Origin of the sequence: Hahella sp. CR1, assembly GCF_029813005.1 — a bacterium.
Taxonomy (GTDB): Bacteria; Pseudomonadota; Gammaproteobacteria; order Pseudomonadales; family Oleiphilaceae; genus Hahella.
In genome coordinates, this window is sequence record NZ_JAPELK010000008.1 from 285,897 (window position 1) to 342,635 (window position 56,739).

Sequence of the window (56,739 nt, forward strand, 5' to 3'; positions counted from 1 at the left end):
TTTGCCAATGAACAGAGCTTCCAGCATTTTGGTGTAGGTGGCGAGCAGCCCGGGATGACGTTGCAGGCTCTGGCTGAAATGACTCCAGTCGAACTCCAGACAAAGTACGTCGTCCAGCGCTTCTATGCTGAATAACGCTGGCGCATTGAGCACCATGGCGCGGGTGGAGCCGGCGATATTGGGCGAGCAGGCGAAGGACTGAGTAAACTCTTTGCCTTCAGGGGAGATGCAGACATAGCGGGCGAAGCCTTTGGCGAAGTAGTAAAGCTTGGGGGCGGGTCTACCTTGCTGAATCAGCAGGTCGCCCTTGCGGTAGCAATGCACTTCGCCCTGCAGATCCAAATCCGTCAGGTCGACGGCGTCAATCAGGTGGAATGATTGCTTGAGAAAATTCAGGAAACTCCGTTCGATTTCCCGCTGATTCATCGTGTCCCCTCATCTCTACATCAATTTGCCGGTGCGTCGCTAACATGGGGCTTACGCGCCGCTGGCGACCAGGCGCCGGAGATCAGCAGCAGGGCGAGCAGCGTCAGAGCCACGCCGGGCAGACTGTACCACAGCCCTGGGCCTTGCATGAAACCCTGTCCGATGGCGACGAATGTAGGGATGAGATAACTGAACGCCAGCAGGCGGTTAGGGCCGACTTTCTGCACCAGATGCTGCTGCAGATAAAAAGTGGCGATCGTGGCGAACAGGGTCAAATATAACAGCACCCGCCAGAAATCGAACTCACCCCAAGCGACCTGTTCAATATCGCCGGCGACAATCGTAATTGGCGCCATCAGGACCGCTCCCATCAGCATGATGTAAAACGCCCCTTGAATGGGGGGCGTATTGGAGCCCCACTTTTTGACGAGCGTGACGTGCAGCGCGAGACTGGCGCAGGCGAGCAGGAATAGCGCGTCGCCGTCGTTCCAGGCGAGCGTTTCCGCGCTGCTTCCATGAGTGGCGAGCAAAACCCAGAGCGCGCCGCCGGCGCCGAGGACGAATCCGCATAACATAACGCCGTTGACGCCGGCGCCCAGAAAAATGCGGCTGATCGTCACGCTCATCAACGGAACCAGGGTATAGATCACGGAGGTATTCAGGGCAGTCGTGGTTTTCAGCGCTTCAAACAACCCGATAAAGAACAGCACCAGGAACAGGCTGATCAAACCATAGCGCATGAGCAGGCCAAGGTCGCTGAACAGGGCGTAACGGGACAGCGCCAGCGGCGCCAGCAGCAAGGTCGCCAGAATAAAACGCAGCTCCGTACCGGCGATGGGGCTGGCGTATTGAGGCAGGTCGGCTGATATCACAAAGGAGGACGCCATTAACGCCACCCATAGCAACAGCGTCAGCGTATCTTTCGTGAGCGCGTGCATAAGTCGAATCCACTTTAAGGAATAAAATCAGGGTAAAAACGAAAGGCTCGCGCGCCGCGCGAGGAGAGTCCGCGTTTAAGCGGACTTTTCTGCGATAAATTTATTGAACAGGAATTCTGAAACGGCGGCGTCCACGCTCAACTCAAAGGTTTGCGTCAGGTGGCGGTGCAGCGTCTCGACGTCGGCGACCGGCTCAATGGTGGTTTCGCCGTTGCGCATACGATGCAGTTCGCCGTTGCGCAATGACTGCACATCGTTGAAGTACTTGCGGCACACCACCAGGTTGTGCAGGAACGCGGCGTTGGGATGCTTGTGAGAGTAAAAATGCCCGGTCAGGCAATCCGCTTCGGTATAGCGTCCCAGATCAAAGGTGTAGAGGGTAAAAAACTCACCTTCCTTCAGAATCTGGTAGCAATAATCTCCCCGCGCATTTTTGACAATGCGATAAACGGCGTCTCCCAGATCCTGCTCCAGACCTTCTTCGAGTTTGATGGGAAAGCGCGCGCCGAAGTGTCCAAAGCCTGTGTCGACAATGTACTGGCCTTCATCCAGCGTGAGCAACGTGATGCGGTGGGTGCGGGGGACATCGTTGTCGGTGTTGTAGACCACTCGGGCCAGCAGGATGCGGACATCCAAACCCTGTGCGGAAAGGGCGTCGAAGGTCAGTTTATTGTGTTCGAAGCAATAGCCGCCGAAGCCCTGGCGCACGATTTTGTTGAACACAGACTCACTGTCGACTTGAATGTCCTGTGACAGCGCCACCGCCAGATTATTAAAGCTGTGCTTGGCGATATGCCGGCTCTGCATATCGCGGATCATTTCCAGGACTGGACGACTCGGGTTAACGTCCAGGTCAGTAAAATAGGCGTTGGCGATTTCGGTCAAAGTCATTGAATTTATCCTTCTTCAATCAATTTTCCGTCAGCCTATCCTGAATTCTGCGCTAAGTAATTAACCTGGGTTTAGTGGACGCTTTCTCCCACCGCCGACTTCTTTTTCCCGTAGCGGCTGGCGGATTTCGATTTTCCTGGGCGGCGGCCGGAAGTTTTGTCATGCGGGCGTCGTCTTTTGCCAGCGGCGCTTTTCCCGTTTCCTGGTGCTTGCTCATGGCTATCCAGTTCAAGCTCGATTTTGCGCTGTTCCAGGTCGACACGAACTACTTTGACCTGAAGCGCGTCTCCAAGCCCATAGCTCTTTTTACTGCGTTCGCCGATCAAACGCTGCTTGGCGGCGTCGAATTGATAATAGTCGCCCTGTAGCGCAGAGATATGAATCAAACCCTCAACCATCACACCTTTCAGCTCAACGAACAGACCGAAGTTAGTCACTCCGCAGATGGTTCCGGCGAAGGCGTCGCCAATACGGTCCTGCATGTATTCGCACTTCAGCCAGGCTTCAACATCCCAACTGGCCATATCCGCCCGACGGGATGCGAGAGAACATTGCTCCCCCAGCTTCACCATGTCTTCCAGGCTGTAGGGATAACTTTGCGATGGCGACAAAGAGGCGGCGCTGTCGACGCGGCGCACAGGATCGACGCCCAGTCCGGTAATCGACTTGAGTGCGCGCTTGAGCTTACCGCCGCTTTCATCGCCCCGGATCACCGAACGAATGGCGCGATGGGTCAATAGATCGGGATAACGTCGTATCGGCGATGTGAAATGAGAGTACGCGGTATAAGCCAGCCCGAAATGCCCCTGGTTGTCCGGACTGTACTCAGCCTGACTGAGCGATCTCAGCATAATGGACTGGATGACTTCCGCGTCTGGACGTTCGCTGATGCTGGTCAACAGACGACGATAGTGCGTAGCCGTTGGCCGCTTGCCGCCGCCCAGGGACAATCCCAATTCGCCAAGGAAAGCGCGCAGGCTTTCCAGCTTTTTCTGCAAGGGTCCTTGGTGAACCCGATACAGTGCGGGAAGCTTGAGCTTCTGCAGGAAGCGCGCCGTCGCGACATTGGCGCACAGCATGCATTCTTCCACCAGCTTGTGAGCATCGTTACGCACAACTGGATCAATGCGGCGGATCTTGCGCTGAGCGTCGAATTGAAACTTGCTTTCCGTGGTTTCGAAATCAATTGCGCCGCGTTTGCTGCGGGCCTCTCGTAGCGCGCCGTACAACTGATGCAACGCCTGCAGGTGAGGAACCAGGTCGCTGTAGCGCTGTTGCACCTGTTGGCCAAGTCGGGATTCCGGCTGCTCCAGCAGCGCGCCCACCTCAGTGTAGGTCAGACGGGCGTGAGAGCGCATAATGCCTTCATAGAACTGGTACTTGCCGAGATTGCCCGCTGCGTCGATGAACATTTCGCAGACCATGGCCAGACGATCCACATTAGGATTCAGCGAGCACAATCCATTGGACAGCGCTTCCGGCAGCATGGGCTCTACACGACCGGGAAAGTAAACGGATGTGCCGCGTTTCTGAGCTTCCTGGTCCAACGGGCTGCCCGGCGTTACGTAGTGAGAGACGTCCGCGATAGCGACAAATAAACGCCATCCGCCATTGCTGCGCGGCTGGCAGAAGAGCGCGTCGTCAAAGTCCATGGAGTCTTCGCCGTCGATGGTGACCAGGGGAACGCTACGCAGATCATATCGGTGCAGTTTGTCTTCTTCTGAGACTGTTGACCCTAGTCGCTTCGCTACCTGAATAGCGTCTTTGGGCCAGATAAAGGGAATGTCGTGATTACGGAGGGCGATGTCAATTTCCATGCCCGGAGCCATGGCGTCGCCAAGCACTTCAATCACGTCCGTCAGCATTGGCGAACGGTTTCGGGCGTACTTGGAGATGCTTACCACTACATACTGTCCGTCAACGGCGTCGCCGATGCTTTCCGGCGTAACGATGATCTCGTTACAGATGCGGTCGTTATCTGGAATCAGCGTATGAACGCCGGATTCGGTTTTCAGGCGACCCACCAACTGCGTGGTGTTGCGCTCCAGTACGTTGACGACCTGGGCTTCCTGTCGGCCACGGTGATCAATGCCGCTAATGCGAACCTGCACGCGATCGCCGTCCATCGCTTTGCGCATTTGGCTTTTACCCAGAACCAGATCTTCGCCTCCTTCATCCCGAGCCAGAAAACCGTGTCCCTCACGGCGGCCGATAACGCGACCGGAAATCAGCTCATTCGGGTTGATTGGCGTGTAGTCTCCGCGATCGAAAAGGATCTGTCCGTCACGCTCCATCGCACGCAAGCGACGTCTGAGCGCTTCCAGGTCCTGATCGCTGCTCAGCTTGAGGCGTTCAGCCAGTTGTTCACGGTTAAGACGTCCGCCCTGCTGGCTAAGCACACTGAGAATGTACTCGCGGTTGGGAATCGGATTTTCGTATTTTTGCGCGTCTTGGGCGCTAATTGCAGTTATTGAGGCTGTGCTCATGGTGTTTCCTCTTTGGAAAAGACAGCCGATAACTTGCTCTGGATGATATATGAAGAGAGGCTTCAGTGTAGTTCAGATAAAACTCGACAAGATATATTGGCTGGTAATGCTTTAATTTATTAAGAAATAAGCGGCTGGCGCTTATAAAGGTACATGTGCGGAAGGCGATGGCGAGATGCCGTAAAGCTTTGTGCGGATTAAGGCGTATCAAATTATGATTTAGACTCATGCGGCCGAGGCGGCGATATATCCGCCCCGGTCTCGCACTGAGAAAAAGGGCTAACAAAAATAGTATTTTTGATAGCTCTGATCACTGCCGCTTATAAGCAGACAATGTTCTCAGCCTGTGGACCTTTTGGTCCTTTGGCGATAGTGAACTCAACCTGCTGACCTTCGGTCAGGGTTTTGAATCCGTTGCCAGTGATAGCGCTGAAGTGCGCGAATACGTCTGGGCCGGACTCTTGTTGAATAAAACCAAAACCTTTAGTTTCATTGAACCATTTAACAGTGCCTTTAACTGTTTCGGACATAAAAATTTCCTGAAAATAAATGAATAAAATTTGCCTTGCGGGCGGTTTTTAAAGTGGAAAAACAAGACTGGAATTTAAAACTACAGGACGAAGATTATGAATAAAACATCGAGCGGAGTGTTAAATAAAACTATAGGCTTACTTTCTACCTTTTCGTGAGTCTATAGCTTTGTTTGTGGTTGTCAATAAATAATTTATTAAAAAATATTTCTAACGCCGGAAGCGTTCGCCCCAGGTTTAAGGGATGTGCTTTGATTAGAACAGGTTGCGAGCGATCCAATGGCGAGTCCGGGGGCCGTTACGCGGGAGCGCTCAATCCGACATTGCATTCGCAGGTGGGCTCTGGAACCATGTTGACGGTTTAAAAAGGACTGAGTGATTGGTATCAGATGAAGCTGAATGAGCTGGTTATCCGCGCTGCAACGGCGGCGGACACGCCTGATTTGAGCAGGATATTTTTTGAGTCGCGCAAGGAGACGTTTTACTGGATTGAGGCCGATATGTTTTCAATCCATGACTTTTTAGGCAGCGTGCGGGACGAAGAGGTGTATGTCGCCGATCACGAGGGCGTGGCGGTGGGATTTATCTCTATCTGGAAGCCGGAGAGCTTCATTCATAACCTGTATGTAGACAAACCTTTCAAAAACAATGGCGTCGGTACGGCGCTGCTGGAGTTTTGCCGTCAGCGATATGCCTCGCCATTGCAACTGAAAGTCGCCGCCCAAAATGAGCCTGCAGTAGCTTTTTATCGCCATCGCGGCTGGCGCGAAATCGAGCGCGGTGTCGAGTTGCCGACAGGCGAATATCTGTTGATGCACTTGACCTACGCCTGAGTCGCCCCCACAAAAGTGATCTGCGTCGTTACTTCAACTGCGTAAAAATAGTCAGATGCGCTGCGGGTGATTAGCGTCCCCTGCGGCAAAATCGTTATGATGAAAGCTATCTCCATAGTAAAGATGGAAACCCTATGAATCTGCAATTGATCGACCTGTTCTGGCTGACGCTTTGCGCCATCGCGCTCTGGGGATGGTGGGAGGCGCTAAAGGTGCGGGAGATCGCTCTTGGCGCTGCGAGGCGTCAATGTCAGGAGCTTGATCTGCAATTTCTCGACGGCAGCGTGGCCCTGCGTAAGCTGGGTTTGCGGCGGGATGCGCGGGGCTCTATGCGGCTGGCGCGAACCTATACGTTTGAGTTTTCCTCAACCGGGGAAGAGCGCTACAACGGCGAAGTGGACACTTTGGGGCGCTGGGTCAAGGATGTGCGTCTGGATGCGCATCGCATCAGCTATCATTAGCCGCCTGCGAATAGTTAGCTTACAGGTTCCAGTTCGCGACGATATTGCCCCGGCGTTCGCCCGGTCCACCGCTTGAACGCCCTCTGAAACGCGCTCTGATCCGCGAACCCGAGAAAGAAGGTGATTTCCGACAGATCCAGACGCTTATCACTGATTTGCCTGAGCGCCAATTCCCTACGGGTGTCATCCAAAATCTGCTGATAACTGCGCCCCTCTTCCTGTAGCCGGCGTTGCAACGCCCTCTCAGAAAGCCCCAACGTCTGCGCCGTTTTTTTCAGACTGATGTCGCCAGCCTGTAGCAGATCCGTCAACGCCGCTTTCACTTTATCTCTGAAGTCCGCCTCGGGGTTGAGCTGCAACAGCAGGCGGTCGGCGTATTCGTCCAGCAGCGCCAGCATGGCGGGGTCATGTTGGCGTAAGGGAAGATCCAGATAGGCGACGGGAAAGCGCACTTCAATGCTGTCGCAGGAGAATTGCAGGGGACAACGGAAAAGACGTTCGTGCTCCTGAATATCCTGTGGGCGCGAATGTTGAAAGCGGATGAGCGTAGGGGATACATCCGCGCCGGTTATCCAGCGGGCGAAAGTGGTCCAACTGGCGATATTTTCTTCCGCGATATGCCGCGACAGGTCCGGTGAACAACTGTCCCAGCTCAGAATCACTTCATCGCCATCGAGCCGGTAAGTGGTGTGTCCAACATCACATACCAGTCGTTCGTAACGCTCATGCCTTACGATTGCTTCCCGCAGGGTTTTACAGTTCATGACGCTGAGTCCGAGTACGCCGTACTGCCCGGGTTTAATCTGTTCTCCGACGTGCAGCCCGATGTTTGCGTCATGCAACAGCGCCCCTGCGGCCTCCAGCATGGCGCCGAATAATCGGGTCGGCAGACGTTGCTGCGGTTCGCCAATGGCCGCTGCGGAAATCTGGAAAGGTTTTAGAAATAAAGACGCATCCTGTCGTTTCAGAATGAGATAATCTACCAGGCCGCGGAGATAGGCGGCGGAAATCTGACTGTCTCGAATAATCATGGCGCGTCTTTAAGCTGCATGTTGGAACGAGTTTGTGTTTTTTGCGTTCACAGGCGAACTTATTCTACCCAACCTTTGCCTGCGAAGCGCAAATATGAATTATGAATGACGGCCCTATACAATTACCGCCGATTCTGTTTTAAATAGGCCGCCGCTCGTCACTAATCAACCACCCATATTGGAAAGTTGTAATTCGTGTCCTGGAATCAAGAACAAATTATCGCCATGGCGCCGGATAGCGCCTCAGTCAAAGCCGCACAGAAACTCACCAACACAAGTAAATGGCCGTTATTGGAATTTAACGATGACGCCATTTGGGGACACTGTCAGGGAAGCGGTTCGAAGCCTTATATGTCCCGCATCGACCTGTCCGGTCCTGCATTCAAATGCTCATGCCCGAGCCGTAAATTTCCCTGTAAGCACGGGCTCGCGCTGTTTCTACTGTATGCCCAGCAACAGAATGGCTTTACTCGCCAGCAAGACGCGCCCGATTGGGTTGCTGAATGGCTGGATAGCCGCGCCGACCGGGAACAGAAGAAAGTCGAGCGCGCCCAGAACAAGAAGCCGGTTGACGCCGCCGCGCAGGAGAAGCGTAAAGGGCAGCGCGAACAAAAAGTCAGTCGTGGCGTAGAAGAACTCACACTGTGGGCTGAAGACGTCGCCCGTACCGGGCTGGCGGACTTGCAGAACAAGAATTACCAGTACTGGAAAAATCTGGAGTCGCGCATGGTGGATGCGCAGGCGCCGGGTTTGGCCAATCATGTGCGCCAGATGGCCTCTCTGGCTATAACCGGCGATCGCATGTCTGAATTGGCGGCGTCGCTGAGCCGTTTGTATCTGCTGCTAAACGCCTACGGCAGAATGGAGCAATTGGCGGATGATCTGCAGGCGGATATTCGTACGCAAATAGGCTGGCCATGGAGCCAGGACGAGCTGTTGGCCACGCAGCCGGTGAAAGACGTCTGGTTGGCGCTGTCGCACAGTCAGACTCAGGAAGAGCGTTTGGTGATGCAGGTGATCCATCTGGTGGGGCTGGAGAGCGGGCGCATGGCCAAGGTGGTCAATTTCGCGCATGAAACGCAACGCGCCAGTCTGGTGATGGGATGGCGCGGCGGCCAGCTGATCAGGGGCGACGCTCACTTTTACCCCTCCGGTTCGCCGTTGCGGGCGATATTTGCTGACGCCGCGACCCTGTCGCCGGAGCATATCGGCGATACGCATACGACCCCCGCCGGAATAAGTCTGGATGCGATGTTCAACCAGTATGAGCAATTACTCGCGCGAAATCCCTGGGTCGGTCCTTACCCCTTTATCGTCGACGCGGTAGTTCCCTGGCGGCAGGATGACGCATTCTGGCTGGTTGACGCTGACGGTAAAGCCGTCCCGCTGGCCGAGCGCGCGGGGGATCTTTGGAAACTGCTGGCCGTCAGTGGCGGCCACCCGGTGCGCGTTGTAGGCGAGTGGTGCGGCGATCGTTTCAATCCCCTCGGCGTATGGGCCGAACATCAGTATTTCGATGTCACCTCGCGTCAGGCGCTCGCTGCTTAAGCGGCGCCTGAGCCGTCGGATCTATTCAGAAATTATCATGCAGGTCAGGAATCATCATGCAGGAATGGAACGATAGCGTTAAGCGTCTGATATTGGGCTGCGACGCCCAAAACGCGCCTTGGACCGCGCCATCGGCGGAGTTGGGCGCGGCGCTGGATAAAATGGCCGAGGAGCCGGCGGAGCGTCGCCTGCTGAAGGCCGCCGTTATGTTCAACTTTACGCGTTTGGTGGGACAGTCTCATCAGCGCGCTTTAGCGGTGGCGCCGGCTCAGAATGACAGCGTTGAGCAATGCAGCGAGCGTGCGGAAGAATTACTACGCGCCGCCTTGCGCGCCAAAGATACGCGTTTGCTGGCGGAGTATCTGACTACGCTGGCCGACGCCGGACGGGTGTCGCCGCCGGCAGCATTGGCGGATCTGTTTGACGCAGCGCTTAACCAGCCGCGATTGCAGGTCAGTCTGCGTCACGTGATGGGCGAGCGTGGGCGCTGGCTATGCGGACTCAACCCCAAGTGGGAAGCGTTGCGCAGCGACGCTCCCGCATCGGAGGAACTGGCTCATCTCAGCGGCGTGGCCCGAGTGGATGCGTTTCGTCGTCTGCGTGAGGCGGACCCAGCCGCCGCGCTGAATCAGTTGAGCGCGATCTGGAAAGACGAGCCCGCCAAGGAGCGCGCTGCGTTACTGGAAGTGTTGAAAGTCGGTTTGAATCCCAACGATGCTGAATTTCTGGCCGCCTGCGTCGATGATCGCAGCCTGCCAGTGCGATATCAGGCAACGCGGTTTTTAGCGCAGTTGGGCGATGCGTCTGTTTTGACGCCGTTACGGGAGTGGCTAGCCAGCGCTTTGCAGCTAAAAAAGGCTTTGCTGAAGAAGTCCCAACTGAACATTGAGCCCCCCAAGGAATTTGATAAATCCTGGGAGAAGTGGGGAGTCAAAGAAGATCTGTCGCATTTGCCCAATCGCACCAAGGTGGGCAAACGGGCGGGCTGGTTCTATCAAGTGCTGGCTTTGCTGCCTCCGCGCGTCAGCGCCGAGATTTTGCAAACGTCTTTAGAACAGACCATTGATTTGTATCGCCGCAGCGACTATGCAGAAGCTGCGCTGCTGGCCTTGTCCGAAGGCGCTATGTTGCACGGCGACGTGACTTATTTTGAGACGCTGTTTCCGGCGCTGACCGAGGTTGAGCGGACGGAATATCTGGGTGGGCTGGCCGCCGGCTTTGCCGCCGAAAAGATCGAGCCGCTGATATTGCCGGCGCTGCAGGCGGCGATGAAGAAAGACAGTCAGTTCTGGCTGCCGGTGCTGTATCAGCTCAAAGCTTTCTCCCGTCTGACGCCCAAATTATCTGAAGCCATCGCGGAGATGATTCGCGCCAAGATCCTCGAAGGTGAGAGTTGGTACTACGACGCTCACCAGACCATTGACCAACTGGCTTATCAGTTTTCGTTGACGTCTTACGAAAAAATCCGCTCCCTGCTGGAGCCCCTGCAAGACGATCGAACCAACCCTTTGCTGGCGGTGTACAAGAACCGCGTTGATTTCCATAAGGAGCTACAGTCATGACCGAACAAGCCATTTTAAGACAGCATGCGGAACAACTGTTCCAGCAGGAACTAGAGGCATTGCGTGAAGTGGACAAGCGTCAGCGTCCTGCTAACTGGGCGCTGTCCCCTTGGGCGGTCTGCACTTATCTGATGGGCGGCAAGCTGGATAACGGCTTTGAAGTGACGCCCAAGTACATCGGTTCGCGCAGACTGATGGAAATCGCCGTGGCGACGCTGACTACCGATCGCGCGTTACTGCTATACGGCGTGCCCGGTACGGCGAAATCCTGGGTGTCCGAGCATCTGGCGGCGGCGGTGTCGGGAGATTCCACGCTAGTCGTGCAGGGCACCGCCGGCACCAGCGAAGAGGCCATGCGTTACGGCTGGAACTACGCGCAACTGTTGGCCCACGGTCCTAGTCGGGACGCCTTGGTGGAGTCGCCGCTGATGCGCGCCATGTCTCAAGGCAAGATCTGTCGTATCGAGGAATTGACGCGGATTCCGTCCGACGTGCAGGACACGCTCATCACCGTATTGTCGGAAAAACACCTGCCTATCGCTGAGCTCAATGACGAAGTGCAGGCGGTGCGCGGCTTCAACGTTATCGCCACCGCCAATAACCGCGACCGTGGCGTCAACGAACTGTCCAGCGCCCTCAAGCGTCGCTTCAACACAGTGATTCTGCCTACGCCCGCCACCATCGAAGAAGAAGTGAGCATCGTCTCCAAGCGCGTCAGCGATATGGGGCGCGCGCTGGAGTTGCCGGTGGAGGTCAATGCTATTGCGGAAATCCAGCGCGTGGTGACCATCTTCCGCGAACTGCGTGAAGGCAAGACCCTGGATGGCAAGGAAAAATTGAAGTCCCCCAGCGCCACGCTCAGCACCGCTGAAGCCATTTCTGTCATGAACAGCGGCATGAGTCTGGCCCATCACTTTGGCGATGGAAAGCTATCGGCTTCGGATCTCGCCTCAGGCTTGATCGGCGCCGTGGTGAAAGATCCTGTGCAGGATGCAGTGGTTTGGCGTGAGTATCTGGAAACGGTGGTGAAAGAGCGCGACGGCTGGAAAGACGTCTATCGCGCTTGTCGCGAACTGAGCTGAAACATCCAGTCTGACGAACGCGCGCCTTAAGCAAGCGCTGCTATTTGCGGCGGAGCCATGATGGCTTGAAGGCGCGCGCCAATAAAGGGCGACAAGCGAAGCATGCTTATCAACGACAAGATTTTATACCTCGGTATCCGCCATCACGGGCCGGGCTCCACCGCCAGCATGTTGAAGGCGCTGGTGGATTTCCAGCCGGAGATTCTGCTGGTGGAGGGACCGCAGGAAGCGGAGCCATTGTTGGAGCACCTGCACAACGAGCAGTTGCAGCCACCGGTGGCGCAATTGATATACGCCGGTGATGACTACCGCGACAGCGTGTTCTATCCATTCACGGAATTTTCGCCGGAATGGCAGGCCATGCATTTTGCGCGACGCAATAATCTTCCGTTGCGTTTCATAGACCTGCCGCAAACCCACAGTCTGGCGTTGGCGCGGCAAGCTCGGCAGGAAGCTGCGGCGGCTGCGGAAGCGGCCGAGCAGGAGATGGCGCAGCAACAGAAGAGCGCAGAGGCGTTGGATGAAAGCACAGCGAGCCAGAATGAGGTGGAAGCTGATGCGCCTGCGGCGGAAGCGCTGACTGACGAGAACGACGGCTCTGAACAAGACAGCGAGCCCAGTATCGATTCATTGGCCCTTAGCGGTGATCCTCTCGACGCGTTGGCGGCGGCGGCAGGATTCTCCGACGGCGAGCGCTGGTGGGAGCATGTGGTGGAGCAGCACAGCCAGGGCGCTGAAGTGTTCGCTGCGATCGCGGACGCCATGGGGGCGCTGCGCGCAGAAGCTTCCGCACAGAAGCTTAGTGATAGGGAGGCGCGTCGCGAAGCCTGGATGCGCTCGATGGTGCGCAAGGCAGAGAAAGAAGGCTTTCAGCGTATCGCGGTGATTTGCGGCGCCTGGCACGTCCCGGCGCTGGTGCGGAAGGTCGCCGTCAAAGACGACAACGCCCTGATCAAAGGCTTGCCCAAAATCAAGCTGAGCGCCACATGGATTCCCTGGACCTACGACCGTATCAGTTACCGTAGCGGTTATGGCGCAGGGGTGGACGCCCCAGGCTGGTATGAGCATATCTGGCGTTACGCGGTGCGGGAGGGAGAAAACGGCGCGCCTGTCCGTGACGGCATCTCGGCTTCCTGGCTGGCCCGGGCGGCGCGGGAGTTGCGCGAGCAAGGTTTTGACGTGGCGCCTTCCAGCGTCATCGAAGCGGTGCGCATGGCGGATACGCTGGCGGCGTTGCGGGAAAAGCCGCAGCCCAGCCTGGATGAAATGAATGAAACCATCCAGACCCTGTTCTGCTTCGGCGACGCCGCTCCGCTTGCGTTGCTGCAACGCAAGTTGCTGGTCGGCGACCGCATTGGAACCGTGCCGGAGAATTTACCCAAGACGCCGCTGCAGGCGGACTTGCAGGCCCAGCAGAAGTCCTTGCGCCTGAAAGTGTCCACGGTGGAGGAAGATCTTGAACTCGATCTGCGTAAAGACAACGGCAAGCTGCGCTCCGCGTTATTTCATCGGCTTAATTTGCTGGGCGTGAAGTGGGCGCGTCTGGTCAGCGATCGCAGCGGCAAGGGCACGTTTAAAGAGATCTGGCGTCTGCAATGGCAGCCGGAGTTCGAGCTCAACCTGATCGAACAGAGTCTATGGGGCAATAACATCGCCACCGCCGCCATGGGATACGCTCTGGAACAGCTGCGCAACGCCAGCAAATTAAGCGATATCACCGCCTGGGTGGATCGTCTGCTGCTGGCGGACCTGCCGGACGCCATTCAGGATGCGATTATCTTCCTGCAACAGCAGGCCGCCACGGTTAATGATGTGGACCAGCTGATGGCGGCGCTGCCGCGACTGGTGAACATCGTGCGATACGGCGATGTGCGCGGTGCGGATACGTCGATACTGCATCATGTCATCGAAGGCTTCTGCGCCCGCATCAATATCGGGCTGGTGTATCAATGCCGCAATGTGGATGAGGACGCCGCCAAGGCGCACGCCAAACTGATCGCGGACGTTTCGGACGCTCTCAAACTGTATGCGGACGCAGAGCGACTTTCTGAGTGGTGGCGAGAGCTGTCTCGTCTGGCGCGGCAAACTGAGGTGAATGGCGTGATTCTGGGGCGCTGTTATCGATTGCTGCTGGGGGCGGATCAGATCAGTGGCGAGGATGCCGCGAATGCGCTGTCCTTTGCGCTGTCTGCGGCGGAAGAGCCCGCTCACGCAGCGGCCTGGATCGAAGGGCTGCTGGAAGGTTCCGGATTGCTGTTGATTCACGACGACCGCTTGTGGACGGTGCTGGACGCCTATTTATGCGCCTTGCCGGAAGAACGCTTCATGCTGTTGCTGCCGTTGCTGCGCCGGACGTTCTCCAGCTTCGCCGATGGCGAGCGGGCGAACCTGAAACGCAAATCCCGCTCCGCCACGGCGACCGCCGCGGGGATTATTGCTGACCCTGATTTTGACTACAGCCGGGTGAACGCCATGCTGCCTTTGCTGGAAACCCTGCTTGGCCTCGGCGCTAATAATGATACGGAGAACTCATCCTCATGACTCTGCTTTCCGAACGAGAAAGACGCTGGCGGTTGTTGCTCGGCGGCGATAATCAGGACAACGCGTCGATGAGCGCCGAAGATATGCAGCTGGATCAGATTCTCAACGCGCTGTATGGCTCTGACGACGAGCGTGGCGCGGACTTATCCTCATCCGCGCCAAAGGTGGCGCGTTGGCTGGGAGATATTCGCGAGCGTTTCCCCAGCTCCGTCGTGCGGGTGATGCAGAAAGACGCTTTCGAACGTCTGAATCTGGAGCGGATGTTGCTGGAGCCGGAGATGCTGGAAGCGGTGCAGCCGGATATCCATCTGGTGGCCAATCTGATGTCGCTAGGTCATCTGATTCCGGAGCGCTCCAAGGAAACTGCTCGGCAAGTGGTGCGCAAGATTGTCGAAGAGTTGATGCGCAAGTTGCAGAGCAACACCGAGCAGGCCATTCGCGGCAGTCTCAATCGCGCCATGCGCAAGCAGCGACCACGCCATGCGGATATCGATTGGGCGCGCACCATTCGGGCGAACCTCAAGCACTATCAGCCGGAATATCGCACCATCGTGCCGGAGCGTTTGATCGGATATGGCCGTAAGCAACCGAGCGCGCTCAAGGAAGTGATGCTGTGTGTGGACCAGTCCGGCTCCATGGCGTCGAGTGTGATCTACGCCAGTATTTTTGCGGCGGTGATGGCGTCCATTCCTGCATTGAAAACCCAGCTGGTGGTGTTCGACACCGCCGTGGTGGATCTGACGGAAAAACTGCAGGACCCGGTGGATGTTTTATTCGGCGTGCAACTGGGCGGCGGCACGGATATCAACAAAGCCGTCACCTATTGCCAGCAGCAAATCACCAAGCCGCAGGACACCTCGTTCATTCTGATCACGGATCTGTATGAAGGCGGCGACCAGAAGCAACTGGTGCAGCGCGTGGCGGAGCTGAAACACGCCGGCGTTAACGTCATCACTTTGCTGGCGCTGAATGATGACGGCGCGCCGTACTTTGATAAACGTCTGGCGCAACAGTTCGCCAGTCTGGATGTCCCCACCTTCGCCTGCACGCCGGACCAGTTCCCGGATCTGATGGCGGTGGCTTTGGGCGGCGGCTCGGTCGCGGACTGGACCGCGAGTCAGGATATTGTAATGGAGCGGCAAGGGTAGCGCGCCCCTGCCGCGCGCTGCGCTCATCCAGTTCTGATCACCGCGATCATCTGTTGTCGTCTCAGGTCAATAACCTCGGCGTGAAACATCTATAATCAAACTGTCTCCGCAACAGAAAATGTCCACACTGGCGCAGGCCGGTTATGTATGGACTTAATGGAGTGTTCGGATGCAGTTTGAACTTCAATATTTGCTACTTGCGTTAGCGCCCGTATTTCTTGGCTTTATCGCTTGGGAGGCCTGGTATCTGCAAAGCAGAGGCGCACGCTTTCCCAGCGCGCGCTATACCTGGCCGGATACGCTCAGCAACGCAGCATTGGCGTTAATGCATGAGGGGGCTGAGGCGGTGGCCGCCATCGTGCTGATTTATGTGTACGATGCGGTTTTCGCGATACGCCTGTTTGACATCCCCGCTACCTGGTGGAGTTTCATCCTGTTGTTTGTGCTGCAGGATTTTTGTTACTACTGGTTTCACAGAGGAAGCCATCGCATTCGCTGGATGTGGGCGTCCCATGTCGTGCACCATTCTTCCGAGTCCCTGAACCTCTCCACTGCGTTCCGGCAGAGCCTGACTTATCCTGTTTCCGGCATGTGGCTGTTCTGGCTGCCGGTAATATTGGTCGGATTTACGCCACAGCAAGCCGTAACAATGGTGATGCTGAGCCTGGCGTTTCAGTTCTTTATTCATACCCAGGTGGTGAAGCGGCTCGGCTGGCTGGAGGCTGTTTTTAACACCCCCTCCCATCATCGCGTGCACCATGCGCGTAATCCGGAATACATCGACAAGAACTTCGCCGGCATTCTGATTATCTGGGACAAAGTGTTCGGCACCTTTGTCGCGGAGAAGGAGGAATTGCCTTGTGAATATGGTGTGGTGAAACAGGTGCGCAGCCACAATCCACTCATACTGACATTTCATGAGTGGCGGGACATGTGGCGTGACGCCTGCGCGCCCGGGCTCACTCTGGGGGGCAGGTTAAGGGCGTTATTTGGTCCTCCCGAGTCAGCGCCTTCTGAGGCGCTGACTCAGGTGCGGACAAAGGCGCCGCTGAATGCGACCTCCACCTGAATGCAGACTTTTTCGACTCCCTGTCCCTGAATCCACTATAGTTAAAGGACATATAGGCGACGGCCGCTATGCGCCGTAAAGGGTATGGGAATCAGAGGGTTGTAGCATGTTTGAAGCAGTGGAGCTGGGGCGTAAGCTGGACAAGAAGGACTACAAGAAGCAGGCGGCTTATTACAGGGACAAGCTGTTGTTCGCGCAGTTCGCCCTGGTCAATGCGGGCGTGCCTGTGTACATCTTGCTGGAAGGCGTCGACAACACATGCAAAGGCGAAGTCGTCAACCTGCTGAATCAATGGCTGGATACACGGGGGCTGGAAGTCACCGGTTTTGGTCCCAAGACGGATGAAGAGGCGGAGCGGCCTCGTTTCTGGCGTTATTGGCGCACCTTTCCCGCCCGTGGGCGCTTCGGCCTGTTCTATGGCTCCTGGTATACCGGGGAGTTGATCAAACGCTCTCTGGAAAAGCAAAGCAAGGTCGACTTCGACAGCCATATGCTGCGCATCAATCGTCTTGAAAGCATGCTGGCTCAAGACGGCGCGCTGATTCTGAAGTTCTGGCTGCACACCTCCAAGGCGTATCAGAAGCGCAAGTTTAAAGAGCTGAAAAAGGACAAACACGGCCGCTGGCAGGTGTCGGAACTGGACGAGGCGTTGCACGAACGGTATTCCGATTACATCAAGGCCGCCGAACGCGCGGTGCGCCTGACTGACCAGCCTGAAACCCCATGGATCGTGGTGGAGTCCGAGGATGACTACTTCCGCAATATCATGGTGGCGAAAACGATTCTGCAGGCGTTAGAAAAGCGGTTGGCTGAGGAGCAGGAAGAGGTCGAAACGATCAAGGTCGCCTCCGGCAAAAAACCTCCCGGCGACTTTCCGACAGAAACTGTGCTGAACCAGATCGACCTGTCCGCAGACCTGTCGCGGGAGGAGTACGAAGAGCGACTGGCGCTGGCGCAGACGCGGTTGAACAGTCTGAGTTGGCGCGCCTATCACCAGGGCGTCTCTACCGTCTTGTTGTTCGAAGGTTGGGACGCGGCGGGGAAGGGCGGCGCTATCCGGCGCATTATGGAGGCGGTCGATGCGCGCATCGCCAGAGTCATATCCATCGCCGCGCCGACGGATGAGGAGAAAGCGCATCATTACTTGTGGCGTTTCTGGCGACATGTGCCGCGGGCGGGGCGAGCCACCATCTATGATCGCAGCTGGTATGGGCGGGTGCTGGTCGAGCGTGTGGAAGGATTCGCCAGCGTAGACGAATGGCGTCGCGCTTATTCAGAGATTAATGATTTTGAAGAGCAGCTTTGCGATCACGGTAACGTGCTGCTGAAGTTCTGGTTGCATATCGATCAGGAAGAGCAGCTAAGACGTTTTGAAGAGCGTAAGGCGACGCCTCGTAAGCGCTACAAAATCACGGATGAGGACTGGCGCAATCGAGAAAAATGGCCCGCTTATGAACAGGCGGCCCACGAGATGATCATGCGCACCAGTACGGACTATGCGCCCTGGACGCTGGTTCCCGCCAACAGCAAACGACATGCCCGAGTCACGGTGCTTGAGACGCTGTGCGACAGATTGGAGAAAGCATTGCAGGAAAAGCGCGGGTAGCCAGGGCGGTCTGCGCCCTGACTCCTTCGGTGGTGGTTCATTTCAAACTAGATCGCTGGCGCGGGGGCGCTGGCTTCACGCTGAAACGTCGGCTCCGCGTCCCGCAGGAAATCGGCGATGAGAGGGCAAACCTCCGCGCCCTTGTCCTCGGGCAGAAAATGGCCCGCGTCATCGAAAGTCACCGCGGTGTGATGGTTGAGCAACTGCATCCAGGTACGCAACTCTCTCTCCTGAAAGGCGAAGTCTTTCATCCCCCACAATAACAACGCAGGAATGTCCGCGATGTTGGCGCGCTTTTCCCAGAGCTCTTCCAGCCACTCGTCCGCTTTGATGATCTGCTTGGGAAACACCCAGCAGCCTTTGCGCTCCGCAGGGTTTTTCAGCGGCTCCGAATAGTGTTTGTAGACATCTGCGCTCAGCTTTTTCTGCACTGCCTGCTTGAGCAATACGCTGACGAAAACATTGAAGCGCTTGATCATGAAGCGTCCGAGCAGTCCCCCCATCAAGGCGCAGAAGGTCTCATACTTAACATCGCCGTGCGCGGACCACATCCAAGTGTTCATAATCACCAGCCGGCGCACGTTATGAGGGTTGTTCAGAGCGTAGGAAAGACCGATAGGGCCACCCCAGTCCTGCACCACCAGCGTGACGTCCTGCAGGTCCAGTTGCCTGATCAGAGTCTCCAGATTCCTGGCGTGATCTTGCGGCAGATAGGACCAGTTGCGTGGCTTGTCGGAGAGGCCGAAGCCGAGATGATCCGGGACAATACAGCGATATTGCCCAGACAGACCTTTGATCATGTTGCGATACAGAAAGGACCACGTGGGATTGCCATGCAGCATGACAATAGGCTTGCCCTGACCTTCGTCGACGTAATGCATGCGTCCGGGTCCGAGCTCAATATAGTGCGATGTGAAAGGGTATTCCTCTCTATTTATCCATTGATCGTCCATGGCGGCTCCATTTTTAGGATTTTAGCCTGATTAAAGGAGTAATCTTCTTGAAAGCTATAGGATTAATAGTTATACGTACGGCGCTTACCCATCAGGCGAACAACTGCGCGCTTCACGGAAGTTCCTTATCGCCGGGAAATCTGTCGGAATGATGGAAAGCCTTCTTACTTTAAATGAGACAGATGCTTGCGACCAGAGGAAAATTGCCGGGAAGGCGATGGCGCGGCGGGTGAGCCGCGGGCTGTACGCATCAATCTTGTGCGGTGATATATGATAGAGCGGAGTTTGGAAATAAAGGCGTCTACCGAGATGCTGTTTGATCTCAGTCAGGATTACAGTAAACGCCTGGCGTGGGACCCGTTTCCAGAATCTTATCGCTTTCTAAATGGGACTCAGCCTGCAAAGGGATTGCAGCTTGAAATCGTAGCGAAAAACGGTTTCTCCATGACCGTGGAGTATGTCTCTTATAAACGCCCATCCGTTGTCGCGATAAAAATGGTGCGCGGCCCCTGGGCGTTTGCAAAGTTCGCCGGCTCCTGGACATTCCAGAAAATACCCCCCGACAGCAGTAAAGTGACCTTCAAATATAACATCATTGGCGCGCCATCATGGCTGCGTTATATCGTGACGCCAGTGATTAACTTTGTATTTGGTCGTAGCGCTAAACGTAGGTTGGCGGCCCTTAATGATTATATGGAAAAGCTAGACTGTTAGTGCTTTTAAATCGACAGATCGCTAATGATATTGGTGTTGTAATTTGATAGATTTGGGGCTATTTATATGACGGAGCAAACACTTGAGTCGATTATATATAAAAATAAAGAAATGAAAATCACTTATGTGAATGGTGACGGTCTTTTTTGTCCGTTTGGTTACAGGATATTCCCTGTCGGGCGTGATACAGGGTGCATAATAGGTTATAACTGTCTCTACGAAATAAAAGGGAATCTTTTTGTTCTGACTGACCTCTCAGTTAACAACAGCTCAAGATTGGACTCCTTTGCCTCTCCTACAACCCCTCCGCCGATTAATGGAATCCCTCCTATAGATATGAGAAATCGGCAATATCGCTTCGATTATCTTTATAAAGACATAGGGCTTTGGGTCAATTACTCCGGTGGTCTATTGTTAGGTGGTGGCTACATTGCAGATTTCAGTTATTACTCGGGATGCTTGAACGCCTCATGTTGGTATGAGGATTCCTACGAAATTGTTTTTGAAAATGGTGAAATCATCTATGAGAGAGACTTAACTGAAAAAATGAAGGAGTATAGAAACATAATAATCAATGCAGGCACTGAGTCACTTGATTCATTAAATGAGAAAATTTCCGCCTGGGCTGCACACACGTTTAGTCTTAATTATAAGTTTCATGAGCTAAGATCTGCTAAACGGGATGATGATATATTTTTCAACCTAGTCTAGGTTTTTCTTGGTGAGCTTTATACTTGTTGACGATACCTGAATGTAAGCTGAACAAGGGTAAATTATAAGGTTTGTTTATCGATTAGGTATCTGTTTAGAATGCTTGGCGTGAGAGTTGATCACCTTCTTGTTAGCTCTCTCATCTTTTAATTCAATGTGGAAGAATCCAAGAGTTCTAGAGATATAACTATGAATAAACAAGTTTTAGCTGGCAGTCTTTTTACGCTCTCTGTTTCGTTATTTGGTTGTGGTGGAGGTGGCGGCTCCAGTAGCAGTCAGCCTGCTGACACGTTGGTCATTAATAGTGAAAACGCGCCGAAGATAGCCGCCATTGTTGTCGCCGCTGATTTTACTGGTGGTTTAGAAAACGGTATCGATGATGCGTCTGATTTTGCGGCCATTCCGGTGCAAAAGAAGTATTTTGAGGCGCTTGACGATGGGCGTTTTGAGCGCAATACAACGGGAGGCGGTTTATCTGTTAGTTGCGAGCACAATGGTACGGTCACTATGGATATGACCTCAATATCAAATGACGGCGGCGTCTCAACTTCTTTTTCGGGAACCTTTGCATTTGATAACTGTAGTGACGACGGAGATTTTACCTTGAATGGCTCCTTATCGACTGCTGGCGACAGTTATGATCATGGCTCAAGGAGTAACTCCAATACGAGTGGAAGTGTGAGTTTGCGTGACCACTATACTGGCAAGAGCGTCACTATCGGCGACATCAAAATGGCGATGAACATAGAATATGGCGAATACAATTACAGCCAGTCCTATTATGTCAGCGGTTCAATGATTGATAACAAGAGGTTTAGCGTTATGACCAGACAGCAAGTGTCAGGTGTTGTTGACCACGCGCCTACTGCGGGCCTCCTTCAGGTTAACGGCGCGGAAGGCTCAGGTTTCACCATTGAGTTTGATTCCGTCGGAGACGGCGTTTGGATCGACCATAGTGGCGGTCGTGGTACCTACTACTCATACGCGGAGCTGAAAGAGTTGGCCGGGGACTAATCTCCGTATAACATGACGCCCAATTCTTTTTTGGACTTGAGTTTTTAGATGCATCAAAACCGACAAGCACTGGCGTTAGGATCTCTGATATTTTTCGCTTTCGCATTTGTGGCGTTCATTCTTCTGGCGTTATGGGGATGGCCAAAGTACAAAATCTACAAAATGGAGGCGGACGGCTTAGCCGCGCTGCGGGAAGCAGAATGGACCAAGAAGATTCTGATAGAAGAAGCCAAAGCCAAGGAACAGGCGTCGCTTTTGCAGGCGAAAGCTCAAGTCACGTTGGCCGAAGCGGAAGGCAGGGCGACGATTGCGCGCGCCAAAGCCGAAGGGCAGGCGGATATTGAAAGGGCCAAAGCCGCCGCCGAAGCCAACAAAATAATCGGCGCGTCACTGAAAGACAATGAAGCCTATCTGCGCTACGTCTGGATTAAAGGCTTGCAGGACGGCAATGGTGAGCGGATTTATATTCCCACTGAAGCCGGGCTGCCGATTCTGGAAGCCGGTAAGGCCAAGTAGGGGCGTCGCTGGTTCATTATTGCTCATTTGAGCACGATGAAGCCCTGCGTCTGTGTAAGTGTAAGTAATGACGAACTTATTGCGCTTCATGACAGGCGCAGTGGCGATTGCCAATTGAATGCATGGAACCCATGAAATCAAAGACCCCCATTCCACAAGAACGCAATGAAACGGTCAGGCGGGAACTGATGTCCGTGTTGCAGGACGGCGCTTTTACTGTCGGCTCTTTATCAAAGCTGATAGGAAAGTCCGAAAAAGAAATTTATGGTCATCTGGAGCATTTGCAGAAGACCGGTTCTCTGAACATTGAACCTGCTCGCTGCGGCAAGTGCGACTATGTATTTGAAGACCGCTCCCGAGTCAAAAAGCCGGGCAAATGTCCCAAGTGCAAAGGCACTTTTATTGACGAACCGGTATTCTCCGCAAAGTCCCGATAGGGCATAGATAAAACGTTTGGAGGCGACTCATGCAAAGCGAACAGGCGTTGCGCGAAACAATACAAAACTATCGGCAGGCCCTGCGCCGGTATTTGCTGGACTTGATCGCAAGGATCAAACCGTCGCCTTATAACGAAGATATCTACGCGTTCATTATCGATGTGCGCATACATCACTATTACTGTGTGCTTGGCGTAAATAATCTGGCTGGTTATCAGGCTTTTACCGAAAGTGAAAGTCACTCCACCGCAGATTTACTGGGTTTTGGCGGACGTAAATTCAATGTGGACGACTTTTCCATTCGGGCGGAAGGCAATGATGAGCTGGGAGAATTCAGCGTATTGTTTAATGAAATCTGTCGTGACTATTTTGATGCGTCGGAAGACGCGGATGCAGGGACGGATGAGCGGGAAACAGCCGGGCGTCTTCTCTCGCTCCTCCCTGACCTCTACCTGGAGGCGCACGTCGAAGCTCTGAAAGACGTCAGCGCGGAGTTGCGCACGATGAACACAGTCGATGACTTTGTGGCGTTTGTCGCGGCGAGTTGGGACCTGGATGAAGCGGAGAGTGTGGCTCTGGCCAAACAAACCATCGCTGACGACCTGTTCGATAAAGTGTTCGAACCTTCTCAAGTTATCACCGTGGATGAGCAGGACCTGTCCGACTTTGACGCATTGCTGCAAAAGGTCGCTGACCACTACCTGTATACCGGATCAGACCGACCGATTCTGCATGCCGACCTGATTGGCAAATATGAAAGTGCGCTGGCGGACGCCCGACCGCAGATAGATGACGCATTGATCGGCCGAATCAACGATCTTCTCATAGAGGCGAAAGCTAAGAGCAAGAATCAGGACGAACCTTACTTCATCAATTTGTTTGAAAAAGAGGGCGCGTTTCTGTCTGCTATCTGTGGTCTCTTTTTCGTTAATCCTGCGCCTTGCCAGGCAACGGAAAAGCGTCTGCTGGAGTTGCTCGCCCTCGTTTGCGCAGAACCCTACCGCAGTACCGGCGACACCATGTCCATCGCGCCTTCTCTGATAGCGGATGTCCTGCATGCGCTGAATGCAACGCGCTTTCCACTATCGGACTCCTGTATGACAACGTTCTATCTGCAAAACTACAAAGCGTACTTGTCGTAACCGTTCACACCATTGGCGTCGGTATGTTGCCGGAGGTGAGAAAAAACGATTAAGATCAATTCGATAGGCGCTTTGGCCTGACAGTCAGTCTGACTGCCGATCCAGGCTACGCCAAACAGCGCAGGAACCGCGCGCACCACTAAAATGGACTGGTTTGACGATGTTGAAAGACGCCATTTATTTCACCTGTACAGAGATGTGTCCCCTTTTCCTTCGTTCTGCTCCTGCGCGCCAGTCTGGAGCGCAAGGCGCTGTAGGGTTGAGATGGCGCTTCCTTTGATTGCCCAGCGGAACCTGAGCGTTCGCAGCAAGCTTATCCTGGTCTGCCTCAGTCTGAGCGTGCTGCCGTTGTTGTTATTTGCGGCGATCCTCGCGTTTACCTTTTCGGAAAATATGACGGCGCAGGGATACGAGCATTTGGCTTCCGTGCAGGATGTAAAGCGCAATCAGGTGGCGGAGCTGTTCAAAGAACGGGTAGCGACTGCGCAGGTGTTTGTGGGTGAGGCCCCCAGTCATGGAATGTCTGAAAATAACACGCCCGCTTTGCATTATCTGAAAGAATTCAGCATTGGCGTCATGCATCTGGCCTCTGACGACAGTGAGCGCACGGCGATTCTGAAGTCCATGTTCGCTGAGAGCGCGGCGGGGGAGGGCCCTGCCAGCGCGCCATCGTTATCGACGTCAGCAGGCGGTCTTGTTCGACGCGCCTATTACGATAATATCCACGCCGACTTCCATACCCGTCTGCGTGCGTTCAGCGAACGCTTCGCCATTGACGACATGTACCTGATTGAGCGACGCGGCCGGGTGGTCTACTCGGTAAAGAAAGGCGTCTATTTCGGTGAAGACCTTAAATCAGGGCGATACTCATCTGGGGCTGAGGCCGGTTTGGCGAGCATATTCAAGAAAGTAACCGCTCACACCGAAACCCTCGCCACGGATAGCGTGTTCACCGGATTTTATCCCTATCCTGGCCGTGACCACTTCGTGAATTATGTCGCCAAGCCCTTGTTTGAATTCGGCGAACTGGTGGGGGTGGTGGTTTTGCAATACAGCAATGAAAGCGTCTGTCGGCTGCTGGGCGGGTTTGCGCATCTGGCCGGTCTCAGCGAGACGTACCTGGTTGCGCCGGATCATCGACTGCATTCCGCCTTGACGCGGATAAGCGAGCGCCCCGCCGACATTGATAACCCGGCGGTTGCCTCTGCCTTAGCCGGACTGAGCGTGCGACAGGCTTACCCGTCCTATGATGGCGCCCAGGTGCTCGCAGTTTCCACACCGGTGGACGTCTATGGCGAAGCCTGGGCGCTGGTGACGGAGATACCCAGCCAGCCCATCTTTAATGAGATGTACGCCACCTTGGGCGTTGGGCTGGCTATCGTCATCGGCGTGATCTTTATCATTGGCGTCGTCGCCTGGCATTACTCCGGGGTGATTACCCGCCCGATAAAGCAGTTGACGCTGTTGGGGGACGAGTTGTTGGAGCAACAGGGCGCCGGAGCGAAGAGCGACGAGCAGCAGGATGATATCCGCCGCATCGAGCGTTATTTTTACGCCATGCGGGAGGCTATGCTGTCGGAGGAAGCGTCCAATCAGGCAAAGTCCCGCTTTCTGGCGGCGGCCAGTCATGATCTGCGCCAGCCCCTGCACGCCATGGGACTGTTTATCTCTGCGCTGGAGCCTTATGTGGAGGACGCCACCGGCGCCAAGCATATGCGTCGACTCAAGTCCTCCCACGATTCTCTGACCAAGCTGTTTAACGCCCTGATGGACATGGCGCGGCTGGAAGCCTGCGCGGTGACGGTGAATAAAGAGACGTTTTGCGTAGACTCCCTGCTCAGCACATTGGAGGGCGAGTACCGCGCTCAGGCGAAAGCCCAGGGCGTCCGGCTGCGCGTCGCGCATTGCGGCGCCTATATTCATACAGACTCACTGTTGCTGGAGCGCATGCTGCGCAACCTCCTGACCAACGCCTTGCGATATGCCGAGGGCGGCAAGGTGCTGATGGGCTGTCGACGCCGGGGCGATAGACTGTTTATTCAGGTCTGCGACAACGGCGTGGGGATGACGCGAGAGCAGCAGCAGGAGGTTTTCAAAGCGTTTGTGCAACTGGATAAGCGCAGCGATGGGTTAGGGCTGGGCTTATCCATCGTAGAGAAAACCGCGAAATTACTGGAGCTCCCGTTGAGTCTGCAATCGCAATCAGGCAAAGGCTCTATCTTCACCCTCGAAACGCCGCGGGTCGCCAAACCGGAAATGACGCACACTGACGCGCAGACGGAGCTGGCGGGCGTCCCGGCGCGCCAATTGGTCATCGTACTGGATGATGATCAGGAGATATTGCAGGCGATGGAGGCGTTGCTGACAGGGTGGGGCTGTGACGTTGTGCTGGCGCGCAGTCTGGTGGAATTGGACGATAAGCTGGATACGCTCTCCAGCGCGCCAGACTTGCTGCTTGCGGATGTGGAGCTGGCGAATGGCGAGAACGGCGTGGCCGCGATTGAACTGATGTCGCAGCGGCTGCAAACGCCGTTTACGCCCGCATTGATTACAGGAGACACTTCGGTGGCGCGCATGCAGGAAGCGGCGAAGATGGGGTTGCTCATGCTATACAAACCTGTCGCGCCAGCCCAGTTGCGTTCCTTGTTGATGCATGCGCAAAACCAGCGGCAATCAGAAACCGTATAAGCACTGTTGTGGGTTGGCGGGATTAGTAAGAAACGCAGGTAGGATATCCTACATTTGCAGGATATGAATCGGGAGGGGGTTAGACTAGGCTGCGCGCAGTGTGCCTGGCGGGGAGCGTGCGCCAGGCGACTACATATTAAGGGACTATTGAGAACATTCCTGATGATGGCTTCAAAAATACTCATCGCCGAAGATCATGACTTGTATCGAGACGGCCTGCGGCATTTGGTTATGGAAATTTTTCCGGACGCCAAGATTGTGGAGGCGTCTGACTTTTATACGGCGAGCGAGCAGCTCATACTGCACCCGGACCTGTCCCTGCTGATTCTGGATATTCAGCTACCCGGCACGCAACGCCTGGATGGCGTGAAGCAGTTGCGCGGCGCTTATCCGTTGCTGCCGATAGTGGTTGTGTCTGCCTTGGAAATGGGGCCTAACGTGCAGAACGTCATGGCGTTGGGCGTGAATGGATTTATCGCCAAATCAGCCAAAAAGCATGAAATGCAGGAAGGCTTATTGGCGATACTGCGCGGCGAACTGGTGACAGTGACGCAATGTCATGATCAACTGCCGTCGTTTTCGCCTCGTCATCTTGAAACCCTGGAGTACCTGACTCAGGGATTATCGAATAAAGAAATCGCCAGGAACCTCGGCATTTCCGATATCACCGTTCGGCAGTATGTGTCCGACATTATCGACCACCTTGGTGTGGAGAATCGGACGCAGGCGGTGATGGCGGCGAAAAAGCGCGGCATCATTATCGACTGAGAACTGCTTGGTCTTTTAACTCCTCCTTTTTTGACAACCTGTTTCCCGGCGCCTTACCCTTCCTTACCCGTATTTCTTTCTGTTGCGCCAGCACTTAACTGTCTGATTCGTATTGCAGAAAGCGGCGGATGTTGTTTCCGGAACCTCACTGGAAGCGTTGAGTTTCGACGGTCGATACACGTGGTCATGCAATGGATTTCGCCAACCGATGTCGCCATTTCCGGCGGCTGCTTTCCCTTACTGTTTTATTCGCGCCGCTGTCGTTCGCGCAAGGCGCCGACCTTCCTGCTAACGCTGCAAGTCAAACTGATCCGGCGACTAAGCCTCTGATTTTATATAGCGTGCTGTCCGAATACCCGAACGTGGTGAGTTATGCGTTCACCCGAAAAACGGGGATTCCCGTGGACATCATTGAGATGCGAGGCAGCGGCGCGGCGATGGCCAGACTGCAATACGAGCAGCATTCCGGTAGTGGCGATATCTGGTTCGGCGGCAGCCTGGGGTCGCATATTCAGGCTGGCGCGGAAGGATATTTGGTCCCTTATGTTTCGCCGGAAACGACCAAACTGGAGCCGTTGCTGGGTGGCCCCTTTATGGGGGGAACGGTGAATGGATTGTATGGCGGCATTCTGGGAATTGTCGTGAGCAAACCGTTCCTGCAGGAGAGGGGCGCGCCGATTCCTAAAACATGGAAGGACCTTGCAGATCCTGTGTATCGCGACATGATCGGGATAAAAAGCCCTCTGGTTTCGGGCACGGCTTTTACCACCCTGATCAGCATGATCGCCCTGATGGGAGAAGATGCCGCCTTCGACTATTTCAAAGCGTTGCATCAGAACGTGGAGTATTACGGTAAAGGACAGACCTATCGCGTTTCGACAGGGCAGATCGGCATTGTCATCACCTTTTACCATGAGGTCGTGAATTCCATTGAGGGCGGCGATGTGGCGTTTATCGTTCCTCCTGAAGGCGTGGGATATGAAATTGGCGGGCTGAGCATCATCAAACACGATGGCCAGGATTTGCAGAAGGCGCAGGCGTTTATCGACTTTGCGCTTTCCTGGGAGGGACAGTCGTTAATAAAAAGCGCAGGCAGTGATCGCATACCCACCTATGGCAAGTTGTATAGCGAGCAAAGTCAGCAGATTAAACTGCAGGATGTAAAACTGCTGCCATTGGATTTCGAGTGGGCGGGGATAAACCGGCAGCGCCTGTTGGATCGCTGGACGCAGGAAGTCGCGTCACAGGAGAAGAAAAGGTAGTCCAAAAAAAGCGCCATTAGCTCCGCTGCAAGGCTGGCTCAAAGAGCTAATGGCGAACAAGGAGTTATGAAAACGTCTTAGTTATTGAAATTTCCGCCCCATTCAAAAATCTTCGCGATCGGGTTTTTAGCCGTGAAGTTTTCGTTATTTTCAAACAGCCCGTCATCCTGTCCGCAGTTTTGGATGGCCCTGCGGTTGCTCTCGCTTTCATTCGCTTTGTACTTCGTCGTGAATATCTGCATAAAGCTGTCCTGATGGTTGGGGTCGCTTGACCCGAAGATGACTTCAGGAACCTTTTGCAGCCAATGCACTTGAGCTTGTTCCGGCGTCGCAGTGTGAGACTGGAAGTAAGGATTGTTCATCGGGCTGCTCATATCCCAGGTCGGATAAGGGTGATAGGAGTACTTGGAGTTATTGGGCAGCGTATCGGCGAATGGAATAATCAGGGAGCCGAACTGCGTGATATCCCAGAAAGTGCTGGCCCCGTCCAGGAAGCTATGGTTGCCCGCCTGCGCGTAAGCCTCATGGGTTCCCAGTGCGAGGTAGACGCCGACGTGATGCTTTCCGCTCTGAGTCGCTGCGTCAAAGCCCACTTCTTTCAATGAGGGCGCACTGGCGTTCAGGTTGGCTTCGTAAAAAGTCAGCCGGCCGTCATTCGCCGCGAAATGCTCGCCGCCTTTGTGCGCAGAGAAATAGTACTCAGCAGGAAGGTATTGCCCGCCCTGATTGGTCAACTTGACGGAAACGTGCACCCAGTCTGCAAAATGATTGCCTGCGATGGAGTTGAATGGATTGGTGGCGGACGTGTCATTGTAGCCTGCGAACAGGAAATACCGGATCCAGACTTCTCCGCTTTGGGTTTCGAGATAAGTGGTGTAGGTGGGCGCAGCCTGAGGCGCCATGGCGGAGACATTGACGTCGCTCCGGTCTCCCATTCTATCCACGAAAATATTGGAGTTGATTCTGTTTTCGCTCGGTCTGACGGAGTTTTGGGAGCCGTTTTTATCGTGATGGCGCTTGTCCACCCACGCGCGCAGGTTGTAGTAAACGCCGTCGGCGCGGCCGAACTTCACGTCTGCGGATAAATATTGCTGGAAGGCCTTCGGATAGTAATCCTCGGAACCATGCAATATCCAGATGGGCAGGTTATCGCGAATCAGCGCCTGACGTTGCGCCAGGGGAAGTTGCGATACTCTCGCCACCGGCAAGTGTTGCGCAAGATACTCAGCCTTGTCGCCGTTTAGTTCCTGATACTGCTGATCCGTGGTGAGCTGTTCGATTCTTGTTTTTTCGCCGTAGCCCACTCTGTTTAGCAGGGACAAATATGTTTCTCCGCGTGCGACAAGGTCCTCGTCGCTGCGCTGTTGCAGGCTGACGATATCGTCGGCGCTGCGATTGTACAGCTCCACGATCAGGGTATTGCGCTTGTCGCCTTCGGGCATGTCGTCCAGATACTTGTAGGAGCGCCATCCCGCTTTCAGGAGCATGTCGGACAAGGAGGAAGAGCAAGGCTTGTAATTGATCGACTGAGTTGCGCCTCCAGGCGTGACGCAGACGTAGCTGGCGGCGCCTGCGGCTTTCATTGCGGAGCCTGCGCCAAACTGGGCCTGGCAGGCCAGGTTAAGGGCGTTATTGCCCGATACATTGTTGAACTGACCGGTCACACCGTTCCAGCAGGCTTGCGATTCTCTGTTCTCCCGCAGTCGCAATAAGGTGCTGTGGCTGTAATCGCCGGAGATCCACGCTTCGTTTCTGCTGTTCACCGTCAGCTTGCTGTTGGGATAATTAAATGCGTTGAGAGTTTGGTCGGAGCCAAAGCAAAATGTGGCGTCTTCTTTGAATGGTTGTGAATTATCATTCTGGGAGATGCGTAATCTTGAGCCGGTGTGACGGATGAAGTGATTCGGATAGTTTTTTGATTCAAAAGAGTAGCAGTTACTCTCCGCCAAGCCTGCTCTCAAGACAAACGTGGCGTCCTGAATATCCAGCTCGCTGGCGCCAACCGGCAAGGGATTTTGCCACAGCCAATAACCACTGTGCCTGAAAACGCTCTGGTTGGTGATATCCACCAGCTTCACATCATCGCCTAACTCCGCCGCCATTGATCCTGAAGCAATGGTAGCGCCGGCAATAAGCAGGCTAATGTTCCGTATTAGTTGCAACTTCTTGTTCTCCATAGTGGATTGTTTTGGGAAGACCAGTCGCACCTGCAACTGATCTTCTGTTTTAGTGGGATGGTGTTTATGCGTTAAAGTGGAACGTTAGTCTCGCCATCAGCATTTCTGCCCCAGCATTGGACCGTATTTTCAGACGTAACGCCGCAAGTGTGTCTCATGCCGGCGTGAACTTCGGTGAAACTTTGATTTGGCGGCGTCGCCTGGCCGTCTTCATTTAAGCCCCAGCAATTAATTGCGCCATCGGCGCGAAGAGCGCATGCATGGCCCCAGCCCATGGATACGTCTACGAAGTTTCCGGCAGGGGAGTTAGTCTGACCGTAGTTGTTCTGTCCCCAGCATGTGATGTTTCCATCAAAGCTTACTGCGCAGTTCTGAGAGTAATTCGTGCTGAGTTTGGAAAATTTACCGGCAGGAGGCGTTGCGGAACCGCTGAAGTTGCTGCCCCAGCATTGAATAGAGTCATCCAACATAATGGCGCAACTATGATAAGAGCCTAGTTTAAGCTGCTTCACCTTCGTTTTCTGCGGCGGCAGGTAACTGAGTCTTCCCCAGCAAACTGTCTCGTTATCGTTATTAATGCCGCACGTTGCATAGTCGCCGCCGACAATATTTTTGTAGACGCCCTGAATAGGCTGGGTTTGACCGTTACCGTTATAACCCCAGCATTGCACTTCGTTGTTTAATTTGATCCCGCAAGAGTGGAAGTTGCCGACAGTAACCTGTTTGAAGCTCTCTAAAGGCGCGTCCGCTCCGCCGAATGAGTTACTTCCCCAGCAGGAAACAGAAGCGTCGTCCTTTAACTGACAGTTGTGGTAATGCTTGGTGGTTACTTTCTCAGGCGATTCACTTTTAAGTGACCCTATCACTGCAAGGCCTTTAAAAATGAGTTCTTTAACCTGATTTTTGTAGCATTTTTGGGTGCAGGCAGAATCAGTTGTATCTGTGTTGATGCTGACCTTATCTATCGTTGCCTGGGATACCTGAAATGAAGCGCCAGCATTGATATTCAGCATCCCGAATGAATCGTTATCAAGACCGCAGCTCAGTCTGAAGCCATACTTTTGATTATAGTTTTGATTTAATTCGTTGACGGATTCATTGATGTAAGCGTTATATTCATCTGTGCTGCCTGTCCAACATATATTGACAGGTTTGCGAGAGGCGCGGGGTGGGTTGGTTTTACCTGCGCCGAGCAGAAAGTCTGATAAACCTTCCGCATTTAATTTCCCTTTTCCTTTGGTGGCTTCCCAAAAGTTATTGAGTCTTTCAACTGCGCTATCGCCTAGTTGATCAGCGAATATGCTGTCATCTCCGGGGTGACTGAACCAGCTCACCTGAGTGCTGACCTCTTCCCACTCTGACTGGGTTAGTGGACTGACCGTGGCGACAATATGAATGGACCTGAAGGATTTGTTGGCGCTTGATCCTGTAAATCCGTTGACGTTGCTGAACGCCAGTTCCTCTATATCCTCGACAGAGTAAACGTGTTTGTCGGCATTGAAGGTAATGGCGTCGGAGCCAACAGATACATTGCGTGGATTTCTGTAGACATTAAGAGGGGAAACGGATGCTTTATCCATTATGCCCATCATGTACAACTCAAGGTCTGAGTACGGGATTGCGTTCGTTCCCCACTGAGTGTTTATGCTGGAGCCGGCATAGCGATAGACGCCTGATGAGAATGTGAGTTTGTCTGGATCGAAGCCGCCAACTGCGCCGTTAGCGTCTGAGAGCCCCCAATGTCCACCCACGGACTTGCCTTGGAGATCGTTGGCTTCAACGATGCGATTGGACCAGGTATGACCTATTTCATGCAGACTGGCGCCATAAGCGATGTTGCTGCGATTAGGATAAAAGATAGTGGCGAGTTGGGTATTCGAATTTCCAAGCCGATGATAGTTGGTCTGATTGGCTCCGTCGCTTACATTTCGGTCCAAGTTTCTAATTACGTTTACGAAGTGAAAGTCGTCTTGAAAGCACTCATATACTTTGTTGTTGATATTCGCAAGCACGGCCCCCCTCAAGTCTTTGGAAGCCAGAGAGCTAAAGTCTGAGGCGCTGACCTGGAGAGAGACCACATTATCTGGAAGGTTGTGATCTTTTGAAAACTGAAAGTCACTGGCGCAGTTGGTCAAGGCCAATGCATCGGGGCTGATAAGCGTCGGAAGCGAGAGGGCTAGCGCCTTGATGAGAGTATTATTATTCATGATCCATACCCTATTTCCATATTGAATAATTTCCTGTTGGATGTCCTATCCCCTTCGTAAGCTTCACCCATTGCTAATGCCTGTATGAAGACGAAGGAGGACGTATTCTCATCGACATCAGCCAATCTGATAATCCTACAGTTGTAGGATGCATAGAGGTTGTGAGGTGACCGGCTTATTGTTGCGGCGAGACTAAACCAACGTTTACCCATAACGCGGGATGCCTATTCTTTGGGCGCAGTCGTAGACTTTGATTCAGGGGAAGCCTGTGAGCGATTTCGAATTTTATGCGAAACGGGGAGGCTGCTCCGCTGATATACCGTTGTGTGTTTGAGATATAGTTTTGCGGCGCTCTCCGGATGCGACAGGGAGGCCCGGCGTTAACAGGGACAGGTTGAATCGCTTCTTTTCCCGCTGAGTCCATTGCTTTTGGCAGGAGCGGTCGGGATGACGCTGAGTGTGCGAATCAATCGAATATTGTTGGCCGAGGAGAGTCCGACTTTACGCGCCAGGCTACGGCATACTCTGGCGCAAATGGCGCCTCATGCGGACATACACACCTCCGCATCGGTAGAGCAAACCCGCCGGGAAATACTGGAGTGGCGCCCGGTACTGGCGGTGATCGACTTCGTTCTGGAAGGCGGTAACATCGTCCCTCTGCTTAGCGAAGCGGAACTGATTCCCGCCGCGCCTTTTATCCTTGGCATCGCCCCGGACGCTTCCCGCGCGGACACCGTGCAGGCGATGCGCTGCGGCTTTTCCTACGTCATCGACAAACCCTTTGATCCAGGCACATTCGAACAGGCGGTGCTGCAGACGGTAACCGCGCCGACGTCTTTGGCCTCCAGCATCAATCGCATCGTCAGTCCGCTTCTTTACAGCGACTACAACGAGCTGGATTTGAAGAAACTGACTGCAGAAATTGAAACGCTGATCTTCAGAATGGCGACCGCCGTCACGGGCTCCAAGAAAGGGCTTGGGCGAGTCTTGGGCATCTCCCGCCAGCTGGTGCAATACCATCTTAAAAAGCTTGGATAAATTGCCTTTGCGTCTGTCGGAGAAGGTCAGGGGCGCCAAAATTTTTGCACTTTTCACGATTTATACGAGAGCTATTATCACCTGTGAGGGCCCCATGCCCTCTGCTAGTAACTCCCACCTCATTTCTTAAAAAGGAGATTGGAAATGAAGAAATTACTCCTAAATTCAGGTGCGGGTCTGTTGCTCCTTCCATGGCTGGCGGTGTTGATGTTCGCCGCCGGCGCGCAGGCGACAACGTTAATCTACAAAGACTTTAATTCGTTGGTCGCTGAGGCGCAGGGCGTAGTGGTTGGAACGGTGAAGGAAGTGGTATCGCAACGGGCTGAGGACCGGCAGTTGTACACCTATGTCCGCCTGGCGGACGTTGAGACCCTGGCAGGGGTCTATCACGACAATGAACTTACGCTGATGATGAGCGGCGGTTATGACGGCCGCAACGGTCTGCACGTTGAAGGCAGCCCTGAGTTCAGCGCTGGCGAACGGGTCGTCTTGTTTGTCGAAGGCAACGGTCAGCGCATGGTGCCTCTGGTTGGCTGGGGGCAGGGCGTATTCCGTCTACAGAATGATGATCGCGGCGCCGCCATCGTTACCGATGAGGTTGGCAATGAAGTCTACGGCGTCGGCAAGAAAGGCGAAATTCTGAAGGCGAACCGTCATGCTCAGCGCGCGCAAATCGCCAATTCGGAGCATCTGGCCAACGCCAGCAGCGCACAAGGCAAAGCCAGCGCCGGTCGTTCTGACGGTGGTGCAGCGATGCTGGCGCCGCAGGAAGCTAAAGGCGAGCCGATGAGCGCCGAACGCTTTATTGGCATGGTGCGGAGCCAGGCGCAATCTCGCGCGTTCTCTCAGGAATTGCGTTCCGTGAAAGTGGGGCAGGCGCTTGAACGTCAGGCCCGTGATGCCGGTTCCGCCGCCTCCGCCAACAGCATGAGCGACGAGTCCGCCGCTTCCGCATTGCCCCGCAGAACCCATCAAGGGGCAAGGTCGTCCATGGATCGGGACTGATCATGCGCATTACGCGCAAACCAGTCACGAGCGGCTATTCGAAGACAGGTACGTTTAGAAGGAGGACTTTCTATGTATCGTCAAGCTATTCACAAACTTCTATCGGGGCTGAGCGACGTCCGGCTGGTTTTGCTGGCGACTCTCTGCCTGGCGGCGCCGTTCGCCGGAGCCTATACCTACCGCACTTGCGACGGTAATGCGATCAAGTGGAACGGCAACCAAACCACGATGTATATCAGCACCACTTCATTTCCGGCTGGCAGCACCTGGGATTCGCGGTTGCAGAACGCTATGTGGCATTGGAATAACGTTAAAGGCTCCCGCTTTCTGTACTACGTCAATCGCGACACCGATGGCAGTCATAACGATAATAACGGGCGTAATGAAGTCTATCTGGATAACAGTCTGGGAGGCAGCACCCTGGCGGTGACGCTGACCCGTTACCACTGTTACTGGCTGTTCGGCTATCAGTACGGCATCGATGAGACCGATATCGGTTTCAATAACAATATCGGTTGGAATCTGGGAGACCTGAATTACGCCAATCTGGGATCGCCATACAGCTTCGAGAGTGTCGCTCTGCACGAACTTGGGCATGCTCTAGGGTTACTGCATGAAGACCGCTGGATGGCCACCATGAATTCCTATTACCCGAATAGCGGCCCACTTGGCCACTACAAGGAATGGGACCCCTTGGCGGATGACCGTCTTGGCTCACGGGTGATCTACCCCGATAGCACCACAGAAACCGATATCGCCGGCTCCGTGTTTAAACACACGGGTACAGGCACATCGGGGCTGGTGTCCAGTCCGACATACGCCTATCGCGGCTCGAACGTCACGATCGAGTTCACGTTCAGCAACCAAAGCACGGCGACCAAGACTTTTGATATCAGCTTCTATCTGTCCTCCAATAATTACATCAGCACAGGAGACACCTATCTGGGTTCCAACTATGGCGCCTGGGGTTCTCAAGGCTTTACCGGCACATTCAGCCGCACGTTGTATATCCCCACAACCGTGGCGCCGGGAACCTATTGGCTTGGGTTCATTGTCGACCCCAACAATGCGATATCAGAATCAGTTGAAAGCAATAACTACATGGAAATGCCCAGAAGCATCACGATCTACTAACTATGAAAAATACGTCGTATCCCTGGCTCCTGGGACGGACCCTGCGAGGTCCGTCTCCAGTAACTTTTCTACCTTTCATGATCATGCATGTAAGAATTACAAATCAGTCTTAGGGGGAAACATCAGGACTCGGCGCTATTCGCCGTGGACTTTTTCTTCCTGAACTTCACTTTACCGTCTTCTTCATGCTGAGGCGGGCCGGAGTGATCCACTGGCGTGAAAGAGGGCGGATCACTGGCGGGAAAGGACTGATCCGATGTTTCATCGACGGCGTCGATCTCTTCCTGTTTCTCTTTGTTTGCTGTGGCGTTCGCTTGTTTATCCTTCGATTGCTTGCTCATAGCGTGTCTCCATCTGTCTTAGGTGAGAGCGATGATCACTTAAGGCACTACAAGCTTTATGCCAGCCTGGAAATTCAGGCGAACTGATGTGTTAACGCGTAGCGTTTGCGCATGGCTTGCAGACCCTCAGGCGTGAATCGGATCACTCGCGAATCCAGGTCTTTCCGCGCCCAGCCCCGGTTGAGAATATCCTGTAAAACCCATTGCCCGAGTGAGCCCGCCAAGTGATGTCGGCGTTCGCTCCAGTCCAGACAGTTTTTACATACCGGCCGGCGCAGTTTCTCCAGACTGCCGACATCCGCGCCCAATGAGTTAAACAGTTCACGGCCGCTTGGGGTCAGGAGCAGTTGCTGATCTTGTTCGATCAATACGCCACTGCTTTTGAGGGCGTCCAACAGGCTGACGCCGACCTCTCCCGCCAAGTGGTCGTAACAGACGCGGGCATGCCGCAGCGCTGGATCTTTCGGACCGGTATTCGTGCGGCTGTGCTCCACGGCGGCGGAAACATTCAGCAGCGTTTCCAGGAACTCGGCGATCTCGCGGCTGCGTAATTGAAAGTATTTATGACGCCCTTGTTTTTGCGCGATCACCAGATGGGCGTCCGTCAGCTTTTTCAGGTGACTGCTGGCGGTGGCGGCGGTGATGTCCGCTTCAGCAGCCAGTTCCGTTGCGGTCAGCGCTTTCCCTCCCAGCAAGGCGATAAGCATGTTGGCGCGGGCGGCGTCGCCGATAAGGGCGGCAACTTTTGTTATGTCTGGCGCTTGGTTTATGTCCGGGTCTAGATTGAAGTGCGGTTCATTCGACATGAGAGGTTCACTGACAGTTCGATGGGCGTCGAAGCATGGCTTCCTGGTGCGGTTAGACTGCCGGAAAACCCAAACAGAGACAACGACCATGAATCTGATCTGCTTTATTGAATACAACATCGATCCGTTCCAGCTGGACGCATTCCGAACCTATGCGCAAAACTGGGGGCGCATCATCCCAGAGTGCGGCGGGGAGCTGATCGGCTATTTCCTTCCCCACGAAGGAACCAATTATGTCGCCTACGGACTGATTGGTTTTGAGAGTCTGGCCGCCTATGAAGCCTATCGGAGCCGCCTGAAAAGCGATCCCGCCGGAAGGGAGAACTTTCAGTTCGCCCAGGCGCATAAATTCATTCTGCAGGAACGTCGCACGTTTCTCACAGCCGCGCCGGATACGCTGTTGAAGTTGAGCACACAGGCGCTGGGGAAGGTGAGCTGATGTTCGCCGTTATCTTCGAATTGGAGCCCAAGCCGGATCGAAAAGCCCAGTATTTGCAACTTGCCGCTGACCTTAAACCGCTACTGGAGACCATCGACGGTTTTATATCCATCGAACGTTTTCAAAGCCTGAGTCAGCCGGAAAAACTGTTGTCCCTGTCTTTCTGGCGTGATGAAGAGGCGGTGAAAGTCTGGCGCAATCAGGTGGAGCACCGCATGGCGCAGCAGTGCGGCCGGGCGGATGTATTCTCTGATTATCGGCTGCGGGTGGCTGCGGTGGTCAGAGACTACGGCATGACGGACCGGGCGCAGGCGCCGGAGGACAGCCGTGCTGTCCACCCGGACTGATTGAGGCGGCTTACCGGTGAGACGCCATCAGGCCCACGCCCATCGCCATGAGGGCTCCGCCCAGGGCGCGACCGATATGGCGTCCGCCTGCCCGCAATTTCTCTAACACACGCTGGTGCGTAATACCGATCGCTAACGCTGAGAACCAGAGACCGTGCGCCAGGCTGATGATCAGTCCATAAAGCAATTGCACCGCCAGTGACGTGTCCGGGTTCACTACCTGGGTAAAGATACTCAGGTAGAAAAGGGTGGTTTTGGGGTTAGTGGCGTTGGTGATGAAGCCTTGCCGGAAATACGCCCAATCTGATTTTGCGCTGTCTGGAAGAGCATGCTGCTGAGGTATCTCCAGACGACTTTTCCAGGTCTTCCAGCCGATATAAATCAGATAGAGTCCGCCTGCCCACTTCACCGCCGTAAACACCCAGACTGAACTCGCCATTAGCACCACCAGTCCGGCGAGGGTGTAAGCGGTATGCACCCAGGTGGCGCTGGCGACGCCGAGCGCAGCGAGCAACCCGGCACGACGGGAGTAGAACAGGCTGTTGCGGGTGATCATGGCGAAGTCCGCGCCAGGGCTGATCGCCATAAACACCGCAATCATGCAAACCTGCGCCAGTTCGGCGGAGAGCAGTGCATTCAACATAACTCAGTCCTCCATGATTTTAGCGACGCCGCCGATCCACAGACGGTGCGGCAAGCCGTCAGTGATTTCCAGCTCCGCCTCGATCAGGCTGGGGGAGCGAGGCGTCATCAAGCGGCCCTGTTCAATGAGGTAATGTTCGCTTTTCTGGCCCAGAACTTCATAAAGATAAACTGAGGCGCAGCCGGCGCCCATGCCGGTGGCGGACTCTTCCTCGATACCGAAATAAGGGGCGAACATGCGGGCGCTGATAGTGCGTCCGCTCACTTCCGTCTCCGGGCTGATGACATAGAAACCGATAAGTCCTAGCGCTTCGCTTAAGGCGGAGATGCTCTCCATATTCGGCGTCAGATTACGCAGATCAGACATGGTCGGCAGGGCGATCACCAGAAACGAGACGCCGACATTGACCACATGGGGCGTCGCCAGCGCGTTTAACTGCTCCACCTGCAGTCCCAGGGCGCGGGCGGCGGCTTCCTGTTGTTCCGCTGTAATCGGCGTCACATGGCGACGAATTTGCTCCAGATAGGCTTTGTCGCCTTCCACCCGGATATTGCGCAGGCCATCGACGGTTTCTTTACTGTGTTTGCCCTGAGCGACCTTACCCTGCTGTGCGAGCACGGAAAAGGCGGCGACCGTGGCGTGTCCGCAGTGAGCGATACGCTTGGTGGGGGTGAAGAAATCCAGCTTCACTGTGGCGATTTCCGAGTTCGATAAAAACGCGGTCTCAGGGTAACCGGCGGCGCTGGCGATGCTTTGCATGTCCGCTTCAGACAGCCCGCCTGCTTCAAGCACCACTCCGGCAGGGTTGCCGCCGATGCCGTTATCGACGAAGGAACTTATTAATTTGACTGATTGATTCATAGGTTCGCCTCCGCTATAGACGTTATGATCAATAAAACGTTTGCGCTTTATTGACAGGTTTTGAGAGGATTATGAGACGAACTGTCTGCCGTATCGAACGATATACTTATTAGTGCAACTTATAAATGATGAGTGGCGCTTTGATCGAATCTGAGACTCTTGATGATGGATAAACAACTCCTTGCCGACCTGCTTTACCTGGAGGCGATAGCGGAGCAGCAAAGCTTCACCGCCGCCGCATCCGCCATGGGCGTCAGCCAGAGCGCCATCAGTCAGAGCATCAAGCGTATGGAAGCCCAGCTAGGCTTTCCTCTGTTGGAGAGAACCACGCGACGCATGCGATTTACACCTCAGGGAGAGCGTTTGCTGTTGGGCGTTCGTAAGGCGCTTGGCGAGATCAAAGGCGCCCTGGACCAGATTCATAGCGAACGGGAAGAGGGTGTGCTGCGGGTGGAGACCTTCTCCACCTTTGGGATGTACTGGCTGTTGCCCAGGCTGCCGGAATTTCACAAACTGCATCCCGGCATTCGCGTGTATCTGAATACGGAAGAGAGTATTCGTCCCGCCGGATCAAGCGACGCGGACGTCATGCTGCGATTTTCCTCCGCGCCGCCAAGTGGTTTTTTCAGTCAGGCGCTGGGAACAGAACAAATTTTTCCGGTTTGCAGCCCTCTGCTGCTTCAGCAGTATCCTGATATCAGCGCTGCTGAGATGTTGCGTCAGGCCACCTTATTAGCCACGGCCAATGACGGCTCGGATAACTGTATGAAAAGTTGGGCGCAATGGTCGCGACGCACAGGCATCGACGTCGGCGAAGATATAATCTATTTCAGTCGCACGGAACTGGTGCTGCAAGCCGCCCAGGCAGGCCAGGGCGTAGCGCTCGGCCGCACCTACATCGTCGCAGACGCCATCGCCAACGGCAGCCTGATCGCCCTGGACGCAGACCCGATCCCGGCCCCCTTCACCTACTACTTCGCCACCCCCTATGAACGGGCGGACTGGCCGAAGGTGAAGAAGTTTCGGGAGTGGTTGATGGGGTTGTTGGTGAATTCATCGGATTAAAGTAACGGCGCTAAGAGAGAAGTATGCACTTAAACAAACGTAAGCGACTGGATCAGCAAGGTATTGATCTGGACTATCTGCAAAAGCTGATGCGCTCGTTATTCCCTAAAAACAATGACTGCGCGTCACAGGCGGATCTGAGCGAGGTCTTGGACGAACTGCTGCAGTTTGGAGTTCGAAGCCAAAAAGAGCTTCGACTGTTGATGAAGAAATATAGACACTGCTTATTAGCCATAGATAAAGAGCCGCTCGATCGAATTCATCAACGGATTTACCGAGAAGATATGGGCGATGCGGCTTATTTGGACGCAATAAGGCGGCAATACTGGTTTGGCTATCCTGCACTGGTTCGCATCGCCATGGAAAAGGAGTTTGGCGAGGCGTATGAACGCTATAGCGAAACAAGAGACCTTACCGCCTGAACTTGTCTGACGCTGTAGAGGCGCATGCATGATAAAACGCTCTGTGAAGTGATAAGAATGCTCAAAAAACTATTCGAATCAGATGTTCCCCTGTTCATGATCATCACATTGTTTGCAGTACATACTCTCCCCTTGGCATGGGCGTGCAGGGTCGCCTGGGGAGCTGAAGAAGCAGTATATATACTCACCGTCGCCGTTTCTAAACTCCTGATCGGGGTCGTTCTTCTTCCCGCTTGCCTTGTGCTGGTTGGGCTGTTTCTCAAGTGGCTCGACCGGGAGTTTAAACTCGGCAACATGTATTTTCTGGGGGTGTTTATGACAGCGGCGGCTAAATTGAATGGGACCTTGTAATAGAGATAGAAGGGACGGCGAATGAAGGTGCTACCGTGTCCGCAATGTGGCGCGAACATCGAAACAAAGTGGTGGAGAGTCATGTCATTCCACTGTCCGGCTTGTCGTGCGCACCTTCGAATAGAAGACAAGGTGGTTGATCCTCATCAGTACAATAAACGCAAGATGCTGTGGCTGATATATTTCGTGACCATTCCCTGGATCAATCTGGCTGCTGAGAAGTTTATAAGTAAGGCCTACTTACTCATCATCTCTTTTGGAATTATTTTGTTTGTATTTTGGCGGATGGGACCGGATAAAAGCGTCTCCGGGAAGGAGATAAAGTATGTCAAAAACGCTGAGACGTCTGTAAAGCCTTGGGTTTTTGCCGTAGCTGTAATAGGTTTTATCGTCTTTATATTTTCCATGCTGTTATTGCCCTGGCTTAAATAACCTTGGTTATAGGTAGCCAAGCATTTATTTTGCTCCCTTTGTGTTGAGGAGAGCGATTGTCGGATAGTCCCAACAAGGAGTTCTTACTCAATGTGCGGCAGATTCAACGCCACCGCCTCCGCTGAAATCGTTGCGGCGATGGAAAGTTTTGGTTTTGACGCCACCGGCCTGCGCAAACGCTGGTTTGGCGATATGTTTAATATTGCGCCGACGGAAGCGGTGATGGTGGCGATTCAGGAAGGCGGCAAGCGCTATTTGCGGGAGATGCGCTGGTGGCTGACGCCCCATTGGGCGTCGGAAATTTCCAATAAGTTCAGCATGTTCAACGCCAGGGCAGAAACGCTGGAGAAACGTCGCGCGTTCAGCGGGCCGTTTAAATACCGACGCAGCGTGATACCTGCGTCGGGGTTTATCGAGTGGCGCACCGAGAAGGGCGTTAAGCAGCCCTACTATCTAAAGCCCCCCTCTGGGAACTGTTATTTCGCCGCACTTTGGGATGTCTGGCTGAAGGAAGAGCACTACCTGGAGACCTGCGCCATTATCACTACCGAAGCCAGCGACTCCATTCGCTGGCTTCATGACAGAATGCCGGCGCTGTTATCGCCGGATCAGTTCGACGCCTGGGTTGATCCTGCGACGCCGTTGAGTGAAGTTCGCGCCATGCTGGTTCCGCGCGATTTGAGCGATTGGGAAATCATCCCCGTTAACCCGTCCATCGGCGCCGCAACCAACAAAAGCAGTGATGCTATTCAGCCGGTCAAAACAACGGCAAGCGACGAAAAGCTAACCCAGTTCGAACAGGCGGAGCTGTTCTGATCGGACCTGTTCTGATGTAAATGACAGCAGGCGACTCAACAAATTTCCATCATATCCGCCGGCTCCCTCACATTGGCGATCACCTGCTTGCCGCCGTCCCATGAAAACAGATATTTGGTGTTATCGCCTTGATGCTGGTAACGCTCTCCAAATCCGCCGTAGTTAAAGCGGGTTTCCTTCTGACCCTGCGCGTTGACGATCATGGTCGCCGGACGGGCGGTGACATTTGCTATGACCCCGTGTTCCTGTTTCAGGTAGTTATGAAATGACGCCGCGAAGCTGTTGGCGGGATCGAAATTGGGCTGGGTGGCGTTGCCGGCGGCGTAACAGACGGTCAGACTGATTTTCTTGATTTGCTTCAGTCCCGGCGCGGCTTTATTGGCGATGAAGCCAGCCACCGCCTTGCCGTATTTTCCCGCACAGGACACACCGTTCAAGTCGCCGTGTCCGACGATCTGGATACGTGAATTCTCCGTTAGTGCGCCCAGGTTTGCGCTGTTGATGACGACATGGGTTTTGGTCGCCACGTCATACTCCACCAGTTCCGATTTGTCAGGGTGTTTTCGATAGAGATTGTTCCCGAAAGATCGCAGGTTATCCTTGGGCTCAGTTAACAACACAATAATCAGCTGCTTATCGTAGTTCATCCTTTTTATCTCCCTTGTTTGACGCCCGTTTTTTGCGCAATTAGCGCGCACTTCAGGCTAATTCTCCACGCGGAAATTAGATAGTTAAGGTTATTCAATGATCACGGTTGTTTGGATCAGGGAGTCGTTTGGAAGTTCAACTCTTTTATTGCGGAGGGGCTGGGCGACTGACCATGCAGCAGCGCCCACAAGGGCCGCGCCGCCACATCAGTGTGGGAAAAGAGATAGCGCTCGCCATAGGTCTGTTGCGCGAGTTGCTGTTGCTCCAGTATTTGTTTGTCCTGGACATAAAGCGTGTGAACGAAGGGCTTGAACAGCGCAAAACGCAGGGCGGCGGGCATCCATGAGCGGGGGGCGTATAGCCTGACGAAAATACCGGTGACTTCAGCGCTGTGGGGGATAAAGTAGAGGGCGGAGCGAAAAAGTAGGCGCCCGTTCTTGAGATAGTCCAGTTCCACCAGCCCGGGAAGTTTGAAGCGTGCGATGTTCTGATCCACACCCGGATCGAACAGCCGGTTGATCCAGCCATTCTGCTTTTGTGTCAGCGCATAATGGGTTGCAAAACCATCGGCGCTGACGGTCTGCTCAATCTGCATTTGCTGGGGCCCCTGACTGCGCAATAGGCCTTGATGGATATAGGGCGTATGACAGGGGTCGAGAAAATTCTCAATGGTATGAAACAGGCTGCAGCGGATGCGGCGATACGCCTGAGTCCAGACATAGCCGGGCAGTTCGGAAAAGCCTGTCAGCGACTCGGTTGGCGTAGATTTCAGGCAGCCCCATATCAGTCCATCCCGTTCCTGCAGGACATAGCTTTGCAGTGTCGCGCGTGCGCCGCATTCCGATGATCCGGGGGTGTGGCGCAAGCGTCCCGCTGCATCGAATTGCCAGCCGTGATAGCGGCAGGCCAGGCGATTGTTGCAGATATTTCCTTGCGACAACGGGATCAAACGATGGGGGCAACGGTCCTGAAATGCGCAGGCTTTGCCTTCCAGTCGCGCCAGGACCAATGGCTCTCCCAGCAAATTCACCGCGATGGGCTTATCGCGCAACTTCGCCGCAGGCAGCAAAGGGAACCAGCCGTCAGTGACGCCGGAATAAGGAAAACCCTCAGGCGCGCTCATAACTCGAACTTCTCCAGAATGGGGCGATAGAGTTTCTCCGTCAGCAGAGACAAGCCGCGCCAAACTGCGCGCTGATAAAGCCCAAGATGAGCGATGTAAACATAACTGTATTCGATCGCCGCTTCAGCCCCTCGCAGCTTTTTGAAGTCCGGCGCGCCGGAGCTGAGATTGAGTTCCAGATTGTTGTCCATGGCGTAGCGGATCACGAACGCCATGATGCGCCGGTATAGCGCCATTTTTGCGGGCAAGCGGGTGTCATAACCGACTACGGGCGCAGTCAGGGTTTGGTCGACGCCGAACAGGCCCGCCACGCCCAACAGCTCATCCTGATGAAACAGGCCGAACAGTTTCAGCAAACCACTGCGACTGAAGGCGCTGAGATAGTCGGCGCTAAAACGCACATTATGGAGACTGTACTTCTCCAGATAGAGCTGATTGTAAAGCTGCTCCGCCCGCGCCATCTGCGTTTCGTCATCCGGGTCCAACTCTTTGAATGACCAGTTCGGTTGACGCAGGAGACGATCATCCGCGCGGGTGTTGTTGCGGTTCCACCACTGCTCGCGATCAAGAAACAAATACACCTGACGACTAATGATCGGTAGCCAGCCGTCCTCGCGCGCCTGTACGATGATGTCAGGGTGCTGTCGCGCATTCAGCGAGCGCAACATCAGCGCATGTTTGGGAAAGCGACGCAGGGCTTGCTCGCGCAGTGCGCGTAGGTTCAGCTCGCGCCAGTTGGCGCTGTAAAAATTGGTGGAGAGACATTGATTGTTGAGCACCTGCAATCGATCCACACGCGCCAGCCTGAACGGCCACTCCAGCAAATGCGTGAGGCCGAAGCAGAAATAACGTAACAGCGCCGACTCCACTTTCGGCAACTCATCGCGGGCGTAATAGATAATCTGCGTCAGCGGCGAAACCACGTAACAGTTTTGCGGGTGGTAGTCATTGATGCTGGCGGGCGCCACCACACCGTTTTGCTCGTAGGCGACAATATCCGTAGTGAGATTGCGGATCAGTCCGGGTTGCTGCATCAACTCGACAAAGCGGCGATGCAGCTCATTGGCCTCTAGCATGAGGCGTCCTGCGCGGGATCTGCGTCGACTTTGGCGTCAGGGCCGTCCCATTCAATGTCGAAGGTGCTGGCGTCGGTTAATGGACGCCTAAAGCGGGCGGAGCGATAAAACATCTCCGTCAACGCCAGCCATTGCGCTCGTTGCAATAAGGGCGTTTGCTCATCGGAAAGTGCGTCCTGGGCGCGGCGGTAGTCATGCAGCAAACGGCCGAACTTGCCTTGCAGCAGGGACGGCGCGCCAAAAAACAGAGGCAGCGTGGCGCCGATTCGAAATGGTTGAGCCGGACCCGGGGTGTATGCAAATCGGCCCTGTTCATCAATGTGCAGGGTCTGCCGCAATAAATGCAGTCCACTGGTGGCGCGCGGGTTGCACTCCAGTACGAACAACTGGCCAGCCTCCTCAATGAAGTCAAACGCGGCCTGTCCGTGATACCCCGTGCTTTGCCCAAACTGGCGGACGAATTCTTCCAGACGCGGGTCCGTATAGGGCTCAAAGTAACTGGCGGCGGCCTGATTAAAGCAGTATTCCGGTAGGTAGGCCTGATGCGCGACCAGCTTGCCCTGATCGAAAAGCGCGTAGTTGCAGATCGCCTGACCGACGATTTTACGCTGCTGCACCCAGGGGCGGGCGGCGCTGATCTGCGAGGGCGTAAGCGCCGCCTGATGCGGATTGCGAATCACCTGGCGGCCGAAACGGGAGTACACGGGTTTCAGGATCGTGTCGGGATTGTTCTCTACCTCATCGGGGCTGCGACGCAGATGGGTTTCCGGCGCCTGCACATCCCCAAGTCCGTGCATGATCGACAGGCTGTCCAGTTTACTGTGCAGGCGAAAAAGCAGTTCTGTTTCGGGCATGAACCAGTGGGCGTCAGCCTGCACAAGGGGGCGCGCCTGGGCCAGATAAAAAATTTCTTCGCAGGTAGGGATCAGCAGGTCGACTTTATGCTCCCGCAGCAGACGCTCCAGCTCGCGTGCGTAAGCGTTCAGGTCGCCTTTGGGCGGCGGCAGACGCAGGTAGCCCTGCACCCCTTGCAAATAACGCCCCAATGGCCAACGCAGATTATCCGCGAGCCAGACCTGATGACCGGATTTAATCGCGATGCGGGCCCAATCCAGCGCGACAGGCGCACGGGCGCCAGTGATCAGGACGACCATAAATTGATTACTCTGCGTTGTTTCTGTGAGGGCGTCCATTGTGGACGCGGACTGTGTTCAAAACTGAGGGCTTCGATTACGCCCAACTTTGTCAGCGCGGCGCGTATTGCCTGCTCTATATCAACGTGGCGGCGGTCGCTTTCAATGCGTAACCGCGTGGCCTCAATCTGGCTGATGCGGTAGTCCAAAGGCTCCGGGCTGGCCAGGGCGGCGGCGCGATATAATAAGTCAGGCAAAACAGTCACCGTGGAAGTCTCCCCCGGCAGTTGCAGTACATCGCCGGTACGGCCGCCGATGCTGCGGAGGGCGCGAAACACGCCGGGCTCATCGCCGGCCTCGATCACGTCGTCCAACAGGTAACGAATAATCGGTTGGGTGCGGCGACGGAAGTCGGTGACGATGGGTGAAAAGTGCGTCTTCTCCGGATTCAACCAATGCGGCTCGATATGCACAAAATCTTCGTTCCAGCGCAAGACGCCATCCTGTTGCGTGCAAGCGAGAAAGCCTTCCGTACATTGGTAAATCTCTTTGATTGGACAGGCGAAGCGCTGCTGCAACAGCGCTCTATCGGAAGGCGTGAGCACCTCTGCGCCGGAGATAATCAATTCCGGCTGCAACCTGTCGCCATGCTGCGCACATAGCTGCAACGCCTGGGCGCTGCCCACCAGCAGGGTAGGTTGAAAGGCTTCCAGCGCCGCCAGCCATTGTTCCTGCGGCTGCGTCAGGTCGGCATAGTGAAACTGAATGCGGCCTCGATTGACGGTCTGATACAGAGGACTGTCCGCCCGTAACAACAGTGCGATGCGATGACGTCCCAACAGGCTCGGCAAGAGTTTGGCGAAGATAACGCCGGCCCATTCCAGACGTTCCGCGCGGGAGGCCAGAAACAGTCCGCGTCGGCCGGACGTGCCGGAGGACAGTCCTACGGTGACGTCGCCCAGTTGCGACCGGCTGAAGTCCCGACTTTGCTCCGCTTCAAGGGCGATGTCGAACAGATTGTCCCGCTGCAGGCCGCGCGTATTCAGCTTATCGAAGTTGTCCATCATCAGCGCTTTGGACATGACTGGAAAATCCTGCAGCGGCTTGCCCAAATACCCCTGGTAGAATGGCGCATGGCGACATACCCAGTTCAGATGGCGACGCAGTCGCCGCGTTTGCCAGGACTCCAGCTGCTCTCGAGACTGAAAGCGTCGATAGCGACTGGCGATAAAGTGGCGGAGTATGATGAGCTTTTCCATCAATGGGCCTTAACTGATCCAGCCTTGTTGTATCAGCGGGCCAAGCGTGTCCTGGCAATGGGACGGCGCGAATATGACTTTGTCCGCCGTCGCCTGATAGCAGCGCCGCAGCTTTTCCAGAGTGTCGCGATAAGCCTTGCGGTCGTCGCAGATGATGTTCGCCAGCCAATGTTGATCTACGCCGTCGCGCAGGTTGTCCACCAGCCAGCAGGCGTCCGCGAGTAGAAACAGGAACTTGTCCTGCAAACGAACGAGTAATCCCATCTGGCCGGCGGCGTGGCCGGGCAGGGCGACCAGATACAGCGTTTGATCGCCGAACAGATCGCGGGCGCCCAACCCGAGAGGTCGCGTCGGCATATCCAAGATATCGCCCAGATCCAACGGAAAGCTGTCCGTGAATGACAGGCGTGACTCCGCTTGGGCGGGCAGCAAGTCTTTCAAATAGCCTTTGCGCAATCGACGCAGTCGTCCGGTTTGCGTCAAAAAGCGATGGCCGGCGGGATGGCAGTGCAGGGTCGCCTGTGCAAAGTCGCAGACGCCGGCAATGTGGTCGGCGTGAAAGTGGGACAACACCACATGCCTGACCTGATCAGCGGCGATATTCTGCGCCGCTAGCTGCTCTTTCAGGCTCTCGCCCTGTTGCAGGGAGCAGGGCGTCGCCAGCGCATAAAAGCGCTCTGGGTAATGCTGCGTGCATTGAGAAAAACGTTGATGGTAGCCCGTGTCGAACAGCAGTACGCCTTCCTGGGGGTGCTTGATCAGGGCGACGCCGGCGGGGAATTTGCGCGGCGCCAAACCCAGGCCTGGTTTCACCATGAAGCCGGGGTGGACGCAATGGCCGGCTTCAAACAGCCTGACTCTGACGCCAGTGGACATAGCGCTCGATTCCTTCAGCGATGGATATGGCGGGCGCGTAGCGGAGCTGGGCGCGCGCTTTGGAAATATCCAGGGTTTGATGATAGTGAAACAGGCCCGCGCTGTAGCGGGTCAGCTTGGGTTCAGGCCGCCCGGGCAGACGCGCCCGCAGCCACTCGGCGCCGGCAATTACTGGCGCCAGCGCGCCATAGGGGAGCGTTTTGATCGGCGTAGGCTGCCCCATCGCGTTAAAGAGCTGGGTGAGCACATCCAGCAACTGCACGGGCTCGCCATTGCTGATATTAAAGACGGAGCCCCGCTCAACAGGCTGTTGCAACGCCAAGATCGCCGCATCGGCGACATTATCGACGTAAGTGAGGTCAATTTCGGGATTGCGGGCGGAAGGCAGCCAGAGTGCGCCATTGCGTATTGCGCCGATGATGCGGGGCAGAATGGCGTTGTCGTGAGGGCCGAATATACCTCTTGGACGCAGGATGACCGTATGCATCGGACTGGCGGTGACGAGGTGTTCCGCACGGGCTTTGGTGGCGGCGTAGTCATTACAGAAACGAGGGCCAAGGGGCTGGGTTTCTGGAATATTCAACGCATCGCGGAACTGAAAATACAGGCTGGGGGTGGAGATGTGCACGAACTTCCGCACGCCGTTGGCCTCCGCCGCCGCCAGGATATTAATGGTTCCGTCGACATTCGCAGCTTCGAACTCCTCGCGTGTTCCCCAGGGACTCGATAGCGCCGCACAATGGATGACGGCGTCCACGCCTCGGCAGGCTTGGTGCAGAAGCGCTTGTTGTTGCAGGGCCGCTGGAGAAAACTCAGCGCCGGTTTCCGAGGAGATGCGCGCTCCCAGAGATTGATTCCGACCCATAAAACGGATGTCGAAGCGGTTCTTATACTTGCGCACGATAGACTGGCCTAACATACCGGTTCCGCCGGTCACCAGGATCTTCACAGACTCAGCACTCCCAACCCCAGCGACAGGCCCGCCGCCGAGCCAAATAACATCACTAACTCACCGCGGGCCACATGCTTGTTACGCAGCAGGTGGTCCAATGCAATGGGCAGTGACGCGGCGACCTGGTTACCCATGGTCGCAAATAAGTTGACCACTTTGTCCTCATCCAGACCAAGACGATGAACCAGGTGCGCGAGACCTGCGTGACTGGCTTGATGAGGCACGATATGGGCGATATCGGATAGCGTGAGTTGTGCTTTTCCCAGGCCTTGGCGGATGAAGTCTGGCGCGAGTTTGGACACCATTTTGTAGAGCGCTTTGCCCTGCATCTCAAAGTAGCTGCCTTCCGCAACGGCGTCCATCGGGTTACGAGTGGGATGCAAGCCGCTGCCACCCGCGCGAATCTGGCACAGAGAATATCCCTCCGGGTAAGTCTGAAACAGACTGGTCAGCAACCCTGCGCTGTTCTTGGAGGCTTCCAGCACAAAAGCGGCGGCGCCGTCTGCGAATAGGGTGGCTGTCTCGGGTTTGATGTCCTGGACGCCAATCTTGGCCACTTCGCTGGAGACGATCATCACCCGTCGATAGCGGCCGCTGGCGATGGCGCAATGACTGAACTCCAGCGCCGCCAGGAACGACAGGCAGCTGGCGTTGACGTCCATTGTGGCCAGCGGCTCTGCAATCTGCAGTTCCGCTAAGACGCCAGCTGCGTTGTAAGGAAGGGCCTGATGGGAAGTGCCGCTGGCGCAAACCAGCAAGTCGATATCCGCCCACTGTAATTCTGCTCTGTCCAGGGCGGCCCTTGCGGCTTCCGCTCCCATAAACAGTGCGGTTTCGCTCGGGGAGGCGTAGTGGCGGTAATCCACACCGTAACGTCTACGGCAGGTTCCAGGCTCCAGACTTAATCGTTGATCCAGTTCTTCCGCTGAAATTCTGCCCTGAGGGAGATAACAGGCGCTGGACCGTATAACAAATGACATCTTAAATCTCGTGCAAAGTGTTTTGAGAAACCACGTACAAACACCTTTCTACCGAATCCGGTATTCCGCGTCAGTGTACCCTTTGTCGTTAAACTCCTGTTTCGGTGGCGACCACCCGCCATGCTTGGCCGATAGATCCTCATCCATACTTGATTTTTGCGAAACTGTCGAGAAATTAAGCGATATTGACGTTGAAGATGTTTTGTCAAAGCCCCGCGTCGCTACATGGAATGAGGTCTAAACCCAGACAGGCTGGCCGGTTTCAAACATTGCGACGGAGTGTGGCCCGGGCGGGCATATTAGTGGAAAACCGAGGGGACCGAAACAGCAAAATTGAGGCGAAAGTGTTAGGGTTTGTAGAGTCTGCTTTAGCTTTTGGTCAACGAGCAGGTCGCCTCTGATCTGAAGGCGGCCTGCTAGAGGTAGGAGGAGCGGTTACTCGTTGAAGTAATCCTTCATTTCCTCGTCGATTTCCTGACGCAGGCTCATCAGCTTCAGGGCGTAGTCGCGCAGCTTGACGTCTTTCTTGGTTTTCGGCTCCCACGTTGGCACTTTCACCGGTTTGCCGTCGCGATCAATGGCGACGAAGATCATGATGCAATGCGTGGCTTTTTTACGTTCCTGTTCAATAGGATCGCGGCAATAAACGTCGATGGCGAGGTGCAGACTGCTCTGACCGGTGTAAATTACTTTGGCCTGCACTTCCACCAACATGCCGATATGGATAGGGCAAATAAAGCGGATACCGCCCACATAAGCGGTCACGCAATAGCGTCCGCTCCATCCGGCTGCACAGGCGTAGCCGGCGAGGTCGATCCATTTCATCACCACACCGCCGTGCACTTTGCCACCAAAGTTGACGTCAGTGGGCTCCGCGAGAAACTGCAGCGTCAGTTGTCGTTTATCCGTCGTTTGCGATGACATGGCTTTACCCTTGTTAACTGCTCAAAAACGTCAGGCAATGCTCTAAGTATCAACGTAGTAGTCGCCTGATTAAATAATAGCTGTCGAAGCACTATAAAGCCCGCTAACTGTCCGGATAATTAGACATATGATCTAAGCATTAACCCTGTCGGACTAAAGGTTAAGTGAGCTGGGACAGGGTCAGAGATGGCAGGGATAGCGGAGGTAGCAAAGAGCGAATAATGAGAAGAAAGAAAAACGGCGCATCAAGCAATGCGCCGTCAGAAATTACTTGTACTGCTCCATTTCCGCCAGAGTTTCTGGGGAGTATTGGATATGGAAGTGTTCTAGGAAGTCTTTGATATAGGAAAGTAGAAGATCGTTATAGTTATCTATCATGTTTCCATTGGGTAATGAGAACCCGCCAAAGCTGAACCCCAAAGTGAGAGCGTGCTTGTTGCTCAATGGCGTCGCCAGCCAGAATGGGTGTGGCTTTACGCTTGGGTGCCCAGTCTGGCCATAGCGCCATAGAGAGTTGTTTAATTCAAAGCTATTGAAGTCGGATTTGCTTTTGGGGTAAACCCACATGTGCTCAGGGCTGGGCTCAATCTCATACAGGGCCAGCTCTTCCAGTTTGTCCTTATCAAGAGGCGCGAAGTCATCTCTAAATAAGTTAACCAGCCATTGATCAAAAGCAGCAGGGGAGAGTAATGAGTCTCCTGGTTCCTTATCAAGCGACACTTCAGATAACTTTAAATGAAAGTTGAGTGTGCCGGCATTAAACGGACTTCCCACAAGTTTATAGAACCAGCCGTGTTCTACTAGGATGAGAAATTTGAGACTGCCTTTAGCCCCTCCTGACGTATAAATTTCAGGGTCCGTTGTGTCTATTTCTGAGGGAGCTAAAATAGACGGGGACTTCAGCTCATTCGAAGGTAGACGAAGCGTAATCAGGCTGTCAGCTAAGCTAAAGCTTACTAAAGGACAGCTGTTATAGTCAGGCCCAAATATCTGTGATTTATTCAGCACTACATCATCCTATTGAGTGGCGTTGCGGAGCTATTTGTATAGCTCCATTTCCGCCAAGGTTTCCGGAGTGTATTGGATGTGGAAGTGTTCGAAGAACTCTTGGATAAGGCGTTCTAACAGAGTGTCTACGCCTTCAGGGGAACCAATTTGCTCATCAAGAAATCCAGTTAGATTAATTCCGACATTGATAAGATGGTCTTTGGTTATGGCGTTGCTAAACCAGTAAGTCAACCGAGGCATACTGGGATGACCATCCTTGTATCTTATCCAGTTATTGCCATTTACATTGTAAGAATGAAGATCCTCTTCCTGTTTAGGATAGATCCAAAGTTGCTCGTCCAGGTTTGGATCCCCTTGTTTGATTAGCTCATCATTATTGTCCCTGAATAATGAATCACTAAAACTTAATATAATATTATTTAGATTGGATGGGTTTAAAAGGGAGTTTATTTTGTTCTGAACGATAGGGACTTTCCATAGAGTGACGGCGACCATTATGGTCCCAGCATTATATGGAAGGTCTTTGAATATATAGTTCCACGAATAATTTAACAAATTTCTTGATAATATGCCTAGATTAGCTTTTTCTTGATAGGTGTCGGGAGCATATATGTCAAGATTGCTTGGCGCTTGAATAGGCGTGTAAGTGCTTTCATGCGGGGGAACCCGCATGAGCAAATGTGTGTCTGATAAATTGAAAGTGACAAGAGGTGACTTTGAATAATCTGTAGATAAGACGGCATTTTTTATCACCACGATGATGTCCCTCTTGTGCGGTTAATTATATCCATGAATGTAGCTATCATCGGTGTGTTCATCATAGCCATCGCATTGCTAATGTTTTTTCCTGTATGGCTAGCTTGGTCTAATAATCCTTTTATAGATTGATTGTAGTTCTTCTTGTTTAGTGCGCCAATAATCCTTAATGTTTCTGCATTCCTGTTGCCTGCTCTAGATATAGAGGCCATTGACGCCCGAGCGCCAGTGCGGTTGATTTTTACTGGTGTATCATGGAGTTTTGCATCCATGGTGTTAAGGTTGCGTAATAATGGCGTTAGATCCATTGAGGGGTCAACAAACTGAAAGGACTGTTTATATAGTTTATATTGTTTGCTATACGGCATTTTTGCAACGGCTTTGTCAAGAAGCTTGGCTCCGTCGCCTTCAATTACCCAGTTTAGAGTTTCCTCTGATCCTGTATTCTTCTCAAGATATCTTTGAGTGTTAACAAGAATTTCGGCAAGCTCTTTGGCTGCGTCTTCAATTCTAAACGTTTTTTGAGTTGGGGTTATCCACACGCCTAGTTCATTGTGTAGGTAGGTGGGAATATAAAACAGATCAAAGCTGGCTTTTCCACCAAATTGTGTCTGTTCTATGTGCTCATTTGATAAGTGATCTGCCGCAGCTTGTACGCTAGAGTGGTGGCCATTAATTGCAGCTTGCCTTGACCCTATGAAATCTTTATTGCTTTTTACAATTCTTGAAAACGGTCGTCCAGAATCAAAATGTACGTTGTGTAGACCGGTTGGTGAACTATCATTTGAAAATGCAGGCCTAATATTTGTTATATAAACGCCAGCTTTTGACTTACTATCTTTACCTACTTGAAATATTTTATAACAGACCTGAACGTTCTTGATTAGCGTCATGTGCTCAAAAGCGCTTTTTAAGTTATTACTGCTAGATAAGCCGCCCGCTAAGCTTCTTAACTGGATAATCCCTCTGATTATCGCCTGTCCGTCTGCGCCACTGGTATTAACCAGAGAAAGAAAAATAGGAACTAGCCCTGTGTTGATGTAGATTTTTCTTCCAGTGACGCCACGTGTATCAGAAGAGAATAGGATGAATGCGCCATCATCGCCTTGGTTGAAGGTTGATCTGTTTGGTAAATAGCTACCAGGAGCTATTGGAAGGTTGGTGAAGGTCTCAGACATCTGCAAACATTCCTGTTAAGTATCAATAAAAACAAAAGATTAACAAGATGATGAGACAGCCGTGGGGGGATTGCAGTGGTAGCTCTTGGCTGTGCAGATTCGGCGCCTCATCCCTAAGGAAAATTGGATGAAATTTTATTCGATTTACCGATTTTTGAAATTGGGCATGGGGGTTAGGCTATATGGATTAATTCTTGGTCAGCTTGTTTTTATGGTCGCGTTAACGAAAGTCGCTATGAGTGGAGCTGGCTAGTATCATGGCGCTTTTGTATGGCCAAGGGGCACGGAAGTGGACGACCGCGTGTTGAGCGATTCAACTGACCTGTACATCAAGCACCTTTCAGAACGAAAGATTCCCGGGTTTCCGGGGGTATGCTTTCAATGTGAGTTTTCCGTGGATCGCTATTCAGATGACATGGTGAGTCATCTTCTTGGGACGGATTTGCCTGATTCAATGGATCGGGCGGTGGCGAAACGCAGAGCCGAGTTTGTTGCGGGGCGCTATGTGGCGCGGCGTGCGTTGATGGCGTTAGGGGCGACTGATCTTTCTGTCGGAATTGGCGAGAACCGCGCGCCTGTTTGGCCTGAGTCATTCACCGGATCAATCAGTCATGCGCAGGACATGGCTATTTGCGCCGTGGCTGATGGTGATCGGGTAAAAAGCGTCGGCATTGATGTGGAGAATATGCTCAGCGAAAAAGTGGCTGCGGATATTGTTGGATCTATTCTCACCGATGCGGAGCATGGGTTTGTCGGTAGTGCTGAACGCCCTGATCCTAAGGCGCTGACTTTGATTTTTTCGGCCAAAGAAAGTTTATTCAAAGCGCTCTATGTAGAAGTTGGTTATTACTTTGGATTTGAAGCGGCGAAGATGCTCACTATTGATTGGCGGTCGGGTATGTTTCGCTTGGAATTACTACAGACGCTCACTGATGCGCTGCCTTCCGGTAGTCAGTTTGAGGGACGCTTCGAGATTGATGCGCAGCGTGCTTTGACTGTTATCGTACGAGGCCATGGGTGAATTTTCAGCTTATTCCGGCAAAGGAATAAATTCATCTTCATCTCCTGGAACCTTCGGAAAACGTCCGTTTTTCCAGTCCTGTTTAGCCTGTTCAATACGCTCTTTGCGGCTGGAAACGAAGTTCCAGTCGATGAAGCGTTTATTGAAAGATTCGCCGCCGATAAGAACAAGGCGAGTGTCCTGAGTCGCTTCCAGGGTGACGTCGGGTTCGTTAGAGAAGAACGCCATGGCGTATTGTGGAAGCAGGTTGTCCCTGGCTTTCAGTTCACCCTGCGCCACATACACGGCGCGTTCTTCCGTCTGCGGTAGTGTGAAGGTTTGTCCCGGTTGCAGGTGGGCCTCCAGATATAAAGTTTCTGCAAATACTTTTACTGGGGAGGCCACGCCGCATGCGCTTCCCATCATTACCCGCACGTTGACGCCGTCCACGGTGAGCTGCGGAATACTTGCGCTGGGATAATGGTAAAAAGCCGGCTCGGTTTCCTCTTGGTCTTCGGGCAGCGCCAGCCAAAGTTGCAGCCCATGTATGCTATGATCCTTGTTGCGAATTTCCGCTCTTTCACGCTCTGAATGGACGATGCCTCGGCCTGCGACCATGAGATTTATATCTCCGGGCTGGATTGGCTGAACGCTTCCCAGAGAGTCCCGGTGCAGTATCTCGCCGTCAAACAGATAGGTCACAGTCGCAATGCCAATATGGGGGTGTGGGCGGACGTTAATGCCGTCTCCTGCGGAGAAATTGGCTGGCCCCATATGATCGAAGAACACCCATGGCCCCACCATTTTGCGTTTGGCGGTAGGCAATGTCCTGCGCACCGAAAAGCCACCGAGATCTTTTTCCCTGGGCTCGATAATCAACTGAATAGCGCCGCAACAGTCTTTGACGTCACATTCATATTCGTTCTGTCTGGTCAGATTGCTCATCGCGCCTCCTGGGCGTCTTTTCACCTTGGCTATGCGGATTGGACTCTATTCAGAATAGTTACTTTCGCGCCCTGCCGCCCGGGCGTTTAAGCTTTGCTCTGCTTATAGGCCTGATACGTCTTCTGGGCGGGCAGGGCTTTGAGCGTCTCCCAGGCCGCCACGGCGTCCGCGCGTGTGGCGCCGGTGTTCACCGGGTCCGCCAGGAAGTCTGTGATGAAATTGTTGAATCGCGTGGAGGGAATGCGCGGCAGTTTTCCGGGCGTGGTCATTAACTCGAATAGCTTATCCACCAGATCCTGATAAGTGATGCGCTGGTCTGCGCCGATTTGCGCCTTGCGCCAGTCATTCAGCCAATACCACTGACCGGATTTGTCTTTCAGTTGCGGGGCGCGCTTGGCGATTTCCTCACGCAAAAACGCTTTGGTGGCTTTGTCGCTGAC

Annotated in this window: 56 protein-coding genes (2 of these 56 running past the window's edge); 29 read left to right on the plus strand and 27 right to left on the minus strand. The window is 54.0% G+C overall.

The annotated features are described in order from the left end of the window. From ONV78_RS20265 to ONV78_RS20285, 5 genes are all read right to left on the minus strand, one after another. On the minus strand, positions 1-426 hold the 5' portion of the coding sequence (locus ONV78_RS20265) for a Crp/Fnr family transcriptional regulator (protein WP_279505883.1). It extends 171 nt beyond the left edge of the window; the window shows 426 of its 597 coding nt (coding positions 1-426); it begins with the start codon at positions 424-426; its stop codon lies beyond the left edge, outside the window. A 20-nt stretch (positions 427-446) separates the two neighbouring features. Beyond that, complete coding sequence (locus tag ONV78_RS20270; protein WP_279505885.1) at positions 447-1,364, minus strand: DMT family transporter; 918 nt, start codon at positions 1,362-1,364, stop codon at positions 447-449. Between the two features lie 75 nt (positions 1,365-1,439). Further along, the gene (locus tag ONV78_RS20275; RefSeq protein WP_279505886.1) at positions 1,440-2,255 is read right to left on the minus strand and encodes an arylamine N-acetyltransferase; all 816 of its coding nucleotides are present in this window, start codon (positions 2,253-2,255) and stop codon (positions 1,440-1,442) included. 71 nt (positions 2,256-2,326) lie between these two features. Then, on the minus strand, positions 2,327-4,741 hold the full coding sequence (gene rnr / locus ONV78_RS20280) for a ribonuclease R (RefSeq protein ID WP_279505888.1): 2,415 nt from the start codon (positions 4,739-4,741) through the stop codon (positions 2,327-2,329). Positions 4,742-5,061: 320 nt separating this feature from the next. Beyond that, a complete protein-coding gene (locus tag ONV78_RS20285; RefSeq protein ID WP_279505890.1) occupies positions 5,062-5,271 on the minus strand; it encodes a cold-shock protein in 210 nt (69 codons plus the stop codon). Between the two features lie 389 nt (positions 5,272-5,660). On the opposite strand from ONV78_RS20285, the gene ONV78_RS20290 reads away from it, so the two are divergent. Further along, positions 5,661-6,104 carry a GNAT family N-acetyltransferase gene (locus ONV78_RS20290; protein WP_279505892.1) on the plus strand — a complete coding sequence of 148 codons (444 nt, stop codon included), beginning with the start codon at positions 5,661-5,663 and terminating at the stop codon, positions 6,102-6,104. Between the two features lie 134 nt (positions 6,105-6,238). Further along, positions 6,239-6,565, plus strand: coding sequence for a DUF3301 domain-containing protein (locus tag ONV78_RS20295; RefSeq protein ID WP_216736996.1), 327 nt, complete (start codon positions 6,239-6,241; stop codon positions 6,563-6,565). Positions 6,566-6,579: 14 nt separating this feature from the next. On the opposite strand, the gene ONV78_RS20300 is transcribed toward ONV78_RS20295, so the two are convergent. Next, positions 6,580-7,596 carry an AraC family transcriptional regulator gene (locus ONV78_RS20300; protein ID WP_279505895.1) on the minus strand — a complete coding sequence of 339 codons (1,017 nt, stop codon included), beginning with the start codon at positions 7,594-7,596 and terminating at the stop codon, positions 6,580-6,582. Positions 7,597-7,791: 195 nt separating this feature from the next. Between ONV78_RS20300 and ONV78_RS20305 the strand changes: the two genes are divergently transcribed. From ONV78_RS20305 to pap, 7 genes are all read left to right on the plus strand, one after another. Then, a complete protein-coding gene (locus tag ONV78_RS20305; RefSeq protein ID WP_279505899.1) occupies positions 7,792-9,144 on the plus strand; it encodes an SWIM zinc finger family protein in 1,353 nt (450 codons plus the stop codon). Positions 9,145-9,200: 56 nt separating this feature from the next. After that, entirely contained in the window at positions 9,201-10,706 is a 1,506-nt protein-coding gene (locus ONV78_RS20310; protein ID WP_279505901.1) for a DUF5691 domain-containing protein, read from the plus strand. After that, complete coding sequence (locus ONV78_RS20315; RefSeq protein ID WP_127973173.1) at positions 10,703-11,788, plus strand: AAA family ATPase; 1,086 nt, start codon at positions 10,703-10,705, stop codon at positions 11,786-11,788. The genes ONV78_RS20310 and ONV78_RS20315 overlap by 4 nt, the downstream gene beginning before the upstream one ends. 102 nt (positions 11,789-11,890) lie before the next feature. After that, positions 11,891-14,329, plus strand: coding sequence for a DUF5682 family protein (locus tag ONV78_RS20320; RefSeq protein WP_279505904.1), 2,439 nt, complete (start codon positions 11,891-11,893; stop codon positions 14,327-14,329). Then, on the plus strand, positions 14,326-15,477 hold the full coding sequence (locus ONV78_RS20325) for a VWA domain-containing protein (protein WP_279505906.1): 1,152 nt from the start codon (positions 14,326-14,328) through the stop codon (positions 15,475-15,477). The genes ONV78_RS20320 and ONV78_RS20325 overlap by 4 nt, the downstream gene beginning before the upstream one ends. A gap of 169 nt (positions 15,478-15,646) precedes the next feature. After that, the gene (locus tag ONV78_RS20330) at positions 15,647-16,546 is read left to right on the plus strand and encodes a sterol desaturase family protein (RefSeq protein WP_279505908.1); all 900 of its coding nucleotides are present in this window, start codon (positions 15,647-15,649) and stop codon (positions 16,544-16,546) included. A 106-nt stretch (positions 16,547-16,652) separates the two neighbouring features. Then, complete coding sequence (pap, locus tag ONV78_RS20335; RefSeq protein ID WP_279505909.1) at positions 16,653-18,152, plus strand: polyphosphate:AMP phosphotransferase; 1,500 nt, start codon at positions 16,653-16,655, stop codon at positions 18,150-18,152. A 47-nt stretch (positions 18,153-18,199) separates the two neighbouring features. On the opposite strand, the gene ONV78_RS20340 is transcribed toward pap, so the two are convergent. Then, a complete protein-coding gene (locus ONV78_RS20340; RefSeq protein ID WP_279505911.1) occupies positions 18,200-19,105 on the minus strand; it encodes an alpha/beta fold hydrolase in 906 nt (301 codons plus the stop codon). A gap of 270 nt (positions 19,106-19,375) precedes the next feature. Between ONV78_RS20340 and ONV78_RS20345 the strand changes: the two genes are divergently transcribed. The 9 genes from ONV78_RS20345 to ONV78_RS20385 all read left to right on the plus strand — a co-directional run bounded on the left by ONV78_RS20345 (position 19,376) and on the right by ONV78_RS20385 (position 28,357). Continuing rightward, positions 19,376-19,819, plus strand: coding sequence for an SRPBCC family protein (locus tag ONV78_RS20345; RefSeq protein WP_279505913.1), 444 nt, complete (start codon positions 19,376-19,378; stop codon positions 19,817-19,819). 66 nt (positions 19,820-19,885) lie between these two features. Beyond that, positions 19,886-20,530 carry a hypothetical protein gene (locus ONV78_RS20350; RefSeq protein ID WP_279505914.1) on the plus strand — a complete coding sequence of 215 codons (645 nt, stop codon included), beginning with the start codon at positions 19,886-19,888 and terminating at the stop codon, positions 20,528-20,530. A gap of 189 nt (positions 20,531-20,719) precedes the next feature. Continuing rightward, positions 20,720-21,544: a hypothetical protein gene (locus tag ONV78_RS20355; protein WP_279505915.1), complete on the plus strand. Its 825-nt coding sequence runs from the start codon at positions 20,720-20,722 to the stop codon at positions 21,542-21,544. A gap of 48 nt (positions 21,545-21,592) precedes the next feature. Next, a complete protein-coding gene (locus ONV78_RS20360; RefSeq protein WP_279505917.1) occupies positions 21,593-22,060 on the plus strand; it encodes a hypothetical protein in 468 nt (155 codons plus the stop codon). A 131-nt stretch (positions 22,061-22,191) separates the two neighbouring features. After that, the gene (locus ONV78_RS20365; protein WP_127973163.1) at positions 22,192-22,497 is read left to right on the plus strand and encodes a transcriptional regulator; all 306 of its coding nucleotides are present in this window, start codon (positions 22,192-22,194) and stop codon (positions 22,495-22,497) included. A gap of 29 nt (positions 22,498-22,526) precedes the next feature. Further along, a complete protein-coding gene (locus ONV78_RS20370; protein ID WP_279505919.1) occupies positions 22,527-23,639 on the plus strand; it encodes a hypothetical protein in 1,113 nt (370 codons plus the stop codon). 264 nt (positions 23,640-23,903) lie between these two features. Beyond that, the gene (locus tag ONV78_RS20375; RefSeq protein ID WP_279505920.1) at positions 23,904-26,327 is read left to right on the plus strand and encodes an ATP-binding protein; all 2,424 of its coding nucleotides are present in this window, start codon (positions 23,904-23,906) and stop codon (positions 26,325-26,327) included. A 162-nt stretch (positions 26,328-26,489) separates the two neighbouring features. Continuing rightward, positions 26,490-27,095, plus strand: a complete 606-nt coding sequence (locus tag ONV78_RS20380) for a response regulator transcription factor (RefSeq protein WP_216737013.1) — start codon at positions 26,490-26,492, stop codon at positions 27,093-27,095. A gap of 191 nt (positions 27,096-27,286) precedes the next feature. Next, entirely contained in the window at positions 27,287-28,357 is a 1,071-nt protein-coding gene (locus tag ONV78_RS20385) for an ABC transporter substrate-binding protein (RefSeq protein ID WP_279505922.1), read from the plus strand. Between the two features lie 77 nt (positions 28,358-28,434). Here the strand turns inward: ONV78_RS20385 and ONV78_RS20390 are convergent, their stop codons facing one another. Together ONV78_RS20390 and ONV78_RS20395 are read right to left on the minus strand one after the other, a co-directional pair. Continuing rightward, positions 28,435-30,519 carry an AbfB domain-containing protein gene (locus tag ONV78_RS20390; protein WP_279505923.1) on the minus strand — a complete coding sequence of 695 codons (2,085 nt, stop codon included), beginning with the start codon at positions 30,517-30,519 and terminating at the stop codon, positions 28,435-28,437. Between the two features lie 86 nt (positions 30,520-30,605). After that, a complete protein-coding gene (locus ONV78_RS20395) occupies positions 30,606-32,741 on the minus strand; it encodes a hypothetical protein (RefSeq protein ID WP_279505925.1) in 2,136 nt (711 codons plus the stop codon). Positions 32,742-33,188: 447 nt separating this feature from the next. Between ONV78_RS20395 and ONV78_RS20400 the strand changes: the two genes are divergently transcribed. The 3 genes from ONV78_RS20400 (at position 33,189) to ONV78_RS20410 (ending at position 35,918) form a co-directional block, all read left to right on the plus strand. After that, a complete protein-coding gene (locus ONV78_RS20400) occupies positions 33,189-33,779 on the plus strand; it encodes a hypothetical protein (protein ID WP_216737017.1) in 591 nt (196 codons plus the stop codon). Between the two features lie 144 nt (positions 33,780-33,923). Continuing rightward, entirely contained in the window at positions 33,924-34,784 is an 861-nt protein-coding gene (locus ONV78_RS20405; RefSeq protein WP_279505927.1) for a hypothetical protein, read from the plus strand. Positions 34,785-34,856: 72 nt separating this feature from the next. After that, the gene (locus tag ONV78_RS20410) at positions 34,857-35,918 is read left to right on the plus strand and encodes a matrixin family metalloprotease (RefSeq protein WP_279505928.1); all 1,062 of its coding nucleotides are present in this window, start codon (positions 34,857-34,859) and stop codon (positions 35,916-35,918) included. A 122-nt stretch (positions 35,919-36,040) separates the two neighbouring features. Here the strand turns inward: ONV78_RS20410 and ONV78_RS20415 are convergent, their stop codons facing one another. Continuing rightward, positions 36,041-36,259, minus strand: coding sequence for a hypothetical protein (locus ONV78_RS20415; RefSeq protein WP_279505930.1), 219 nt, complete (start codon positions 36,257-36,259; stop codon positions 36,041-36,043). 74 nt (positions 36,260-36,333) lie between these two features. After that, positions 36,334-37,065 carry a helix-turn-helix transcriptional regulator gene (locus tag ONV78_RS20420; protein WP_279505932.1) on the minus strand — a complete coding sequence of 244 codons (732 nt, stop codon included), beginning with the start codon at positions 37,063-37,065 and terminating at the stop codon, positions 36,334-36,336. Between the two features lie 88 nt (positions 37,066-37,153). Here ONV78_RS20420 and ONV78_RS20425 point away from each other — a divergent pair, with 88 nt between their 5' ends. Both ONV78_RS20425 and ONV78_RS20430 read left to right on the plus strand, forming a co-directional pair. Next, a complete protein-coding gene (locus tag ONV78_RS20425; RefSeq protein ID WP_279505934.1) occupies positions 37,154-37,504 on the plus strand; it encodes an NIPSNAP family protein in 351 nt (116 codons plus the stop codon). Continuing rightward, complete coding sequence (locus ONV78_RS20430; RefSeq protein ID WP_279505935.1) at positions 37,504-37,851, plus strand: antibiotic biosynthesis monooxygenase; 348 nt, start codon at positions 37,504-37,506, stop codon at positions 37,849-37,851. The genes ONV78_RS20425 and ONV78_RS20430 overlap by 1 nt, the downstream gene beginning before the upstream one ends. Positions 37,852-37,861: 10 nt before the next feature. Here ONV78_RS20430 and ONV78_RS20435 read toward each other — a convergent pair whose 3' ends face one another. Further along, positions 37,862-38,494: a LysE family transporter gene (locus ONV78_RS20435; protein WP_279505937.1), complete on the minus strand. Its 633-nt coding sequence runs from the start codon at positions 38,492-38,494 to the stop codon at positions 37,862-37,864. A 3-nt stretch (positions 38,495-38,497) separates the two neighbouring features. Beyond that, entirely contained in the window at positions 38,498-39,355 is an 858-nt protein-coding gene (locus tag ONV78_RS20440) for a PhzF family phenazine biosynthesis protein (RefSeq protein ID WP_279505939.1), read from the minus strand. Between the two features lie 162 nt (positions 39,356-39,517). On the opposite strand from ONV78_RS20440, the gene ONV78_RS20445 reads away from it, so the two are divergent. From ONV78_RS20445 to ONV78_RS20465, 5 genes are all read left to right on the plus strand, one after another. Continuing rightward, a complete protein-coding gene (locus ONV78_RS20445; protein WP_279505941.1) occupies positions 39,518-40,420 on the plus strand; it encodes a LysR substrate-binding domain-containing protein in 903 nt (300 codons plus the stop codon). Between the two features lie 23 nt (positions 40,421-40,443). Further along, entirely contained in the window at positions 40,444-40,842 is a 399-nt protein-coding gene (locus ONV78_RS20450; protein ID WP_279505943.1) for a hypothetical protein, read from the plus strand. Between the two features lie 24 nt (positions 40,843-40,866). Continuing rightward, positions 40,867-41,193, plus strand: a complete 327-nt coding sequence (locus tag ONV78_RS20455; protein ID WP_279505944.1) for a hypothetical protein — start codon at positions 40,867-40,869, stop codon at positions 41,191-41,193. 21 nt (positions 41,194-41,214) lie between these two features. Then, on the plus strand, positions 41,215-41,625 hold the full coding sequence (locus ONV78_RS20460; protein ID WP_279505945.1) for a hypothetical protein: 411 nt from the start codon (positions 41,215-41,217) through the stop codon (positions 41,623-41,625). Between the two features lie 90 nt (positions 41,626-41,715). After that, positions 41,716-42,441, plus strand: a complete 726-nt coding sequence (locus ONV78_RS20465; protein WP_279505947.1) for an SOS response-associated peptidase — start codon at positions 41,716-41,718, stop codon at positions 42,439-42,441. Between the two features lie 35 nt (positions 42,442-42,476). Here the strand turns inward: ONV78_RS20465 and ONV78_RS20470 are convergent, their stop codons facing one another. From ONV78_RS20470 to ONV78_RS20525, 12 genes are all read right to left on the minus strand, one after another. Further along, positions 42,477-43,088, minus strand: coding sequence for a C80 family cysteine peptidase (locus ONV78_RS20470; RefSeq protein WP_279505949.1), 612 nt, complete (start codon positions 43,086-43,088; stop codon positions 42,477-42,479). A 116-nt stretch (positions 43,089-43,204) separates the two neighbouring features. After that, the gene (locus ONV78_RS20475; protein ID WP_279505950.1) at positions 43,205-44,212 is read right to left on the minus strand and encodes a Rieske 2Fe-2S domain-containing protein; all 1,008 of its coding nucleotides are present in this window, start codon (positions 44,210-44,212) and stop codon (positions 43,205-43,207) included. Next, positions 44,209-45,288: a GNAT family N-acetyltransferase gene (locus ONV78_RS20480; RefSeq protein ID WP_279505951.1), complete on the minus strand. Its 1,080-nt coding sequence runs from the start codon at positions 45,286-45,288 to the stop codon at positions 44,209-44,211. Before ONV78_RS20480 ends, ONV78_RS20475 begins: the two co-directional genes overlap by 4 nt. Further along, positions 45,282-46,442, minus strand: coding sequence for a hypothetical protein (locus tag ONV78_RS20485; protein WP_279505952.1), 1,161 nt, complete (start codon positions 46,440-46,442; stop codon positions 45,282-45,284). The genes ONV78_RS20480 and ONV78_RS20485 overlap by 7 nt, the downstream gene beginning before the upstream one ends. After that, positions 46,430-47,680 carry a F390 synthetase-related protein gene (locus ONV78_RS20490; RefSeq protein WP_279505953.1) on the minus strand — a complete coding sequence of 417 codons (1,251 nt, stop codon included), beginning with the start codon at positions 47,678-47,680 and terminating at the stop codon, positions 46,430-46,432. The genes ONV78_RS20485 and ONV78_RS20490 overlap by 13 nt, the downstream gene beginning before the upstream one ends. A 9-nt stretch (positions 47,681-47,689) precedes the next feature. Beyond that, entirely contained in the window at positions 47,690-48,556 is an 867-nt protein-coding gene (locus tag ONV78_RS20495; RefSeq protein ID WP_279505955.1) for an MBL fold metallo-hydrolase, read from the minus strand. Further along, positions 48,525-49,505 (minus strand): NAD-dependent epimerase/dehydratase family protein, encoded by a 981-nt coding sequence (locus ONV78_RS20500; protein WP_279505957.1) that lies wholly within the window; start codon positions 49,503-49,505, stop codon positions 48,525-48,527. The genes ONV78_RS20495 and ONV78_RS20500 overlap by 32 nt, the downstream gene beginning before the upstream one ends. Then, positions 49,502-50,488, minus strand: coding sequence for a 3-oxoacyl-[acyl-carrier-protein] synthase III C-terminal domain-containing protein (locus tag ONV78_RS20505; RefSeq protein ID WP_279505958.1), 987 nt, complete (start codon positions 50,486-50,488; stop codon positions 49,502-49,504). Before ONV78_RS20505 ends, ONV78_RS20500 begins: the two co-directional genes overlap by 4 nt. Before the next feature lie 435 nt (positions 50,489-50,923). Continuing rightward, a complete protein-coding gene (locus ONV78_RS20510) occupies positions 50,924-51,412 on the minus strand; it encodes an acyl-CoA thioesterase (protein WP_127973136.1) in 489 nt (162 codons plus the stop codon). A gap of 267 nt (positions 51,413-51,679) precedes the next feature. Then, complete coding sequence (locus tag ONV78_RS20515; RefSeq protein WP_279505961.1) at positions 51,680-52,420, minus strand: hypothetical protein; 741 nt, start codon at positions 52,418-52,420, stop codon at positions 51,680-51,682. Between the two features lie 30 nt (positions 52,421-52,450). Then, positions 52,451-53,176, minus strand: coding sequence for a hypothetical protein (locus ONV78_RS20520; protein ID WP_279505962.1), 726 nt, complete (start codon positions 53,174-53,176; stop codon positions 52,451-52,453). Then, positions 53,170-54,354 carry a hypothetical protein gene (locus tag ONV78_RS20525; RefSeq protein ID WP_279505964.1) on the minus strand — a complete coding sequence of 395 codons (1,185 nt, stop codon included), beginning with the start codon at positions 54,352-54,354 and terminating at the stop codon, positions 53,170-53,172. The genes ONV78_RS20520 and ONV78_RS20525 overlap by 7 nt, the downstream gene beginning before the upstream one ends. Positions 54,355-54,643: 289 nt before the next feature. Between ONV78_RS20525 and ONV78_RS20530 the strand changes: the two genes are divergently transcribed. Continuing rightward, positions 54,644-55,375, plus strand: a complete 732-nt coding sequence (locus tag ONV78_RS20530; RefSeq protein WP_279505966.1) for a 4'-phosphopantetheinyl transferase superfamily protein — start codon at positions 54,644-54,646, stop codon at positions 55,373-55,375. 9 nt (positions 55,376-55,384) lie between these two features. On the opposite strand, the gene ONV78_RS20535 is transcribed toward ONV78_RS20530, so the two are convergent. Then, positions 55,385-56,299 (minus strand): pirin family protein, encoded by a 915-nt coding sequence (locus ONV78_RS20535; RefSeq protein WP_279505967.1) that lies wholly within the window; start codon positions 56,297-56,299, stop codon positions 55,385-55,387. An 86-nt stretch (positions 56,300-56,385) separates the two neighbouring features. Continuing rightward, positions 56,386-56,739, minus strand: the 3' portion of a protein-coding gene (locus ONV78_RS20540) for a hypothetical protein (RefSeq protein WP_279505969.1). Its footprint extends 249 nt past the window's final position; the window shows 354 of its 603 coding nt (coding positions 250-603); the start codon falls outside the window, past its right edge; its stop codon occupies positions 56,386-56,388.

What these genes read in the sequence shown, in the direction of transcription:
- ONV78_RS20270 (WP_279505885.1), bottom strand. Translation starts at nt 1,364, where the DNA reads ATGCACGCGCTCACGAAAGATACGCTGACGCTGTTGCTATGGGTGGCG.
- ONV78_RS20275 (WP_279505886.1), bottom strand. Translation starts at nt 2,255, where the DNA reads ATGACTTTGACCGAAATCGCCAACGCCTATTTTACTGACCTGGACGTT.
- rnr (WP_279505888.1), bottom strand. Translation starts at nt 4,741, where the DNA reads ATGAGCACAGCCTCAATAACTGCAATTAGCGCCCAAGACGCGCAAAAA.
- ONV78_RS20285 (WP_279505890.1), bottom strand. Translation starts at nt 5,271, where the DNA reads ATGTCCGAAACAGTTAAAGGCACTGTTAAATGGTTCAATGAAACTAAA.
- ONV78_RS20290 (WP_279505892.1), top strand. Translation starts at nt 5,661, where the DNA reads ATGAAGCTGAATGAGCTGGTTATCCGCGCTGCAACGGCGGCGGACACG.
- ONV78_RS20295 (WP_216736996.1), top strand. Translation starts at nt 6,239, where the DNA reads ATGAATCTGCAATTGATCGACCTGTTCTGGCTGACGCTTTGCGCCATC.
- ONV78_RS20300 (WP_279505895.1), bottom strand. Translation starts at nt 7,596, where the DNA reads ATGATTATTCGAGACAGTCAGATTTCCGCCGCCTATCTCCGCGGCCTG.
- ONV78_RS20310 (WP_279505901.1), top strand. Translation starts at nt 9,201, where the DNA reads ATGCAGGAATGGAACGATAGCGTTAAGCGTCTGATATTGGGCTGCGAC.
- ONV78_RS20315 (WP_127973173.1), top strand. Translation starts at nt 10,703, where the DNA reads ATGACCGAACAAGCCATTTTAAGACAGCATGCGGAACAACTGTTCCAG.
- ONV78_RS20320 (WP_279505904.1), top strand. Translation starts at nt 11,891, where the DNA reads ATGCTTATCAACGACAAGATTTTATACCTCGGTATCCGCCATCACGGG.
- ONV78_RS20325 (WP_279505906.1), top strand. Translation starts at nt 14,326, where the DNA reads ATGACTCTGCTTTCCGAACGAGAAAGACGCTGGCGGTTGTTGCTCGGC.
- ONV78_RS20330 (WP_279505908.1), top strand. Translation starts at nt 15,647, where the DNA reads ATGCAGTTTGAACTTCAATATTTGCTACTTGCGTTAGCGCCCGTATTT.
- pap (WP_279505909.1), top strand. Translation starts at nt 16,653, where the DNA reads ATGTTTGAAGCAGTGGAGCTGGGGCGTAAGCTGGACAAGAAGGACTAC.
- ONV78_RS20340 (WP_279505911.1), bottom strand. Translation starts at nt 19,105, where the DNA reads ATGGACGATCAATGGATAAATAGAGAGGAATACCCTTTCACATCGCAC.
- ONV78_RS20345 (WP_279505913.1), top strand. Translation starts at nt 19,376, where the DNA reads ATGATAGAGCGGAGTTTGGAAATAAAGGCGTCTACCGAGATGCTGTTT.
- ONV78_RS20350 (WP_279505914.1), top strand. Translation starts at nt 19,886, where the DNA reads ATGACGGAGCAAACACTTGAGTCGATTATATATAAAAATAAAGAAATG.
- ONV78_RS20355 (WP_279505915.1), top strand. Translation starts at nt 20,720, where the DNA reads ATGAATAAACAAGTTTTAGCTGGCAGTCTTTTTACGCTCTCTGTTTCG.
- ONV78_RS20360 (WP_279505917.1), top strand. Translation starts at nt 21,593, where the DNA reads ATGCATCAAAACCGACAAGCACTGGCGTTAGGATCTCTGATATTTTTC.
- ONV78_RS20365 (WP_127973163.1), top strand. Translation starts at nt 22,192, where the DNA reads ATGAAATCAAAGACCCCCATTCCACAAGAACGCAATGAAACGGTCAGG.
- ONV78_RS20370 (WP_279505919.1), top strand. Translation starts at nt 22,527, where the DNA reads ATGCAAAGCGAACAGGCGTTGCGCGAAACAATACAAAACTATCGGCAG.
- ONV78_RS20375 (WP_279505920.1), top strand. Translation starts at nt 23,904, where the DNA reads ATGGCGCTTCCTTTGATTGCCCAGCGGAACCTGAGCGTTCGCAGCAAG.
- ONV78_RS20380 (WP_216737013.1), top strand. Translation starts at nt 26,490, where the DNA reads ATGATGGCTTCAAAAATACTCATCGCCGAAGATCATGACTTGTATCGA.
- ONV78_RS20385 (WP_279505922.1), top strand. Translation starts at nt 27,287, where the DNA reads ATGGATTTCGCCAACCGATGTCGCCATTTCCGGCGGCTGCTTTCCCTT.
- ONV78_RS20395 (WP_279505925.1), bottom strand. Translation starts at nt 32,741, where the DNA reads ATGAATAATAATACTCTCATCAAGGCGCTAGCCCTCTCGCTTCCGACG.
- ONV78_RS20400 (WP_216737017.1), top strand. Translation starts at nt 33,189, where the DNA reads ATGACGCTGAGTGTGCGAATCAATCGAATATTGTTGGCCGAGGAGAGT.
- ONV78_RS20405 (WP_279505927.1), top strand. Translation starts at nt 33,924, where the DNA reads ATGAAGAAATTACTCCTAAATTCAGGTGCGGGTCTGTTGCTCCTTCCA.
- ONV78_RS20410 (WP_279505928.1), top strand. Translation starts at nt 34,857, where the DNA reads ATGTATCGTCAAGCTATTCACAAACTTCTATCGGGGCTGAGCGACGTC.
- ONV78_RS20415 (WP_279505930.1), bottom strand. Translation starts at nt 36,259, where the DNA reads ATGAGCAAGCAATCGAAGGATAAACAAGCGAACGCCACAGCAAACAAA.
- ONV78_RS20420 (WP_279505932.1), bottom strand. Translation starts at nt 37,065, where the DNA reads ATGTCGAATGAACCGCACTTCAATCTAGACCCGGACATAAACCAAGCG.
- ONV78_RS20425 (WP_279505934.1), top strand. Translation starts at nt 37,154, where the DNA reads ATGAATCTGATCTGCTTTATTGAATACAACATCGATCCGTTCCAGCTG.
- ONV78_RS20430 (WP_279505935.1), top strand. Translation starts at nt 37,504, where the DNA reads ATGTTCGCCGTTATCTTCGAATTGGAGCCCAAGCCGGATCGAAAAGCC.
- ONV78_RS20435 (WP_279505937.1), bottom strand. Translation starts at nt 38,494, where the DNA reads ATGTTGAATGCACTGCTCTCCGCCGAACTGGCGCAGGTTTGCATGATT.
- ONV78_RS20440 (WP_279505939.1), bottom strand. Translation starts at nt 39,355, where the DNA reads ATGAATCAATCAGTCAAATTAATAAGTTCCTTCGTCGATAACGGCATC.
- ONV78_RS20445 (WP_279505941.1), top strand. Translation starts at nt 39,518, where the DNA reads ATGATGGATAAACAACTCCTTGCCGACCTGCTTTACCTGGAGGCGATA.
- ONV78_RS20450 (WP_279505943.1), top strand. Translation starts at nt 40,444, where the DNA reads ATGCACTTAAACAAACGTAAGCGACTGGATCAGCAAGGTATTGATCTG.
- ONV78_RS20455 (WP_279505944.1), top strand. Translation starts at nt 40,867, where the DNA reads ATGCATGATAAAACGCTCTGTGAAGTGATAAGAATGCTCAAAAAACTA.
- ONV78_RS20460 (WP_279505945.1), top strand. Translation starts at nt 41,215, where the DNA reads ATGAAGGTGCTACCGTGTCCGCAATGTGGCGCGAACATCGAAACAAAG.
- ONV78_RS20465 (WP_279505947.1), top strand. Translation starts at nt 41,716, where the DNA reads ATGTGCGGCAGATTCAACGCCACCGCCTCCGCTGAAATCGTTGCGGCG.
- ONV78_RS20470 (WP_279505949.1), bottom strand. Translation starts at nt 43,088, where the DNA reads ATGAACTACGATAAGCAGCTGATTATTGTGTTGTTAACTGAGCCCAAG.
- ONV78_RS20475 (WP_279505950.1), bottom strand. Translation starts at nt 44,212, where the DNA reads ATGAGCGCGCCTGAGGGTTTTCCTTATTCCGGCGTCACTGACGGCTGG.
- ONV78_RS20480 (WP_279505951.1), bottom strand. Translation starts at nt 45,288, where the DNA reads ATGCTAGAGGCCAATGAGCTGCATCGCCGCTTTGTCGAGTTGATGCAG.
- ONV78_RS20485 (WP_279505952.1), bottom strand. Translation starts at nt 46,442, where the DNA reads ATGGTCGTCCTGATCACTGGCGCCCGTGCGCCTGTCGCGCTGGATTGG.
- ONV78_RS20490 (WP_279505953.1), bottom strand. Translation starts at nt 47,680, where the DNA reads ATGGAAAAGCTCATCATACTCCGCCACTTTATCGCCAGTCGCTATCGA.
- ONV78_RS20495 (WP_279505955.1), bottom strand. Translation starts at nt 48,556, where the DNA reads ATGTCCACTGGCGTCAGAGTCAGGCTGTTTGAAGCCGGCCATTGCGTC.
- ONV78_RS20505 (WP_279505958.1), bottom strand. Translation starts at nt 50,488, where the DNA reads ATGTCATTTGTTATACGGTCCAGCGCCTGTTATCTCCCTCAGGGCAGA.
- ONV78_RS20510 (WP_127973136.1), bottom strand. Translation starts at nt 51,412, where the DNA reads ATGTCATCGCAAACGACGGATAAACGACAACTGACGCTGCAGTTTCTC.
- ONV78_RS20525 (WP_279505964.1), bottom strand. Translation starts at nt 54,354, where the DNA reads ATGTCTGAGACCTTCACCAACCTTCCAATAGCTCCTGGTAGCTATTTA.
- ONV78_RS20535 (WP_279505967.1), bottom strand. Translation starts at nt 56,299, where the DNA reads ATGAGCAATCTGACCAGACAGAACGAATATGAATGTGACGTCAAAGAC.